This is a genomic window from Enterococcus raffinosus (genome assembly GCF_018917525.1).
GTDB classification, from domain to species: domain Bacteria; phylum Bacillota; class Bacilli; order Lactobacillales; family Enterococcaceae; genus Enterococcus_A; species Enterococcus_A raffinosus_A.
Window position 1 is genome coordinate 1 of sequence record NZ_JAHLOS010000012.1, and the last position, 57,174, is coordinate 57,174.

Consider the following 57,174-nt stretch of genomic DNA (forward strand, 5'->3'; position numbering starts at 1 on the left):
CAGGAGTCAATTCTAGAACATCACACAAGCACCAAGCAACTAAAGTGTTATTAAATTATCAAAGAACAAGAGAATAAAACTGGAGTGATTTATCACTCTAAAAAATATATTACGAGGAGGAATAGTATGCAAAAAATTCATTTTAAGACAACGATCTGGCTGGGGGCAGAGGTCCTTGAAGGGCTTAAGGAGCTAAAAAGTAAACGAATCTTTTTAGTAGCAGATCCCTTTTTGATCGAAAATGGCGAGATTAATGACATCGTTCGCCACATTGATCAAAACGACTATTTAATATTTAGTGATATCGTCCCAGATCCGCCAGTTGAAAAGATTGTCAGTGGAGTGAAGCAAATCGTTGATTTTCAAGCAGACATTATACTGGCCATTGGCGGAGGATCAGCAATTGATGCAGCAAAAGCAATGAAATATTTCACCAATCGAATGTTAACCAATAAGATCGATCAATTAATTGCGATCCCTACGACAAGCGGAACGGGGTCAGAGGTAACAAATTTTTCAATCATCACGATTCCTGAAAGAGGAACGAAATTTCCTCTAGTTACTGATGAAATTCAGCCGGATATCGCCATTTTAGATACGAACTTAGTCATTGGAATACCACCTGCTATCACTGCGGATACAGGAATGGATGTCTTAACTCATATCCTCGAATCATATGTCTCGATCAAGGCCACTGTTTTATCCGATGCTTATTGTGAAAAAGCCATCAAACTTGTTTTTGCTTATTTGGAAAGGGCCTACCAAAATGGCGAGGATCGACAGGCAAGAGAAATGATGCATCTTGCATCTTGTTTGGCTGGTATCGCCTTTAATCAAACATCATTAGGAATCAATCACGGGATTGCTCACGCCGCGGGTGCTCGCTTGCACATTCCTCATGGTCGAATCAACGGGATTTTATTACCTAGTGTAATTCAGTTCAATGCGGATTTAAATGAGGCAGGCCATCTCCAAAATAAGGCAGCAGTGAAATATTTAAAACTAGCTAAATGCTTAGGTGCATCAACAAATAATCCGCGTATGGGTGTGAACACGCTGATTCGTCAAATTATTCAGTTGCGGAACAGCTTGAAAATGCCAGCAACACTCTCAGAATTTGGCCTTAACAAGAGAGAAGTTGAACAAGCAATACCAGCAATTTCCGAAGCTGCAATAAATGATGCCTGTACAAAAACAAATCCTGTTGTGCCGTCTATCCAAGACATCGAAACGATCATTCAAGAGATTTTATAAAAGCATTGACAGCCCTTTCAAACTACCCTATAATCGAACTAGCACAACGAGGTGCTCCCAAAATTTAAGAGCAATGAAGCTCCTTGATAGAAAACAGACATTTTGTTATTGTTTTTTATTTGGGAGCTTTTTATGTCTACTTTATTTGCTTTTTATCTCTTATGAGGAGCACTTGTTGAAGTACAATAAGAATTTACGCGTACTTTTTAATGAGGTTTGTTAGATCGATCACTAGAGATTATTTTTACTACAAAATAAAGTAGGCGGATTCTTGAAAAAGTGTAAGGATGTGAAGGGATGAATGGAAGAGTTGTAATAGTCGATGATGAGCCAATTACAAGATTTGATATTCGCGATATTTTACAAGGAGCGGGCTACGAAGTCGTTGGCGAAGCAGCAGATGGTTTTGAGGTCATAGAGATTTGTAAAAAAACGCGCCCAGATGTTGTTCTAATGGATATTCAAATGCCCGTTTTGGATGGACTAAAAGCAGGAAAGAAAATTATTCAGGACAATACAGCCAGTAGCATTGTGTTCCTATCAGCATACAGTGATGTTGAAAATACGACAAAAGCAAAGAACCTTGGTGCAATCGGCTATCTGGTAAAACCCTTAGATGAAAAATCATTGATCCCAACGTTGGAAATGAGTATTGCTCGTGGTAAGGAAACTCAAGATTTAATCAAGCAGGTTGAAAAATTAAAGACAAAACTAGATGAAAGAAAAATCATTGAAAAAGCAAAAGGCATTTTGAGTAAAGAAAATGGCTTATCCGAAGCCGAAGCCTACCAAACGATTCGTAAGTTAAGCATGGACAAGCGTTGTCCAATGAGTGAAATTGCTGAATTGATCGTGATAAACGATGAGTAATGCTGGAATGATCCAACTTTGTCAGGAGTATACCTCACTTTCCCCTGACGACATAGAAGCATTGCTTCATTCAGCTCAGCAAGTTGAAAAGAATCCTCATTACGAAGACATTGATGTGTTCATCGATGTTTATAACGAAATGAAAAAGGAAGCGTTGGTGATTTATCACAAGCGGCCAAAGACCAAAGAATCCTTATACAAACGCGATATTGTCGGCGAAGATGCACTGTTAAAAAATGAACCGGGGGCATTAAGAACCTTAGAAACGGGTCTAAATTCGGTGAAGCTCATGGCCGTTAGCCAGGAAAATATTTTGATTCAGCAATCGGTTTTTCCAATCAAAAATAACGGAAAGACGATCGGCGTGATCATTCTGGAAAAAGGTGTGACCGAAGACGATAAAAAAGAAAGCAATGAGCGACTTTCCGATAAGCTTCCGTCATCAGAGACTCTAAGTCACTTAGACCAATCCTTCGTCAATCAACTGCCCGAGGCAATCCTCGTTTATGATAAGTATGGATTTTTGATCTCTAGCAATAAAGAAGCGAAAAACCTATATCGTAGGCTGGGCTACAAAGACCGAATCAAGAATATGCATTACGACAATTTGACTCTTGATTATACGACCTTTGACTACATCATGTATCAAATCGGTCGACAAGATTCCAATCAACCGATTGAAAACGAAACAGCTTATCTGAGCTATTATTTTATCATTAAGAAGATCTGGGTGGAAAAAGGTGGAAAATTACTAGTCATTATCCAAGATAATACCGATGTCAAAAGCAAAGAGGCAGAGATCATTTCCAAATCGGTTGTTATCAGAGAAATCCATCATCGTGTAAAGAATAATTTACAGTCGATCGTCTCTTTATTAAGGATTCAAGAAAGAAGAACTAGCAGTTCAGAAGCCAAAAAAATTCTTCGGGAGAGCGTTTCAAGGATTATGGCCATTGCGGCTTCTCACGAATTACTTTCTAAGCAGGTTGAAGATCAAGTTTCGCTGTATCAAACCCTGGAGGCAGTTGTTTTCAATTTCCGCCATATCATCCAAAGTTCGTCAGAGCGAGAAATTGATTTGACTTTAGACATCGACCAAGAGATTCAGGTTCTAAGTGATGAAATGGTGACCATCTCTTTGATCGTGAATGAATTGCTGCAAAATGTATTCGATCATGCTTTTGAACCAAATCAATCGGGGCAAGTAACAATTACTGGAATAAAGGAGAAGAGTTTAATCTCCATCACAGTCGAGGATAACGGGAAGGGCTTCGATCCAAAGGCGGATCACGGCGACAGTCTCGGCCTAATGATCATCACAAGCTATGTAAAGGATAAATTAAAAGGCAAGATAAAAATTGAATCGGGGAGAAACGGTACAAAAGTCTGTTTCACCTTTGAAAATGACAACATTGACGTTGTTTAAAAATTAAGCAAAGACGCTTAAGAAAGTGGAAAGAAATTTTCTCTTTTTTAAGCGTCTTTTTTATGTTTTGACAGGAGGCTAGGTTTTGGGAAAAGAAAAAATGTTAACCGTTGGCATCGACTTAGGAACATCAACTACTCAGCTAGTCTTGTCGGAGCTGACAATCGAAAATTACGCATCTGCCTTCTCAGTTCCCAGAATTACGATTTCTGAGAAGAAAGTCATTTATCGTAGTGAGATTATTTTTACACCTCTGATGAATCAAAAGGAAATCGATGATGAACCCATCAAACGATTCGTGACCGAACAATACAAACAGGCCGAAATCGAAAAAGGCGATATTCAAATGGGTGCTGTCATTATTACAGGTGAGACGGCGAGGAAGACAAATGCTAGTAAAGTGTTGAAGGCACTCAGCGGTTACGCCGGGGACTTCGTAGTAGCCACTGCTGGACCGGATTTGGAAAGCATTATTGCAGGAAAAGGAGCAGGAACGGAGAAGTTATCGAAGCAGTACAAAGGAACCATTGTCAACTTAGATATTGGTGGAGGAACCACAAATTTAGCAGCCTTTAGAGACGGAGATACGTTAGATACAGCTTGCTTTGATATTGGCGGTCGCTTAATCAAAATAGACCCAAAAACACAGACCATCCAATATATCTCACCAAAGCTCAAACAAATTATCAAAGAACAAAAGCTTTTGATAGAAGAGGGGAAAGCAGCGGAAAAGCAAGAGCTCCAAAAGATTGTTGCAGAGTTAGTAACCGTTCTTGAAAACAGCGTGGGAATAGGAGAAAAAAGTGTCTATTATGATTTGCTGATGACCAACCATGGATTAAAGCTGGATTACGATCTTACCTCTCTAACATTTTCAGGCGGAGTCGCAGATTGTCTTGAAAGTCAGGAAAAGGATTGCTTCAAATACGGAGATATCGGTTTGTTACTAGGCCAGCAATTAAAAGAATCCAGATTATTTTCAGAGCTGGATGTCTTGCCTTCTGAAGAAACGATTCGAGCAACGGTCGTCGGAGCTGGTTCTCATACTGCTGAGGTGAGCGGAAGTACCATTTCTTATACAGAAAAGTTATTGCCATTAAAAAATTTACCGATTCTGAAGCTTTCAAAAAATGATGAGACACAAGACACAGAACAAATGGCGTTTCAAATTACGGAAAAGCTGAACTGGCATCGGTTGGAAGACGATTTGTCGCAAATCGTTCTAGCTATTGAAGGGAAAAAGAACCCCAGTTTTATCGAAATTCAAAGATACGCAGCCGGAATTGTTAAAGGATTGAAGCCATTGATTGATGAAAAATTCCCCTTGATTGTACTTGTTAAAGAAGATATGGCTAAAGCTTTAGGGCATAGTCTCTTTGCCCAGCTGCCAAGGAATTATCCATTTGTCTGTCTGGATTCAATCCTAGTTGAAAACGGCGATTATATTGATATTGGAAAACCAGTGGCTGGTGGAGCGGTTCTGCCAGTGATTGTTAAAACACTAGTATTTAATTAAAAGGAGTGAAATAGAAATGATTTTGAAAACCATGCTTTTTGGTAAGACTTATCAGTTTCGAAGCGTCAAGGAAGTTCTCGCCAAAGCCAATGAAGAAAAATCCGGCGATAAGCTGGCAGGAGTAGCGGCTGAGAGCTCCGAGGAACGAATTGCCGCTAAAGTAGTTCTTGCGCAATTAACTTTAGAGGATTTATTTAATCATCCAGTAGTTGATTACGATGAAGATGAGGTAACGAGAATTATCGTTGATCAAGTCAATCTTAAGATTTTTGATTCAATTAAACACTGGACCGTGGAGGAGCTTAGGGAATGGATTCTGTCTGACAAAACAGGCGATTTTGAGATTAAACGAATATCCAGAGGCTTGACAGCTGAAATGATAGCAGCGGTTTGTAAGTTAATGTCGAATATGGATTTGATTGTCGGTGCCAAGAAAATCAAAGTCCAAAAGACTGCGAATACCACCATCGGAAAAACAGGAACATTTTCCGCTCGTCTGCAACCGAATCATCCTACTGATAATGTGGATGGAATCATGGCATCGGTCATGGAAGGTTTGTCATACGGTGTTGGTGATGCCGTTATCGGTCTAAATCCCGTAGATGATTCAACTGAAAGTGTCGTGCGAATTCTTAATAAGTTTGAAGAATTCAGAAGTGAATGGGACATTCCGACACAGACCTGTGTGCTCGCCCATGTAACGACACAAATGGAGGCAATTCGCCAAGGGGCCCCAACAGGACTAGTCTTCCAATCAATTGCTGGTTCAGAAAAGGGCAACACGGCCTTTGGAATTAGCGGCGGTTTAATTCAAGAAGCACGAGATTTAGTTTTACAACAGGGACAAGCGGTAGGGCCAAACGTAATGTATTTTGAAACAGGACAAGGTTCTGAACTTTCCTCAGAAGCCAATTTCGGAGCAGATCAGGTTACGATGGAAGCTCGCTGTTACGGTTTTGCTAAAAAATATGACCCATTTATTGTCAACACCGTTGTAGGCTTTATTGGGCCAGAATATCTTTATGACTCCAAACAGGTTATTCGAGCAGGTCTTGAAGATCACTTTATGGGTAAGCTAACGGGCATCTCAATGGGCTGTGATGTCTGTTACACCAATCACATGAAGGCAGATCAAAACGACATGGAAAATCTTACCGTCCTACTGGCTGCAGCAGGCTGTACGTATATCATGGGCATTCCCCACGGTGATGATGTCATGCTGAATTACCAAACCACCGGCTTCCATGAAACAGCGACGATACGCGAAATGTTCAATTTAAGACCAATCAAGGAGTTTGAAGAATGGTTGGAAAAAATGGGCATTATGGAAAATGGCAAGCTGACTCAACGAGCTGGCGATGCCTCATTATTTCTTAAATAAGAGAGGGTGAAGAAAATGAACGAACAAGATATCAAGAAAATGGTGGAATCAATTTTAACCGATTTAGTGGATCAGCAAGGAAATACGGCAGTAGCAACTAAAAATGTTATGGAAGCAGCCAATGATAAAGTATCCGAAAACGTCGATGAGAACTGTAGTATCGCGGACATTACGGAAGTCGATTTAAGAAAACAACTGTTAGTGACTGAACCAAATGATGCGGATGGCTATTTGAAAATGAAATCCTTTACGCCGGCACGCATCGGCGTCGGTCGTGCGGGACAACGCTATATGACTCAATCCGTCTTGCGCTTTCGAGCAGATCATGCTGCCGCACAAGATGCAGTGTTTTCAGATGTTTCAGAGGAATTAATTAAAGAGTTGAACTTAATTCCGACTCAAACCATTTGCCAAAGTAAAGATGAGTATTTAACCAGACCAGATTATGGTCGAGTTTTCGATGAAACCAACTGCGTACTGATCAAAGACAAATGCCAAAAAGGTGCTAAATTACAAATTGTCGTTGGTGATGGACTTAGCTCAGCGGCAATAGAAGCCAACGTCAAAGAAATTCTCCCGTCTATTAAACAAGGCTTGAAAATGTATGATCTGGATTTTGACCAAGTGCTATTTGTTAAATACTGCCGAGTTCCCGCAATGGATAAAATTGCGGAATTAACCGAAGCAGAGGTTGTTTGCTTGCTTGTTGGAGAGCGACCTGGTTTGGTAACCGCGGAATCCATGAGTGCTTATATCGCTTATCGTCCGACAGTTGGAATGCCAGAAGCGCGCCGAACGGTGATTTCCAATATTCATAAAGGCGGTACTCCTGCTGTTGAAGCGGGTGCTTATATTGCCGAGCTGATCCATAAAATGTTGCAGAAAAAGAAATCAGGAATTGATTTGAAGGAAGCGGAATAGCCGAAGGAGGGAAAGAAATGAGAAATGATCGTTTAGGAGCAAACGTCCTAAGTGTAAAAATGATCGCCAATGCTGACGAGGACTTGGCAAAACAGTTTGACCTGCCAAAAGGAATGAAATCATTGGGCATCATTACTTCTGATTGCGATGATGTGACTTATGTCGCACTGGATGAAGCCACGAAGGCTGCCGAAGTCGAAGTTGTTTATGCTAAAAGTATGTACGGAGGAGCTGGAAATGCTTCAACAAGATTAGCGGGTGAAGTGATCGGGATCTTAGCTGGTCCCAGTCCAGCAGAAGTGAGCAGTGGCTTAGCCATCGCTATTCAAGTCATCGAAAATGAGGCAAGCTTTATCAGTGCCAATGATGATGATAGCATTCCTTACTTTGCTCATGTAATTTCACGTTCTGGCCGTTTTCTATCCAAAGAAGCCAACGTCACTGAAGGAGAAGCGATCGCTTACTTGATCGCGCCACCACTAGAAGCGATGCTAGGTTTAGACGCAGCTCTTAAAGCAGCAGATGTAAAAATGGGCGTCTTTTATGGACCACCATCAGAAACTAATTTCGGCGGCGCCTTGTTATCTGGTACGCAATCAGCTTGTAAAGCAGCCTGCAACGCCTTCGCCCAAACCGTTCAAAATGTAGCAGCCGATCCCAAGGATTATTAAGGATGTGATACAAGATGACAGCACTAGGAATGATTGAAGTCCGTGGATATTTAGGAGCGGTTAGTGTTGCCGATACAGCACTCAAGGCGGCCAATGTAACGTTGAATAACGCGGAAGTCATTCGAGGCGGTATAACGACCATTCAATTAACTGGCGATGTAGCGGCGGTAAATGCAGCGGTAGAGGCGGCGACACAAATGGCAAAAACTTTAAATTGCCTTTTGTCTAGTCATGTAATTGCTCGTTTAGATGAGCAAACCAAGGCTTTGATGAGGCACCCAGAACAAACAACTTCTCATGAGATTAGTGAAGAAATACCAGAAGAAACAACTCATCAAGAATTAAATGAGGAAGAAACTACTGAAGCAACCACTATAGAAGAAAAGATTCCCGAACGGCCTATTATCCGCGAAAATGCTGAAGATGAAGGGTTGAAGAAAAAATTATCAGATAAAAAAGTTACCGAGTTGCGAACGATCGCCTATAAAATGAATCTTCGATCACTGACCAAAAAGGAAATAAAATTTGCAACAAAAGAAAGCTTAATCAAGGCTATTTTAATTGAATCCGAGGGGAGTGAAAGTGATTGGGATTAATCGACAAAGATTTACAATCGATTCAAGAAGTTAGAAATTTGATCCACGAAGCCAAAAAAGCACAAAAAATACTAGCGGGCTTGTCACAGCAACAAATTGATCGTATCTGTCAGGCTATTTCTGAAGAAACCTATAACCAACGGGAAAAACTAGCGAAAATGGCTAATCAGGAAACTGGTTTTGGCATTTGGCAAGATAAAGTGATCAAAAATAGCTTTGCCTCAAAATCAGTTTATGAATATATCAAGGATCTGAGAACGGTTGGCGTGATTAAAGAAGAGGTGGAAAACAGAATCACAGAAATAGCTGTACCAGTAGGCGTGATCGCCGGTTTGATACCTTCTACCAACCCTACATCAACCGTGATCTATAAAGCCCTGATTGCTCTTAAGGCAGCCAATAGTATTATTTTTTCACCACATCCTAATGCGTTAGGCTGCATCATAGAGACAGTTAAAATCATCCAAACAGTTTTAGAAAACGAAGGTGTTCCGAAAGCCTGTGTATCCGTCATGACCATGCCTACCATGGAAGGAACCCATGAACTTATGGTCAATAAAGACACAAATTTGATTCTAGCAACCGGTGGGAACGCCATGGTGAAAGCGGCCTATTCTTCTGGCACACCAGCAATTGGGGTTGGGCCTGGAAATGGACCAGCCTATATCGAACGCAGCGCTGATATCAAGCTAGCAGTCAAGCGAATTATGGATTCAAAAACATTCGACAACGGAACCATTTGTGCGTCTGAACAGTCGATTATTGTGGAGAGGGCCAATGAAAAAGAGGTTCGAGCTGAATTAGTCCAACAGGGAGCACATTTTCTATCTGAGGAAGAAGCGGCAAAGCTAGCCAAATTTATTCTACGACCAAATGGAACAATGAATCCGCAAATAGTTGGAAAATCCGTTCAACATATCGCTGAGCTTTCAGGTTTGACTATTCCGAAGAGCTGCCGCTTAATCGTAGCCAACGAAAAACACGTCGGACCAAAATATCCATACTCTAGAGAAAAATTAGCCCCGATCATCGCTTTTTACACCGTTGAAAATTGGCAAGCCGCCTGCGATCTTTCAAAAGAAATTTTGAAAGAAGAAGGCGCCGGACATACGATGGTTATTCACACCGAAAACAGGAAGGTTATTCAGGCTTTTGGCTTAGAAAAACCCGTCTCGCGTTTATTAGTGAATACGCCAGCAGCGCTAGGCGGTATCGGCGGAACAACCAATCTAGTACCCGCTCTCACACTAGGCTGCGGTAGCATCGGAGGAAGCTCAACATCTGATAACATTGGCCCGCAGCATCTTTTCAATTTAAGACGGGTTGCTTATGGAACCACAGAGTTAGAAGAGATTCGTAGTAATGAAACGGCGACAAATGAGGAAGCAACCCCAATAACAGCTAACGAAGAATTAATTAATACGTTAGTGTCACAAATTTTAGCAAGGTTACAATAATTTGAAAAAATTTTAACAATAAACTTTTAGGAGGAAATAATAATGTCTAGTACAAACGCTTTAGGAATGATCGAAACAAAAGGATTAGTAGGTGCAGTAGAAGCAGCAGATGCTATGGTGAAGGCAGCAAACGTAACATTGATGGGCAAAGAGCAGGTTGGTGGCGGATTGGTGACAGTCATGGTTCGCGGCGATGTAGGTGCGGTAAAAGCAGCCACCGATGCAGGAGCCGCTGCGGCAGAGCGAGTAGGAGAACTACTGTCTGTTCATGTCATTCCACGTCCTCATACCGAAGTTGATGCAATTCTACCAAAAATGATTCAAGAGTAAGTCTCCTAACAAACACATGAATAATTTTACTCAAAAGCGTAGTGCCTTTCACAGCGCTTTTGAGTTCCAATAAAAATATTCTTGAATGAAGGAGGCTAAAATGTGAAGCAATATGATGCACTTGTCGATGAAATTGTTAAAAAAATAAAGGAAACACAACAGTCGCAAATTCCGGTAGAAGCATCGGGAAGACATGTCCATCTCTCAAGAGCTCATATCGATCAGCTTTTTGGAGAAGGATATCAGCTTACTGAGGTAAAAAAACTGTCTCAGCCTGGGCAGTTTGCTTGCAAAGAGCGAGTGACCATCGCTGGACCAAAGGGAATGTTCCAAAATGTTGTGATTCTAGGACCTGAACGAAGCGAATCCCAGGTGGAGGTTTCATTAACCGATGCACGAAGTTTAGGAATTGATGCACCGATTCGAGAAAGCAGCAAGATTGAAGAAACACCCGGCATCACCGTGTTAAACGGGGATCAGGTCGTTCAATTAACCAAAGGTTTGATTGTTGCTAAAAGACATATCCATCTGACACCAGAGGATGCTAAAAAACAACAGGTCTTAAATAAGGAAATCGTCAAGGTCAGAATAAATAGTGAGCGCTCCTTAATTTTTGATGACGTAGTAATTCGGATCAGTCCAAATTTTGCTACAGCTATGCATATCGATTATGACGAGGCAAACGCTTGTGGATATAAAAAAGGTGTTACGGGAGTGATAGTAAAATAGGAGATTGCCAGTAATGAAGATAAATGAAATCGAAATTATCATTGAAAAAGTAACGCAGGAAGTTCTAAAATCCGTTCGCCTTCCTACAAAGAACGGAACTATTTCAATTGCTTTGCTTCGGCAAATTGGCGAGTACCCAAAAGCAGTCATCGAAGGTTTTTCCACGAAAGTGAACTGGGTACAGACTGATGCTCCTACAGCAAGTGCCCTTCTAGTCAATTCATTATCCTTATCGCAGCTTGCAGCTATTGCCAATCTTCAGGTGATTGATCCTACAACTGCAGTGATTCTTCAGTTTTTAATAAAGGGAAAACCAGTTTGGGTACTGGCTAGTGAAGTCGATCGCAATAAATTGAAAAAACAAGCGAAATTCGCGTTATTAAAGAAATATGATGCAATAAAAGAAGAAACCGTTCAATTTGGTCTAGACTTTGAATTTTCTATCGATAAAATCGATCAATTGATACACAAGCAAAAAAGCAAAGACAGTCTCTTCAAGCGAGCGAAATACTTAACACAAAAAGATTTAATTGAATTGACTAAAGAAACGAACTCTCTAGTCATTCCTGATGGCAGCCGGTTGACACCTCTGGCTGAAGATTATGTTCAAGAGATGAATATTCAGATTGGGGGAGAAGCGGATGCTGCTGGGAAAAGTGACAGGAAGTTTATGGGCAACACGGAAAGATGAAAAATTAAATGGCTCTAAATTTATGCTGGTAAAAACTTGGAATATGAACTTAGAACAAGCAGAGGGACTACTAGTTGCCGCAGACAATGCAGGAGCAGGAATTGGCGACCTCGTATTGATTACGCAGGGAATGGCAGCAAGAATTTCCGCGGAAAATGAAGGAATCCCGATAGATGCCATGATTGTTGGAGTGGTTGATTCGGTGGAGACAAATAATTCAAGGAGAGATGAGAATGAGTATAAATGAAATAATTATGTATATCATGGTTATCTTCATGATCATTGGTGCGGTCGATCATGTAATCGGTGGGAAGTTAGGATTAGGGGAACAGTTTGAAGAAGGAATCATGGCGATGGGTTCGCTGGCATTATCAATGGTTGGGATCATCACCTTAGCCCCCATTTTGGCAAATTTATTGAGCCCAATTGTCGTTCCTTTATACAGTATGCTTGGTGCTGATCCATCGATGTTCGCGACAACTATTTTAGCAAATGATATGGGTGGTTTCGCTTTAGCACAACAGATGGCTGTTGATCCACAAGCGGGGCTTTTTGCAGGAACAATCCTAGGAGCCATGATGGGGCCAACGATCGTATTCACCATTCCAGTTGCTTTAGGAATCATTGAAAAAGAAGATCAACAATTTTTAGCTACTGGTGTATTAAGCGGTATGGTAACAATTCCAATTGGGTGTTTGGCTGGTGGTCTAGCTGCGGGGATGCCGATCGGAATGATTTTAGTCAACTTGATCCCAATTGTAATTTTCGCAGTATTAATCATGATTGGTCTATGGTTTGCACCAAAAGGGATGATCAAGGGATTCACAATTTTTGGAAAAGGCGTAGTAGCGGCAGCGATCTTCGGATTGGTTATTGGCGCCATCCAACAATTGGTCGGTATTACCGTTATCAAAGGAATTACTCCAGTTACAGAAGGGATTGAAGTAGTCGGTGGGATCGCTTTGACTCTATCTGGAGCGTTTTGTTTAGTAGCAGTTATTACTAAAGTCTTTAGTAAACCCTTATTAAAATTGGGAGAAGCCATGGGTATGAACGAGGTGGCAGCAGCAGGTTTAGTCGCTACTTTAGCCAATAGTATCCCGATGTTCCAAATGATGAAAGATATGGATCAAAGAGGAAAAATTATCAATGTGGCATTTGCCGTTTCCGCTGCCTTTGTGCTAGGAGATCATCTTGGGTTTACAGCAGGTGTTGCAAAAGAAATGATTTTTCCAATGATGGTAGGCAAATTGGTGGCTGGTGTCACCGCTATTTTTGTAGGGATGTTCATGGCAAATCGTGTGTTAGGCAAGAAGGAGGGGTAAACAATGACAGAAATGAATCAAGAAATGCTCGAAAAATTGATCCGAAAATTAGTAATGGAAAATTTGATGCCAACAAAAAATGTCGATCCAAGCGGCATTTTATCCATTGCATTACCAGAAATTGAAGTAGCAGAAGAGGATCGTTTAGACACAGGTAATCCCGCAGACATCGTTTATACAAAAGACCTAGTGTCTCTTCAAGAAAGCCCTCGTCTGGGTTGCGGATTAATGGTAATGAAAGATACTACATTTGATTGGACTTTAGAATACGATGAAGTGGATTATATTATCTCTGGTCAATTAGACGTAGTTATTGATGGCAGGACAATATCTGCTAAAGCTGGAGAAATCATTTTTATCCCTAAAAGCAGCAGCATAAAGTTTTCAGTAACTGGAAATGCACGATTCATCTATGTTACCTATCCCGCTGATTGGCAAAGTCAGTAGTATAAGTTATTTTCGAGACTGGTAGAAGTAATTCTACCGGTCTTTTTTTGTACTTCAAAAAAGGCGCCAAGTAACAGAGAAATCTCCCCCAGTTATCTATTGAAAAGTATATTAGAAGCTGAAAAAGCTGTTTAATGGTATAGTATTTTCAGTAGTTTTTCAAAATGATAGCATTCAGCTTTGAAAAATAAACACATTTAAATGAATAAGAGGGTTTTGTATGTATGAAAACTTTATAGGTAATCTTCGTCTACGAAGATTCACCGTCTTGGCAATGATTATTTTTGTTCTATTTATGATTAGAGATTTTATGACACCGATCTTGTTAACGTTCATTTTCACGTTGATTTCGGTCAAAATCGTCAAATTTGTTCAACGCTATATTAAGGCACCGACATTCTTGCTGGCGACCATTCTTTATCTGTTTGAATTGTGGTTGCTATATCTTTTGATCTCTAGGTATTCAACCATTTTGATTGATCAAGTCGTCTCGACCTATAATTCAATCGTTCATTTCTATCAGCATAAAGAATTCAATTCTGACGTCGTAACGAACTTCATTTCTAGTTATTTTAAGAATCATAACTGGCAGGATAAGGTTGAAAGCGGTGCTGGAATCATTTTGGAACAATTGCAAAATGTTGGTCGCTTAGCCATCGCTTTTATTGTCTCGTTTATATTGAGCTTTTTCTTCATGGTAGAAAAAGAGAAAACGATCCTGTTTTCAAAGAATTTTTTGAGTAGTAATTATGCGTGGTTTTTCCAGGATTTGTTTTACTTTGCCAGAGTCTTCGTTGAAACATTTGGTGTTGTCGTAGAGGTTCAATTACTGATTGCGATCGTCAATACAGTAATTACCACAGTTGGTCTAGGTCTGATTGGTTTTACACAATTGCCGACACTAGCGATCATGATCTTTTTCTTGAGCTTAATCCCTGTTGCTGGAGTGATTTTTTCTTGTATTCCGTTAACGCTGATTGCTTATTCAACAGGAGGGATTCAGACCGTCATTTACGTATTGATTTTGATTGTGGTGGTTCATTGTATTGAAGCCTACATTTTAAATCCGAAGTTTATGTCGAGTCGGACAAAGCTGCCGATTTTTTATACTTTCGTTATTTTATTAGTCAGTGAAAAATTTTTGGGCGTATGGGGATTGATTGTCGGTATTCCGATTTTCAACTTCTTCTTAGATATATTAGGGGTCAAAATTCGTACGAAATTGACAAAAGACTAGGACAAAAAAATGGAGCAGCCAGATTAGGCTATTCCATTTTTTCGTAATTGCTCAATAACTGATTCTTCTGGTGTTACGAACAACGTTTTTTGATTTTCATAAATCACGAATCCCGGTTTAGCACCATTCGGTTTATGAACATGTTTAACTGCGACATAATCAACCGGGACCTGTGCCGATTGCCGGAATTTTGAGAAGTAGGCTGCCAACTCAGCAGCTTCCAGTAACGTTTCTTCACTAGGCGTGTCATCTTTTACAATGACGTGAGAGCCAGGAATATTTTTGGCATGCAGCCAAATATCGCTTTTCCTCGCTTGCTTCAAGGTCAATTGATCATTTTGCAGATTATTCTTTCCAACGAAAATCTCTGTTCCATCACTCGCAACAAAGCGTTCTGGTTTAGAAGGAGCCTGCTTGCGATTTTTCTTGCTGCGTTTTTTCTTTAAGTAGCCGCTGGCAATCAACTCTTCTTTGATGACTTCAATATCCATCGGCCCAGCGATTTCTAATTGAGCTAGGACGGATTCGAGGTAGGCAATTTCGTCTTTAGCCTCAGCAATTTGATCGTAAATCAATTTGACCGCATTTTTCAGCTTTTGGTATTTCTGGAAGTACTTCTGTGCGTTTTGATTAGGGGTTAATGCGGGATTCAATTTGATCGTTATTGGCGCATTGTCCTCATAATAATTCTGTAATTCAATGCTTTCCGCTCCCCGTGGTACCTGTGCCATGAAGGTGGTCAGTAATTCACCATCGCGACGGAATTCTTCGGCATTTTCAGAATCGCTTAACGTTTTTTCACGTTTAGCCAGTTTTGTCTGATTGCGTTTGATCTCATTTTCAACTTTGCGAATCAAGTCATTTCCTAATTGCTTCACGCGATCTTTTTCGGCTTTTTCTCCGTAAAAGGCATCTAGCAAAGCGCTCAAACTATCGTATACGGTACTTTCTTCGAAGGTTTCAAAGTCCAACGGTGCAAAGAATTCTTTTTTATTTTTGAGTCCCAACGTCGGTGTAAGTTCGGATTGAACTTTTTCCCAAAAATCAGCCCAAATAACCATTTTTTCATTTGGACGTTCGCCAATACGATAAGCCAATTCCTCGGCGGTGTCTCGTCCTAAACCTTGGAAATTTTGCTGCAAATATCGTCCATCCAACGATTCGGCAGTTGAAAGAATCTTGAACACTTGCTCCTTGGTTGCGTGAAATGGATTCAGCTGCTCTTGCTTCGGCGGTTCAATATATTCGCTGCCGGGAAGGATGGAGCGGTAGGTATTTTGTGAATGCCCAATGTGCTTGATGGCATCCAGAATTTTTCCTGTTTGCTTATTCAACAGAACAATCGTTGAGTGGCGTCCCATAAGCTCAACAATCAGGACGATACTTTGCAAATCACCTAATTCATCACGTTTACTGAAGGTGAAGTGAACCACACGATCATTTTCGACTTGATAAATATCTTCTAAAATCGCGCCTTCTAAGTGCTTTCGCAGCATCATTACAAAATTCGGCGGATTGTCTGGATTTGTATAAGCAATTTCAGTTAATTGGATTCGCGCGTAGCTTGGATGCGCGGAAAGCAGCAAACGCCGATTCTTTCCTTGAGCACGGATCACCAAAACAACTTCATTTTCATAGGGTTGGTGGATCTTGGAGATTCTGCCAGTCACGAGTTGATCCTTTAATTCTCGTACCATCGCATGGGTAAAAACACCATCAAAGGACATTTTTTATCCCTCATTTCTATTCATAATAGTTCTATTATAAACAAAAAAACGCCAGTGACCAAGCAAGTCACTGGCAAAAGCTTAGACTGTAATCGTTTCTTTGTAGTTATGAAGCTGATCCAGCAGATATAAAAGTAATTGTTCGGCTTCATTTGGCAAGCGGTCATAGCCGCCCTGATAGGTTTTACGAGACTGCACAAACGCTAACCGTGTCTCAAGTCGGGTCATCAAGTGAATCAAATAGTGATGACTATTAAAGTCCGGCTCATGCTTTTTAACCGGCAAGTAACTGATTTCTTTTAACGGACCAAAGGGTTTAAACTCCGCGGAACCATCAATGATTTTTTCAATACTTCCCAGAGTCTCTTCTGGTGTTACTTTCCGTCCTTTAAAGTCACCGGTGTTCAAAATATAGCAATCAGTCTTTTTCTTCTGGAACAGGTCTTTGAAATCCTGATAATCCTCCTGTAACGGATAGCAACGGAACGGGTTCGCAAATGGCTCAATCACCAATTGGTCCGCTACTTCACCCACAACATTTTCAGCAGTTGAACGTTTCGTGGCCAATGTGGCGCCGAAAACAGCCGCGAGGGAAGGATCTTCGATTTTGATTACTGGCGGAAGGCTATCATCCTTCATGATCCAAAACAGACCATCGACTTTTTCATCAATATGATCGACTCGGTTAGGCGTTGCGTAGCGACTCTTGATGCTGCGACCATTTCCATTGCGGATATCTTCAGTCACCAGCACTTTCTTGTTTTCTTCATCTAAAGTCACACCAACATTTTGTGCCGTAACAATATATTTGATCTGTTCACTAGACATTGGATAATCCTGTGTTTTGTCAAAATAAGCCGGTTCTAGCGCAGTGGTCGAGCCTTTGTCCTTCGAGATGACAAACGCGTCGTCATGCAAAACATGGACTTCGCCTTTATTTTTTGGTTTGGCTAAAGTGATCGTTGACTTACCTGATCCAGACAATCCAAAAGCCGCCATCGTGTATTTTTTATCTTCTAATAGATACTGCTTCATACCGCCATGACAAGCGATAAAACCATTGCGATGAGCAGTGGCCCAAGCAAGTGTCAACGTCGCTTTCTTCAACTCGCCAAAATAACGCAGACCAAGAATTGCTGCACAATTATGCAGTGGGTCAATCACCACCACGCCATCAGGAAAATCAGGATGCTCCCAATCTGGATCAGCAAAGATAAAGATATCACCTGTATGAATCTCGTCCGATTGCTGATAGAAAAGATGTTTGGCATCGCCGATTTGAAAGTTCAATAAATAAGAGTAGAGGTTCGGACTATAATCGGCAGGAATCATCAAATGGGATTTGACCGTAAATTCTTCATCTAGGCCAACAATGACTTCGCCTGAATAGAATTTTTTCGACCGCGCCTGAAAAACAGCTTCCCGTAAAAGCTCGCTGTAAAAATCTGCATCAATACCTTGCTGCCCGATGATTCGCCGTGCTGCGGCAGTTCGACCGACGATTTGACCATCATTGGTGACCAAAACCTTGGCATCCGTAGGCAGCTGTAAACGACTGGTATAAGCGACATCAAGATCAGTGGTGATCGTTCCCGGGCTAGACTTTGCTAATGCATAGGCATCCGTTAGGTGACGAATCCGCGTCACATTATTCCCATAAAAAGCTGTCTCGATCACACTGCGAATATTCGAAAAAAGTCGATTCTTCTTATTGATATCCTTGTGCGAAAAATGTTCAATACTGCTCATCTTAAAACCTCCTCGAAATAAGTTGTTATTATTATAATAGCATTAAAATAAAACGCTCACAATCCAATATAGAACAGATTTTTTAACGCATATACGCCAAAAAATCTAAATTGATCGCTGGTGGTAGCGCTCTTAAGATAAAAATAATATAATGATAAGTGAGGAGGCGTTATTATGGAAAGATATTTAGCAATAGTTAAAGAGAAAATCCTTATTTTTTGGCGTAAATTTATTATTGTTGTCTCAGAAAATGAACGCCGATCCTTATTAATTGCAGCCAGCTTAGTCGTCTTCGCGATCGTCTTTTCAACTTTTGCAGCTTTTGCACAAAAGGTGATTCGACAAGACCAACTAAACGAACTCGTTTTTGATTCTTTAAAATCAGACCATCTTATTCCACTTGAATATCAAAAGGTGGATCAAAAAATAAAAGAGACCAAAGCCATATCCATTATGTTTAGTCAGCCAGACGGAACATCCTTTAACAATGTCATGACGATTCTTGATGATCCCGATCAAAATCCTATGCTGAACCGGCAATTTTACTATTACCCAATCGTCTACGACAGTGAAACGATTGCTGAAAAATATCAGCTAGATCCAAGGCAGGTAACCTTTATTTTCTTCCACAATGGCAAAGAAAAAAATCGCTTTGTGGTGGAGAGTCTAAAGGATTTAAATCATGAGTTCATTCCTGAGTTAAATCGATTGCCGATGTGGAAGCTAAAAAACTAAAATGAGATTTCGAATAAAATAAATGAGCATTTTTTAATAAAAAGAGTTGACACCTGATTTTTTTTCCGCTAAACTAACCTCAACATTAAAAAGGAGTGACATTCATGAACAACGCAAACTTATCTAATCAATTAAATAGCTGGCAAAACTGGCGTAGATAAGTTGTATTTATGAATTCACTCATAGATACAACGTTTAGACAACTTCTAAATCTTGTATCTATGCTGGATATTTTTTCATGCTTATTCCCGCATAGAGACCATCTATGCGGTTTTTGTTTTTTTCGAGGACAACTACCGTTAAATATTTAGGTAGTTGTCCTTTATTGTTTTCTAAATCAACTAGCAAATCGAAAAAGCATATATTAAAAAACAAAAATCGGAGGAATTTATCATGAAAAATAAAGGGATTATTGGATCAATCATCGCATTAGCAGTTGTATTAATCGGGGTTTTTGCTTATCAAATGGGATCACGTCAAACGGGAGCTGCGACAGATACGAAAGAAGAACTAAAAACAGTCGGGATTTTACAATTCATCAGTCATCCATCGTTAGATCAAATCAAAGACGGAGTGATCAAAGGCTTAAAAGATGAAGGCTATGAAGACGGTAAAAATATCAAAATCGAATTTTTAAACGGTCAAGGGGACCAAAGCAAGTTAAACAGTATGAGTCAGCAATTATTAGAAAAAAAATCCGATGTTTTGGTCGGAGTTGCAACACCCGCTGCTAAAGCATTAGCGAATGCAACCAGCGATACACCGATCATTATGTCAGCCATCAGCGATCCGATCGGTGCAGGCCTCGTAACAGACCTTGAGAAGCCAGGTGGAAATATCACTGGAGTCAATAATTTAACACCGGTTGATCAGCAATTAGATATGGCGATGGAAATGTTTCCAGAGGCGAAAACAGTCGGTATGATCTATTCATCTTCAGAAGAAAATTCTAAATCACAAATCGATCGAGCGGAAAAACGTGCAGTCAAAGATGGACTAACAGTAAAAAAATACGCGATCAGCTCAAGTAATGATATTGCTCAAATTACACAACAAGCTTGTCAAGAAACCGACTATTTATACATTCCACAAGACAACACGATTGCCAGTGCTTTCCAAACGATGATCAATGAATCAGACAAAGCGAAAAAGCCCGTTTTCGTTTCTGTTGATAACATGGTAAAAGAGGGCGGTATTGCAACAGTCGGTCAAAACCAATTTGAATTAGGTGTTGAATCTGGAAAAATGGCGGCAGATGTTTTAAGCGGCAAATCAAAACCTGCAACGACACCAGTCAACGTGATTGATTACGGCGATATGATCATCAACGAAGAAAAAGCGAAAGAACTAGGGATCACGATTCCAGAAAAAATCAAAGAAAAAGCAGAAGTAATTAAAGGGGAGTAGACAGATGGTTATTTCAGCAATCGGACAAGGTTTTTTATGGGGGATTTTAGGATTAGGCATTTTCATGACCTATCGCATCTTGAATTTCCCAGATATGACAACAGAAGGGTCATTTCCACTAGGAGGTGCCGTCTGTGTGACAGCCATCACCAATGGCGTATCACCAATTCTTGCGACCTTACTAGGAATTGTCGCGGGGATGTGTGCCGGTTTTATTACCGGCATGCTTTATACAAAAGGAAAGATCCCGGTCATTCTTGCTGGAATACTCGTTATGTCGGGATTGAACTCGGTGATGCTGTTTATTATGCAAACACCCAACCTTTCTTTACTAAAGCAGCCAAAAATTCAAGATTTCTTTACGAATTTAAATCTACCAGATCATTTTGATATCGTCCTATTAGGGCTAATCGCGATCATTATTATCGTAAGTTTGCTATTATTTTTCTTCTTTACTGATTTTGGTCAAGCCTACATCGCGACTGGGGATAATGAAAACATGGCACGTTCGATCGGTATCAATACTGATCGCATGAAGGTCATCGGTCTAACCTTATCAAATGGCGTGATCGCTTTATCCGGTGCGTTGATTGCCCAAAATGACGGTTATGCCGATATCGGCAAGGGCGTCGGCGTCATTGTTATCGGTTTGGCTTCCATTATCATCGGAGAAGTCTTGTACGGAGAAGTGACCTTCATTGAACGCTTAGTTGCGATTGTTTTAGGCAGTATCATTTATCAATTATTGATTTTAGTCATCATTAAAGCTGGGTTAGATACCACCTATTTGAAGATTTTCTCTTCAATCATTTTGGCATTGTGCTTGATGATTCCACGCTTAAAAGAAGCCTTGAACCTGAAGACTGGATTAGAAAAGGAGGAGTAGTCAGATGAACGCTGTAGAAGTAAAGAATGCTAGCAAAACCATCAGTAATGGCATGAACGACAAACGCAAGATTTTAAATAATGTCAGCTTAACGATCGCTCCCGGGGAATTCGTTACAGTCTTGGGGGGAAATGGTGCAGGAAAGAGTACCCTATTTAACAGCATTTCCGGCAGCCTGCAATTGGACAGCGGCACTGTTTCGGTGATGGGGAAGGATTTGACGAAATTGTCTGAAGAGCAACGAGCAAGCTCAATCGCTCGAGTCTTCCAAGATCCAAAAATGGGCACCGCTCCTCGTTTGACCGTGGCAGAAAACTTAGGTTTAGCAGAAAAACGTGGACAAAAACGCCGTTTGCGTCAACGTCAGCTTAATCAAAAGAAGGAAATGTATCGCGAACTTTGCCAATTGATCGGAAATGGGCTAGAGAATCATCTCGATACACCAACAGGCTTCCTTTCTGGCGGACAGCGTCAAGCGTTAAGTCTGCTGATGGCGACGATCACAAAACCAGATTTACTATTACTAGATGAACATACAGCTGCACTTGATCCGAAAACGGCGAAGCAATTAATGCTTTTGACCGATCAACGAATCAAGGAAGAAAATCTCACCTGTTTAATGGTCACCCATAAAATGGAGGATGCGTTGCATTACGGTGATCGCGTGATCGTGATGGAAAAAGGGGAGATCATTAAGGACATCAGCGGGGAAGAGAAGAAACGCATGACATTGGCGGATCTATTCCTGCTGTTTGAAGAGAGTGACACAGTAGCTGAAGTAATGTAAAAAAAAATTTTTTTACAGAAAATTAGAATAATGGGTTGACTTATGAGAAAAACAAATCTATACTAAGTTCAATCTTAAATCAGTTTGGAGCGATTTTTATGAATAAGAATAAGAGTACGCACACACAACTGAATAATTATTACTTTAGCTATTTTAGATAGGTTTGTGTTCATGATTCATGGATGCAAACGACAACAAGTTTGTATCTATGATGGCTAAGGATTTTAAGTTTGACTTAACGCCACATAGATGAAAATCTATAGTGGCTTTTCTTTTGGTATTTTTTGGGAGACTAGGCTCATTGTAGATTTTCTACAGTGGGCCTTTTTTGTCAGTCCAACTTTTCGCAGAATTTTGAGTTTGAAGAAAATTAATAGTATCAAAAATCAATTTTCGAACAAGAAATTTAGTTGGATGATAGGCGTACGGGAATAAGCTCATTTTTCTCGGTTTTAGAAAAATGAACTTCCATAAGTCGAGCTAGCTGCGAGTCTGTTCAAGCAACACAAAAAAGAAAAATGAAGGAGTGAGGAAAGATGGAAAATGAAATTTCAGGAAAGACACGATTAGCCGGGTTATATGCGCTACCTGCAAGACACAGCTTTTCACCAATCATGCAAACAACAGCATTTCAAGCAACAGGGGTGGATGCAGTTTATCTAAGCTTTGACGTTCAGCCAGAAAGACTTGGGGAAAGCATTCAAGCCATTCGTGATCTTGAAATGTTGGGAGTCAATTTATCGATGCCTCACAAAATGGAAGCCATCCAATATGTAGATGAGCTTAGTCAAGCGGCTCGCTTAATTGGAGCAATCAATACCATCGTGAATCAAGATGGAAAGTTGATCGGCCATATTACAGACGGAATCGGCTGTATGGAAAGCTTGAAACAAAACGGTATCGAGATCATCGGCAAAAGAATGACGATTCTTGGAGCTGGCGGCGCTGCAACAGCGATTATCACGCAAGCGGCGATCGACGGAGTAACAGCTATTGATGTTTTCAACATCAAGGATGATTTCTATCAAAAAATTGAACCTAAACTAGCGATGATTGCAGAGGAAACCAACTGTCAAATCCAACTGCACGATTTAGCAGATCAACAGCAATTGGCTGATGCCTTAGCATCAAGCAGTTTACTGGTTAATGCAACAAATATCGGAATGGCACCAAAGACTGATCAAATGCCATTACCGGATGAAACATTGTTAAGAAAAGACTTACCAGTTTTCGATGTCATCTATCATCCTGGTGAAACGAAACTTTTAAAAGCAGCGAAAGCGACTGGAGCAACTGCTGTTAACGGCTTAGGAATGCTGTTATTCCAAGGAGCTGCCGCCTTTAAATTATGGACAGGCAAGGAAATGCCGGTCGATCAAATCCAACCGTTATTGGAAAACGAAATTAAAAAATAAAAAGTGAAGGAAGTTATTATTATGATCTTAATTATTAAAAAAGGAATTCAAGAATCAGAATTATCCCCAATTTTATCTCGTATCAAAGAAGAAGGGTTGGGCGTACAGATCAATCATGGGAAAGATCGTTTAGTTCTTGGTCTTTTAGGAGATCCGAAGATTATCCAAAATGTGCCATTCCAAGCATACAGTGTAGTTGAACGTGCAGTGGCGATTTCAAATACCTACAAGATCACCTCAAGAGAATTCCATCCACAAGATACAGTCGTTGACGTTGATGGTGTAAAAATCGGTGATGGAAGCTTCGTAACGATGGCTGGTCCTTGTTCCGTTGAAGGTGAAGAACAAATCATGGAAACAGCACGCATGGCAAAAGCTGGCGGAGCGAAAATTTTACGAGGCGGAGCTTACAAACCACGGACTTCTCCATACGCTTTCCAAGGATTAGGCGAAGAGGGCTTGAAAATCATGCGCAAAGCCGCTGACGCTCATGGCTTGAAAGTGATCACAGAAGTAATGGATGAAGCGCATATCGATGTTGTTTGTCAATACGCCGACATTATCCAAATCGGCGCTCGCAACATGCAAAACTTCCGTCTATTAGAAGCTGTTGGTAAAACTGGCAAACCAATTGGCTTGAAACGTGGGATCTCAGGTACGATCCAAGAATGGTTAAATGCCGCTGAATACATTGCTGTTCAAGGCAATTCAAACATCATCTTTATTGAACGAGGCATTCGAACTTACGAAACAGCTACACGAAACACGTTTGATCTAAGTGCTGTTCCATTGATCAAAAAATTGAGTCACTTCCCAATTATCGTTGACCCAAGTCATGGTACAGGTGTTTGGGACTTAGTTGCACCAATGGCTCGCGCCGGAGTAGCAGCTGGAGCTGATGGAATGATCGTGGAGATTCATCCAGACCCATTACACGCTTGGTCAGATGGAGAACAATCATTGAATGAGAAAAATTACCTGCAAATGATGAGTGAAGTTGAAGTTATGGTTGATGCAATGAAAAAAATCAAAGACTTAAACAAAGAAACGTCACTTATCTAATCAGGGGGAAACGTTCATGGAAATTGTTCTACCAGAAAAAACTTACGAAATTATCGTACGACGCCATGCCTTAGATTCCGTCGGCGAATGGATCGCTTCACTTTGGAAAAATAAAAAAATCGCCATCATCAGCGATGAGAATGTTTATCCGATCTACGGTGAAAAAATCTGTCAGCAGTTAACAAACTATGAGGTTTGTCATTATGCCGTACCAGCTGGTGAAAGCAGCAAATCTCTAACCATGGCTAATAATCTCTATGAATTTCTAGCCGATCAACAATTCACCCGCAGCGATGCTATCATCGCTCTGGGTGGCGGTGTCGTTGGCGACTTGGCAAGCTTTGTTGCCTCAACTTATATGCGAGGCATCGCGTTTGTGCAGATTCCCACGTCTTTACTGGCGCAAGTCGATTCCAGTATTGGCGGGAAGACAGCGGTCAATTCGAGTAAAGCCAAGAATATGATCGGAACCTTCGCACAGCCAGATGGGGTCATGATTGATCCGGAGACCTTGAACTCTTTACCGGAATTACGCGTACGTGAAGGTATCGCGGAAATCATCAAATGCGGCGCGATCAGTGATGCTTCACTATGGCAGGATCTTGAGAAACTAACAGGACTCCAAGATCTGCTGGAGCATAGTGAAGCAATCATTTCAAAGGCGTTAAACGTGAAGAAAACCGTCGTGGAAGAGGACGAATTTGACAATGGTTCCCGGCTACTGCTGAACTTTGGACATACTATCGGTCATGCGATTGAAAACACTGCCGGCTATGGAAAAATTAGCCACGGTGAAGCTGTCGCGATCGGTATGGTACAAATTTCTCAAACAGCAGAGGAAAAAGGACTTTCGCCAAAGGGTATCACAGATGAAATCAAGGCGATGAATCAAAAATACGGGTTGCCGAATGCTTATCAGCCGTGGGAAGCGGAGAAATTCTATTCTGCGATCACCCATGATAAGAAAGCGCGGGGCAACAGTTTAAATATCATCCTGCTAGATGAAATCGGTCAGGCCCGCATTCAAAAAATCAAATTAACTGAAATCAAAGACTTTTTAATAGAAGGGAAGTAGTCATTTATGCGTTACTTAACAGCTGGAGAATCTCATGGACCAGAATTAACTACAATTATTGAAGGTGTTCCAGCAGGACTAACACTTTCCGTTGAAGCAATCAATCAAGAATTGGCTCGCAGACAAGGCGGGTATGGACGTGGTGGCCGAATGAAGATCGAAAAGGATCAAGTTCGTATCACCTCTGGTGTGCGCCATGGCAAGACCTTAGGATCACCAATTACAATGATCGTAGAAAACCGCGACTGGAAAAACTGGCAGAAAGTCATGTCCGTTGAACCAGTCGAAGAAAAAGCGGAAAAATTACGTCGAGTAGCAAAACCACGACCAGGACACGCCGATCTCGTTGGGGGAATGAAATATCATCACAGCGATTTGCGAAATGTTTTGGAACGATCATCTGCTCGTGAAACAACCATGCGGGTAGCTGTCGGTGCACTGGCGAAACAAATCTTAGCTGCTGTAGATATCGAGATCGCCAGCCATGTGGCTATACTAGGCGGCATAGAAGCTACCGTACCAGAAAAAATGAGTGTATCGGAAATTCAATCCAAAACAGCTGCTTCTGAAGTAAACATGGTAGACGAAACGGTTGAAGAAGCGGTCAAAGAATTAATCGATCAAACCAAAAAAGCCGGAGATACCATCGGCGGAGTCGTCGAAGTAAGGACCGACAATGTTCCCGCAGGTCTTGGCAGCTATGTCCAATGGGATCGCAAGCTTGATGGAAAGATCGCGCAAATCATGTTAAGTATTAATGCCTTTAAAGGCGTTGAGTTCGGCATTGGATTTGAAGCAGCTCACCAACCAGGCTCAAAAGTTATGGATGAGATCGTTTGGGATAACGGCTACAGCCGAACAAGCAATCATCTTGGCGGTTTTGAAGGTGGAATGACCAATGGTAAACAAATCATTGTTCGCGGCGTCATGAAGCCGATTCCGACACTATACAAACCATTGATGAGTGTCGATATTGACACCAAAGAGCCGTATAAAGCAAGCGTTGAGCGTTCCGACAGCACAGCTGTTCCCGCGGCATCTGTCGTAGCAGAGCATGTGGTGGCAACTGTTCTTGCAGAAGAAATTTTAGAAAAATTCTCGTCAGATACCATTGATGAGCTGCAACAAGCAGTGGCAGAATACCGCGAAGCAATCAAAAACTTTTAAGAGAGAGGGTACGTCTATGAGAAAGAAAGTGTTCGTCTTAGGACTTGGTTTAATCGGCGCTTCACTTTGTAGAGCAATTAAAAATCCAACGATCGAGTTGTTCGGCTGGGATTATTCGCCTGAAACTCGTGAAATCGCTCGTGAAGTTGAACTGGTTGATCACATTGCTTCTATTGAAAGAGCACCTGAGATGGATGTCATCATTTTAGCCGTACCCGTTCTATCTACACTGCACTATTTACATGAGTTGGCACGTTTGCCGCTTAAAGAGTCAGTGATCGTTACTGATACCGGCAGCACCAAAAATGAAGTCATTAAATTGGCGCAGACGCTGCCCTTTACTTTCATCGGCGGGCATCCAATGGCAGGCTCACATAAATCAGGGGTCAAGGCAGGGAATCCGAATCTTTTTGAAGAAGCTTACTACATTTTGACACCACCTGAAGGAGCAGATGTCGACCCCTTAATGGAATTACTAGAACCAACGCGAGCAAAATTTGTTGTGATCGAACCTGATTCTCACGATGAGATCGTAGGTGTTTTGAGTCATTTACCACACATCGTGGCATCAGGTTTGGTAAAAATGAGTGATCAACTAACAGAAGAGCATCCACGAGCAACACAGCTCGCAGCTGGAGGTTTTCGAGACATTACGCGAATTGCTTCATCCGATCCGCAAATGTGGACAGATATTTTATTAACCAATCGTGAAATTTTACTAGATTTAATTACCGACTGGCAGGATGAAATGACCAAAATTCGTGAGAGCTTAGTTCAGGAAGATCAGCCAGCCATCTACGACTTCTTTAGTCAGGCAAAGCATTCTCGCGATCATTTACCAACCAAAGACCATGGGGTCATCCCGGCATTTTACGATCTTTACATCGACATTCCAGATATCGCCGGAGCAATTGCTAAAGTAATGACTATCATAAGTGAAGCCAATATCTCTATTATCAATTTGAAAATCCAAGAAACGCGAGAAGATATTTTCGGTGTTTTAGAGCTTTCTTTTAAAAATCAAGCAGACTTGGAAAAAGGGCAGTTGTTAATTGAAGAAGCAGATTTTCGGTGTCGCAGAAGGAGCTAACAAATGAAATTATTAGAAACAAAAACAGGACTGAATGGAGCATTGACTATTCCAGCAGATAAATCGATTTCTCATCGCAGTATTATGTTTGGGGCAATCAGTCATGGAAAAACAATCGTTCATAATTTTTTAAGAGCAGAGGACTGTATGAGTACTATTGCAGTTTTTAAAGCATTAGGTGTAACGATTCATGATGACGGAAAAGATATTTCCATCGAAGGAAAAGGGTTCGAACAGTTGCAAGAGCCTAAAGAAATCTTAGATGCAGGAAATTCCGGCACAACGATGCGTTTGGTTTTAGGAATTTTAGCAGGACAACCATTCGCTTCAAAAATTGCAGGGGATGCGTCATTGAATCGGCGGCCAATGGAACGGGTTATGGGGCCATTACGAGAGATGGGTGGTAACCTGCAAGGGAAAGATGGCAGCGAATTTCCACCAATTGAAGTACAAGGCAGTGAATTATCAGCCATCACCTATGAAATGCCAATTGCAAGTGCACAGGTAAAATCATCGATTCTCTTTGCCGCACTACAAGCAAAAGGTACTACCACTATTATTGAAAAAGAAAAATCACGCAATCATACAGAAGAAATGATCAAGCAATTCGGCGGCACTATTTCAGTAGCTGATAAAACCATTACTGTAGCCGGTGGTCAACATTTAATCGGTCAAGAAGTAACCGTTCCAGGAGACATTTCCTCAGCTGCCTTCTATCTTGTGGCAGCAAGCTTATTATCAGATAGCAATCTGCAATTAAATCATGTGGGAATCAACCCGACCCGAACTGGTATTTTGGATGTCTTAGAAGAGATGGGCGCGAATATCCAACAAGTCGCTCTAGATAAGCAGAATCAGGCCGCAGATTTATTAATCAAGACAGCACCATTAAGGGCGACAGAAATCAGTGGAGAAATCATTCCACGTTTGATCGATGAATTGCCAATCATTGCCCTAGCAGCAACTCAAGCAGAAGGGACAACTGTTATCCGTGATGCTCAAGAACTAAAGGTCAAGGAAACGAACCGAATTGATGCTACCGCTCAGGAGCTGAATAAATTGGGTGCCAAGATTGAAACAACTGACGATGGATTGATTATTCACGGACCAACACCTTTACATGGCGGAAATGTCGATAGCCATGGCGATCATCGAATCGGAATGATGCTGCAAATTGCCGCGTTATTGACAGATGATACCGTTGAATTAAATAATCCAGAAGCGATTAACATTTCTTATCCAAACTTTTTCACAGATTTACAGTCATTGATCGAAGATTAGCAGAGGAAATGTTGGTGGTAAGGTTTATAACTGAATCGAAGCATCATCAAAAAAGTTCAGTCCAACTTTTCACAGTAAAATGAAAAAGGAGAATGTTTTATGAAATCAATTGTCTTGATCGGTTTTATGGGAGCCGGAAAAACGACTGTCAGTAAAGAACTTAGTACAGCATTAAACGCTCGTTCGGTAGACATGGATGATATCTTAGTTGAACGGATCGGACAACCAATCAGCGAATACTTTGAAGAACATGGGGAAGCGTCATTTCGTGAACACGAAACCAATCTTTTAAAAGAAGCGCTAAATGAAGAGACGGTCATCGCAACTGGCGGCGGCGTCATTTTACAAAAAGAAAATCAAAATGTCTTGGCCGATAAATTAGTCGTCTATTTAAAGGCTGACGCGAATGTTCTTATAAAAAGAATTCGCGAAGACAAGGTAAACATCCGTCCCTTGGCCATAAAAAATGATGATGGCGATTTAAAACGACTGTTCTTTTCAAGAGAAAAGCTCTACGAAAAATTGGCAAAAATTACCGTAGACACTTCAGAGAAAACACCTGCAGAAATCGTTAACGAAATCCTTCAACAAGTCGAGGTTATCTCCTAATGAAAGTTGGCTATTTAGGACCTAGAGGGTCATTTACTTATAGTGCGGCGGCAAATTTTTTCGAGGAAACGGTTTTATCTCCTTATGATTCTTTGACTGCCTTACTTGAAGAGCAAAGAAAAGGAACTTTAGACTATTGTGTGGTTCCAATCGAGAATACGATCGAAGGATCAGTCTTGCCAACGCTGGATTTGATCTTTCAAACATTACCAACGATTCAGGCAGAAATTGTTTTGCCGATCCAGCAGCAGTTGATGGTTCATCCAGTCCATGCAAATTCTTGGCAGGATACAGAATTAATTTGCAGTCACCAGCAGGCTTTGGCACAGTCCCAAGTATTTCTGATGAATCATTTCCCGACGGTTACTATTGAACAGATGGGATCAACTGCACAGGGTGCTCAAAAAGTCGCGGATAATCCAGAAAAACGCTACGCAGCAATTGGTTCAAGAGCAGCCGCAGAACAATTTGGATTAACGATCGTACAGGAAAACATTCAATCCATCAGCGAAAATGAAACGCGTTTTTGGGTAATGGGCAGTCAACCATTAAATAGCAGTTTAGAAAAAGGAATCAACAAAGCGACGGTCTTATTTGATCTAGCTGCAGATCATCCTGGGGCACTTTACCAATGTTTAGCGATATTCGCAACTGAGAAGCTTAATTTGACAAAGATCGAATCTCGAACTCAAAAAACAAAATTAGGCGAATACTTTTTTATTATTGATCTCGAAACACCTGAAGCAGAAAAGCTGCAGAGGGTTTTACGCCAATTTGAAGAGAAACATTTTACAGTAACTTTAATTGGTAATTATCCAACATATTTTCCGAATCTTAGAAAATCTTAGTAGTTAAGGTTTTCTAATTTTTTTGGTGAAAAATAAGACAAACTCTAGATGATTTGCTATTTTTATACTAATAGCAATGAAGATGAAGAGGTGCACTATGAGCCGAATGGATAAATATAAAAAAATTCATGAGGAGAGTCAAAAGGAAGAGAAAAAACCTTTTGGCTTTCGTCGTGAGATGAAGAAAGAGAACCAAACAGAAAAAACACAGTCTGACGACATCAATTTTAAAAATGTACAAGAGCCTCATCATGAACCAGAAGAAGAATTCTATTATGAGGATCATTATCAAGAGTCTAAAAAGAAACGGCCGAATATTAAGCTTCCAACGATCAAGAATCCGTTTAAACGAAAACCTAAAAACCCCTATGAACAGAAACCTAAGAAAAAGCGCAGCTGGAAAAGAATTTTAGTGATGATTTTAGTCGCACTTTTAGGCTATTCTGTTGTCGCTTTTGGCGTTGGTAATATTGCTGCCAAGACTGATTCTTCCATGCCAAAAATGGAGACTCAAGAATTTAATGGCGCAGCATCAGAAAACGGCACAAAAAATATCCTGCTTTTAGGTAGTGATACTCGGGACAATATCAGCGGACGTTCTGATTCTATGATGGTACTGCAGGTTGATGGTCGCGGCAAACCTAAACTCGTTTCCTTCATGCGGGACATGTATGTTAATATCCCAGGTGTTGGTGAAAATAAATTGAACGCAGCTTACGCTTATGGCGGCGCAGATTTAGTGCGACAGACCTTGAAAGAAAATTTTGGAATTGATTGCCGCTATTATGCGATGGTCGATTTCCAAACATTTGAAAAAGGGGTAGATGCCCTTTTCCCAAGTGGCGTGCAAATTGATGCTGAAAAGGATATGAGTGCGTATATTGACGAACCCATCACGAAAGGTCCACAACGAATGAATGGACACACTTTGTTGAACTATGCTCGTTTCCGGATGGATGAAGAAGGAGACTTCGGGCGTGTTCGAAGGCAACAGCAAGTGATGCAGTCTGTCTTCGGTCAATTGAAGAATCCACTAGTCCTATTACGCGGTCCTTACGCGGCTGGAAAGATTTGGGGATACTTATCGACAGACATGCCAAATACGTTTGTATTAGGAAATCTATTCAACTTTGCTAAAGCCGTTGGTGGAATCGAACGCTTGACTTTACCTGTTGATGGTTCATGGTCTTATATTGATACAGCGAATGCCGGCAGCGCGTTAGCTGTCGATACTGCTCAAAACGCTCAAGCGGTTCAAGACTTTTTAGGGAAGTAACTAGATTTTTGATTCCCATGAATCTATGAGTGTGCTATATTATAATTATTGTAAATTTTGATTGAAACGAGGAAAACAATTATGAAATTAGCGATCGTGACAGATAGTACCGCCTATCTGAATGAACGCATACGCAATCATAAAGATTTATTTATTATTCCGATTCCGGTCATCATAGATGATCAGCCTTTTGAAGAAGGGGTAGATATTGGATATGAAGAATTTTATCAGAAATTAAAAACCAGCAAGGATTTCCCGAAAACCTCGCAACCAGTACTTGGCGAGGTCTTCGAATTATATCGCTCAATCAAGGAGCAGGGCTACGATACTGTTATCAGTATTCATTTGTCTGAAGGAATCTCTGGTTTTGTCCGCACATTGACAGCAATCAAAGAAGATATCGATGGACTGCAGGTTATTCCATATGATTCAAAAATCACCAGTGTTCCTATGGGCTATATGGTAGAAAAAGCACTGGAGTTAGGCGATGAAGGAAAATCACTGGATGAAGTCTTGGCAGCGATTGATGAGATTCGTGACACTACTAATGCATACATCATCGTAGACGATCTAGACAACTTGGTTCGCGGGGGACGCTTGACGAACGGCGCAGCGATTATTGGTGGGTTATTAAAAATCAAACCAATCCTTACCTTTGAAGATGGCAAGATTGTTTTAGCAGAAAAAATTCGTTCATTAAAAAAAGCCTTACAACGTACGGAAGAAATCATCGAAGAACGTCGTCAGGAAAATGGTCATGATTTACGAATCTTCGTAATCCATGGAAACAATCCGGAGTTGGCTCAACAAGAATATGAAAAGCTAAGCAAAAAATATCCAGATGCGACAATTGAAATCGGAACATTTGGACCAGTAATCGGTACTCATTTAGGTGATAAAGCTATCGCTCTTGGTGTTGCGAAATAATTGTCCGCTCATTGAATATAACGAGTTTAGAAAAAAATTTAACAAAAAGAAAACCGAACCGTCCTATATCTTTCCATTGCGAAGGTGTATGGCATTCGGTTTTTTTGTAGTACTTTTCGCGGTTTATTCAGCGTAAATGGAAAACAACAATTTCCACAAAGTCTCAATAACGTTGTTTAGTTTGATGGTATACGCAACGACAATAAAACTCATTTTTTCGGGTTTTAAAAAATGAATCCTTTAATAGGAGTTAGTTGCAAAAACTCGTTTTATTTCGTATTCTTTTTTCATTAGTAGTTTAGTAATTTACTAAATTACTAGCGAGGTTATTAGACATTTATTTAATTACTTAAATCGACTAGGAGGAAGTTCAATGAAGATCCCTACAAACTTAAAACATAAACCAGTTTTTCTGGTTGAAGATTATGATAAAATCGACGGACATCATGCCTGGGATAGTGACGCCAAAGGATTAACGCTGGGTTTAGCGCAATGGAATGATCGCGGTCGCGTAGATATTTCTGGAAAAGTTTGGCGCCATACCGGTGAAAAGTGGTCTCGTCAATCGGAAGAATTGCCCATTACACGAATTTTAGACTTGGCGATCCTAGTAGCGCAATCAAGTATCTATTTGCAGGATGCTTATCGCTATGAGAAATTTTATGATCCTGAAAATCCAAAAGTAGAAATTATCGGCCTACAAGGTGGACGGATGGAAGTTCAAGTTGACACAGAAAATCCAAAAATTGACGAGGATATCATTTTATTTAACGATACAATGAATAAAGATGGTGATTTGATTGCACAGCGTTATCGCACCTTGAAACGTCTTTTGGATGAACTAGGCTACTAAAACAAAGGAAGAGGTGAGAAAGGATGGATCATTCTTTTGTCGTTACAAATGGACGCAAGTTTACCAAAGTAGAAGAACAGATGATTTGGCGCAAACCAACTAGTCACAAAACGAGTCAGGAAGAAGTAAGGATTGCATCAGAAATTAAAAATAATTGGCTCGATCCTGAAATGAAGATCATGAATGTGCTGCTAGAAGGAGACGCCGGATCTGGCAAAACACAGTTGGCACGAGCTCTATCAGATGATTTGCGGCTTCCGTATACCAAAGTCACTTGTTTTGCTGATATGGACAAAACGGATGTCTTCGGTGCCCTATTGCCAGTTGTTTCAACAGATAGCGATGAGGATCAGGAATTACTTGAAGCTATATATCAAACGGATTCTTTACAAGAAGTTTTATCAGTAATTGCAACTCACTTTCAAATTGATGCGAACCAAGCAAAGGAACGCTTAAGTAAACTAATCGAACGAATTGATCAAGCGGATAATACTACAAGTGTTGAGTATAAATTTTATCCCTCAGAAATCGTTCGGGCAATGCAAAAGGGCTATTTGCTAGAAATCCAAGAGCCGACAGTTATTCGTGACGCTTCCGTTTTGGTTGCATTGAACTCAGCTTTGGAGCCAAACGGATTGTTGAACATACCAACTGGGATCATTCGCCGACACCCCGATTGTGTCGTTATCATCACTACCAATCGCAATTATCAGGGAAACCGCCCGCTAAACGAATCCTTGCGGGATCGGGTGCAGCATGCAGAAAAAATGGACCTGCCTACTATTGAAGTAATGATTGACCGGGCAATGGCTAAAACGAATTTTACCGACTATGATTACTTGGAAATTATGGCTAAAATCATTCGATTATTAGATGAAACAGCTAAAGCCAATGCAATCAAAGGGGTTGCCGGTATGCGTTCCTATTTCTTTTGGGTCAATAGCTTGAAGCAGGGACAAGATCCTTTGGAGAGTATTTTTCCTAAAGTCCTGTATAAGTTGACTACAGATGAGATTGAATTAAAGATATTGCAAGAGGCTTTAGAACAAAGTAGATTACTAACAGAACTACAACAAGTAAAAAATCAGCAAAAATTAAAGCAAGGCAGAAAAATCAGCCAAGCGGAAGCCGACCAACGAAATATCGTAGAAGAGGCGGAAGAAGCAACCTTAAAAAATGAAGCGATACAGACTGAAAACTCTGTAAAAAACGAAGAGGAAGCAAAGCAAGAAGAAGTTGCTTCGGAAAAGGAAAAACAACCGGATTCTATAGAAATTCCTGATGAAGCCACCAGAAATGATGTCGAAGCCGAGAGTACTTCTGCTTCAATCAATGAAGAGGAAAAAATTGGATCTGCCATGTCATTAGACGAAATGGTCGAAATCGATAAAGCGAAACGAAAAGAACTGAATCGCGAGATCCGTGAGAGCTTAAAGGAAACAATTCATGCAAAAGAAGGAACGATTCTTCATCGACCAACAATTAATGAGGCTGCCATCAAAAACGGTCAAGAATTAACGCAGCAGGTGTTGCCAGAAGTTGAAAGCTTAAGTCGCGTGATCAATGACCTCCTGAACAAAGAAGTAAGTACTGATTTTGCTAGCGGCAAATACTATGGTGCTCGTTTTAATCCAAGTCATGTGGCCTATGGTGATCTGCGGAATTTTGATAAGAAGAATCCACCAAGCGAGAACCCCTCATTAGCTTTAGCAGTACGAGTGGATGAATCAGGTTCAATGCTGCGAGATGACCGAATTCAAAATGCTAAATTAGCCGCTGTTGCACTCAGTTTATTTGCCGAGAAGACCAATATTCCTTTGATGCTTTATGGCGATTCTGCTGATCTTAGCCAGCGAGAAAAAACGTCGATCTACTCCTATAAGGAATTCGACGACAGTTATGATTTTATGGCCGCAAAATTATCTACAATGAAGCCGCGCCAAAACAATCGTGACGGCGTCCCACTGCGATTATTAGCAGAAAAATTGAGTCATCAAGCAGCGGATACAAAAGTTTTATTATCCATCAGTGACGGACAACCGAAAGCATTACCAGATTATACTGGAGAAAAAGCCCGGCAAGATATCCAAAACGTGTTAGCTGACTATGAGCGAAAGGGCATTCTCTTTATTGCCTGTGCTATTGGTGAGGATAAGGAACAGCTGCGGGATTTATATGGTGAAAATAATTTTGTTGATATTTCAGATATTTCTACCTTACCACAACAATTACTTCAATTAATTGCTCGTTTTATTTAAAGTTAAAAAAGTCGAACACAAAGACACTTATTAATGGAAGTGTTTCTGTGTTCGACTTTAACTTTTTTTACTATTGCTCAAAAAGAAGTTCGTTCAAATCAATTTAGTAAGTCGCGCGTGGTCCACCAATGTATTTTGGACGACTGCGTAAAGCTGTTACATGAGCGCTGCCTAATTCCTTGATAGAAGGACGGACAGGAACCTGAACGTGTTTGACATGCATCCCAATCGAAGTATCGCCAATATCAATTCCTGCTTGAGCAACAATATGTTCAACTTCCACTGGATCACTAAATTGTTCAAAGGCTGCTACAGAGCAAGAGCCTCCTGCATGTAGCGCTGGTTTAACGGATACGATCTCCCAATCCTTTTTTTCGGCAATCTCTCGCTCGACAACAACAGCACGATTAATGTGTTCACAGCCTTGAACGCCCAAATAGATCTTTTTAGGATCAAGAATTGATTTCAATGTTTCGATCACCCATTGACCAACTTCTTGACTTGAATTTTTTCCAATCGTCCCACCAACAATCTCACTAGTCGTACAACCTAAAACAAAAACATCACCAGCTTTAAGGTTGGCTTCTGCTAAAACATCGTTGACAATCGTTGATAAATCTTGTTGTAATTTTTCTTTTTCCATTTGAATGACTTCCTTCTATTAACTATTTATATTGAGGGTGACGCAATACTCTTTGCAACGCGTGATAAAGAGGAATGGTCACCGCGATACCAAAAATATTTTGCACAAGATTACCTGGCAGCGAGGCCAAACCAGCTGGCCAACCAAATAACAACGCCGTAGCTATTGCATAGCCGATAATCATGAACAAACTTGCAAACGTGAATCCAAAAAATAATCCTTTTCGATTAGGAAATCTATTATACAGATAACCTAGAATGAATCCTTGGAAACCATGGATAATAATTGAAAAAATTGCCCATTCTGGATAACCAGAAATCAAATCAATCAAACCTCCGCTTAAAGCGCCGACTAAAAGACCACCGGTTGGACCAAAAAGCATGGCCGAGGCATAGATTCCCACTTCACACAGTGTCACGAATCCTTTGGTTGCAGGAATTGGAATGATGAAAAGAATCGATAGGGTGACGGTAAGAGCCACCATCATTGCCAATTTGGTCATTTCTTTTGTTTTCATACCGTAACCTCCGATTTTACGCTATCACCGAACCAAACATTTCCTTCTCCATTTTTTAAAAGAAGCCCATTTTTGATTCCTTGATAAACATATTCCTTGCTATCCTTAATCGCGCTAACTAAATCCTTGCCTAAAACTAGATTCGATGTAATAGCCGAAGCAAAAGTACAGCCCGCGCCATTAATCGTTACATTTGATAATTTAGGTTTAGAAAAGTGCTGAAAATCCTCGCCATCATAAAAGAGATCAGAAGCCATATCACCAGAAAGGCGTTGCCCACCCTTAATTACAACAGCATGTGCACCAAGAGCAATAATTTTTTTTGCAGCTTGTTCCATTTCCGCCGGATTAGAGATTTTCTGCTGGCTTAAAAGCTCTGCTTCTTTTAAATTCGGCGTAATAACCGTAACAAAAGGAAATAGCTCAATCAATTTTTCTCGATAGCTATCATTATATATACGATCAGTTTCTTTAAATGCCATCACAGGGTCTAAAACGATCGGACCATCAAATGATCGCAAAAAGCTTTTGACAATTCCCAGCGATTCTAATTGATGAATTAGCCCAAGCTTTATCCCATCCAATGAAAGGTTATCTTTTATTGTATTCAATTGATCGTTTAAAAGTTCAGTAGGCAAATTAGTGATTTCAAACTGTTCATTTTTAACGATTGCAATACAGGTAATCGCAGTCAAACCAAATAAATGATAGTCCTCAAATGTCTTTAAATCTGATTGCAGACCGCCACCGGCTAAAGTATCCGATCCTGCAATAGTCAATATTGTCCTTGTCATAAAAAAGCTCCCCAGTTAAGACGTATAGATACAAATTATCTTTATTATTCAGTCAATGACCTCATTATAAAGTTGTATAGTGAAAAAGAAACAGCCAATTGGTTGTTTTTTATCTCATCCAATTTCAAGTGCTATTATTTGTACCAGATAAAAAAATACGTTAGCATAACTAGTGAGGAAGGGGATCATGTATATGAAAATATTTGTTGCCGGAGCTACCGGAAGAGTAGGCGAAGAACTGATTAAAAATTTAGTTGAAAAAGGGCATACCGTTTATGCAGGCGCGCGTCGTGATGACGCGATCAAAGCCGATGAAGCTGTTACACCGGTTCATTTAGATCTGCATGGTACGATTGATGAAATCGCAGATACACTAGCTGAGGCTGAAGCAGTTTATTTCGTAGCTGGTTCACGAGGAAAAGACTTATTACAAACAGATTTGTACGGCGCTGTAAAACTGATGCAGGCCGTTGAGAAAAAGGGAATTAAACGGTACATTCATTTAAGTTCGCTATTTGCTTTGCAACCAGACAAATGGAGTGGCACGTTAACTGATTACAACATTTCAAAATTCTTCTCAGACAATTGGCTGATCGATAAAACCAATTTAGAGTATACGATTTTACAACCAGGAAGTTTGAAAGAAACCCCCGGAAGTGGAAAAATAACTACAAACATCACAGAGAAATCAGAGAATTCCATCGAAAACGTTGCTGCTGTTTTAGCAGAGCTGCTCGAACAAGAAAATACCATTAAGAAAGTAATTTTAATGGGAGATGGCGATACACCAATTAACGAAGCGCTAAAAAAAATATAAAGAAATTGGTCCACTCGACGAGAATCCTAGTCTGAGTGGATTTCTCTTTTCTTAATTCAGTCGAGGCGAAAAATATTAAATAATTTCTTAGTCTTTCTACTGACTTAATGATAAAATAGAGACTGCCGAACATAGAATTCCGTGATTAAGGAGTAACCTTATGAATCTTCAAAATATCCATGATCTTAGAATCGAAGAGGGGGTTCAAATGATCAGAAAAAGAAAAATTGCGAAATATTATATGAAGCAGCAGGGCTTTACAAAAAAAGAGGCATACGACACAGCACTTAAGACGCAGCCGGAGTTTGCTGAAGCGCGTAATCTTTACCTGGCCTTATTTTATGAAGCCAAACCCGTTTTCGCCGATCGAGATGAAAGAGAAAAAGCCCTCCGAGTCTATCAGGTTTTTAGTGTGATTGCTTTGATTTGTTTTGTTATCTGGTTATTCAGCAACGGTTATTTAGATGGCTCCAGTGTAACAGATAATTTTCTGTTGATTGCGTTGGTAATCAATGTAGCAATTACAAGTTACTTTGATGAAAAAGTAACAGAACGAATCCATGAACGAAAAATCAAGGAATTGTTACGCTACCGATCTGAAGCGTCAAAAAAATTACAGCAAGTTGAAGAAATCAAACGAAATATTTTTCGAGCGGAACATCGTGGACTTACCTTGGTAGAAGAACGTAAAGTAGAGGACGAAAAAAATGCCGAGCCGCAATCGAAAATTATTACATTTGAAAAAATAAAGGCCCTTCGAGGGAAAATGAAGAAATAGCCGACTACGTGAAGGAACTACGTAATTGGCTATTTTTGTGTTTAAATTTTAACTCAATTTGCTTTTTATGAAAAGGTTTGCAATAATTCCCATTAAAGAGATCAAGGAGGCAAATGAATGATTAAGGCGATAATATTTGATATGGATGGTGTGATTGTCGATACTGAGTTTCAAGATTTTCGCATTCAACAGGAGTTCATCAAAAAAGAAAATCCCTCCATCAATCAAGCAGAAACCAATTTCGACGAATTGATTGGGCAATCTTACAAGATGCTTTATGAGACATTAAGAAAACTTATCGGCAGCAACGATTCTCTAAACGAGATTAAACGGCGTTTTGAAGAATACAACGACATTGCGTATGAATCAATTAACTACCAACAACTGTTCCGGAAAGAGCTTCTTCCAATTTTAAAATGGGCTAAATCAAAAGGGGTTTTGCTGGCAGTCGCATCCTCTTCAACCTATGAACACATCATCGAAGTGTTGAATTCTTGTAACATCAAGGATTATTTTGACGTGATTTATAGCGGTGAGTTTGTTGAAGAAAGCAAGCCAAATCCAGCGATTTATTTAAATACATTAGAATAACTAAATGTCTCAGCAGATCAAGCAATCACCATTGAAGATTCTTATTATGGCATCAGCGCAGCAAAAGCTGCTGGTATCACCACGATCGCCTATAAGGAAACGAGAGCTGCCATTGATCAAAGTGCGGCAGATTATTTAGCTGAAGACATGACGGAAGCCTATGAGATTATTCAGAAACTGAATAAATAGAGAAGAGGGGGGGCAAGTATGTTTTCATGCAATCAATTTTGATTAATGCACAGACTATAAGTGACGGTTCAAACTGATATCATTATGATACCTTATACTTAAAACAGCTATAGAGGTGATTTTCATGATTGATTTTATTTCTAAAGAGGAATTTTTGAAGGCTGGTCTGGGGTTTACAGACCTTTTTGAGGAATCGTTATTCGAATATTATCTAGAGTTAGATGGATTCATGTACTATGACCCTAAATCAAAATATATGTACGATAAACAAGGTGTGAAAGCCTTTTATGTTGAACAGGTTTTCACTGGTGTAGACAGATAGAGTTTTTTAAGACGCTGTAAAAAATGCAGCGTTTTTTTATTTTTTTGCAAATTGTTTTTGTGAATTTTTAGTCCATAAAATCAACTTGATGAGATTATTTTTCATTGATTTTATGGATAGTGAGTTTTTGATTTTATTTGATAAAATAATTAGTTGGAAAATAAAAAAATACTTAAGCGTACTGAATGGAAAATCGGTATAAATTTTAATAGATAAGTTGTAAAAATGTAAATGATAATAATATTCCGTGAAAAGCTATGAAGTCATAATTTGGCTTGAATTTAGTAAATCAATTCAAAAGAAACTTACTATTTAACTTTGTTTAATGTATATTACCGTTAACTTATAAAATTATAACACCTCTCGCGAGGTGTTATTTTTTATTGAAAGGTTCATAATCAAAAAAATCCTTTAAAGAAATTTTTAAGCCATCACATATTTTAGATAATGTTGATAAATTAGGGATTCTTTCTTCATTAATTATTCCGTTCAAGGTCGATTGCCTAATATTTGATAAAGAGGCGAGCTTATTGATTGTTATGTTATTATCATGAGCTAATTGTAATATTCTGTCAACAATCATCTTGTGTTCATCTAATTTATTCATGCTCCACACTCCTTTTTACTCCTTATATAATAACATGTTTAGCTAACCTAATTAGGTTGATTATAGGGTTCCTATACACTTATAATTACATTGTAACCGATAAAGGTTAAGAAAAAGGAAGGAATTTTGTCAGATGTCAATGAAAGAAATAGATTTAAGAATAATGTGTACTGCATTCTCTCAAAATGAAAGGCATTTATTAACAAGTGGTCTGAGATTGAAGAGAAATGAATTGGAAAGACAAATAGAGTTGCTTCGTAAAGTTAGAGAACGTGATGGTGATCAGTTTAAGCATAATGAATTTTTAAATGAGTTAGAAGCTAGTTTAGTTGAAGTTGAAAATTTGTATGCTGGATTTTATTAGTTTGGAGGACGTTATATGACTACTCAAATTTATGTAGTGAAACGCTCTTTTGAATTTACGAATGACGAACAGAAAGTTTTGATTCTGGCAATAAGCTGTCAGCTAACCGATTTAACACAAAGAATTAGACGAGCTAGAGAACTGGGACGGTTAGATATAGTAAATCAGTTAAGTTTGAGATACAAGTCCAACGAATATCTGCTAGATATGCTTTACAGAAAAACAGATTTTAAGCCTTCGGGTTTTTAATAAAATAAAGTGAAAGGAGAATGCCAATGTTTATCAGTGCGGGAAAATTAGTATTTGAGAAAGTTGAAGAAAAAGTAAGTGCGAAAGGCAATTCTTACAAATTAGTTCACATCATTGATACAGAAAACTATCAACGTTTAGAGTTTTTTGCAGATGATGAGTTCCAACAAAAAGTATCAGAAAATCACCCCTGTAAAGTCACTCTAAAAGCCGTAAAAATGGGCTACAGCACTTCAATGAATTGTCTTGCTGTTAATCCTGCGTAATTTATATGGAGGAACAGCAAACGAACCTAGAAAGCGAAATTCTAAACGAGCTGAAAGAATTGAACAAAAACACATATAATTTATTTTCCTTAATTAAAACTCGTGAAGATGATCGCTTGAAGGATAAAACAAAGCAAGTCACTGAGGATTCCGAGCAAGCTATTAAAACGGCTGAGTCACTAGAGGCGGAAAAAACGAAACAGGAAGCAGATGCGCTTCAAGAGAAACAGAGACACACAGAATTGGTTAAGGAGTTGAAAGCTAACAATGACCAGATTAAAGCGTTGGCTGAGACAACCAGTAGTAGTGATCTTCTTGCTGAGCTTAAAGATACGAATGAAAAACTCGCAACGATCGCTGACCATCAAAGTACCAGTGTGGCTTATGAAGCGAATCAAGTAGGATTGGGAACAATGACAGTCGCTGGCATTATCGTGGCGTTTGGCGCCTTCGCTGTGATGAAATTTAGCGGGTTTGTCGTTTCAAAAATTACTCAAATGATATGGTAGAGGAGGAAAATAAAATGACATTACCGACGTTTCCCACAATTGATTTGACAGATCAAGTTGAATGGATGGTTAAAGGTTTTACAGGAATTGTAACTGCAAATGCAGGAATTGTTATTGGTGGTGCGGTGATTATGGCGTTTGCTGTTATGGCAATTGCTAAAGTCAAAGGTTTTGCAAAGAAAGCAGTTAGATAATACCCACAACGGGCTAGGCTATTGTAGCCTAGTCCTTTTTTTATGAAAGGATGGAAAATGTATGAAGATGAAAAAAGTTCTTAAAGTAATTGGTGCGGTTTTTTTATTACTTGTTTTAGCAGTCCTGGGATATGTGTTTACGCCGTTTCTAGCACTGCTAGTGGTATCAATGGAGTCAGTGACAGTGGTACTAATGCAAGTAGTGATTCTACTGTTGATTCTAGTGGCGATCAAGACGCTTTGGAAGACATTGAGTGGTTCGACTACCCCGATATTATCAATCCGCCGGACGATCTCGAACTTCTTGAAGAAGAAGAAATCGAAGACGGTGGAGACAGTAACGGAACCCGATTAACAAATAATGAATTAGATATTATCACTGCTCGAGTTGCTGAAAGCTTGATCGTTCCTTTGCAGGCATTCACTCAACAGGCTAATGCTGGAATTTCACCATTAATATCTACAAGTCAATATGCATATCTTAATGGGCGAGTAAATACGGCGTTTAGTCGAATTGCAAGTAACGATTCGAAAATAGCTTCGGCAGTAGGAAGTATCAATTCAACACGAAGTACTGTAAATAGTGTCAACTCTACTGTTAAATCTCATGGGACAAATATTAGTTCATTAAAGGGAAATGTTCAAAAATTAATGAGTTGGCAGACAAGCGCAAACTCTAAGTTGAATCAATTAACTGGAATCAAAAGTGATATTAGCGCCTTAAAATCATGGCGTACAAGCCACACAAGCGCCTTTAATAGTTTAAAAAGTACTGTTACTAGCCAAGGAACTAGACTAAACACTGTTGAGACATGGAAAGCCGGGGCAGCTAGTACAATCTCTAGTCATACTTCAAGACTCAACACTTTGGAGTCATGGCGTTCTAGTCACGATACTTGGGCGGGAAATCTAAGTAAGCGAGTGGACGGTTTAGAAGGTTGGAAAACGACAACTAACGGAATTCTTTCAAGCGTTGGCACAAGAGTCAATAATTTAGAAAGCTGGAAATCAACGATCAGCGGAACAGTTTCAAATTTGACTACTAGAATGGGCAATATTGAGAGTTGGAAAACTTCTTTTGTAGATTCGCAAAATTCTTTAAATACAAATCAATCGGATAGAATTTCTAATTTAGAAAATAAGTTAGAAGCTAAACGAATTAATTCAATTGATTTAAATGAATTAACCGAAACAGGACTCTACAGAGTTGTATCAATTACAGCGAACTCACCTTTGAATGATCGAAAAAGTTATTGGTCAATCGAGGTTTCTAATGTTTCTGGGTCAATCATTCAGAAAGCATACATTGACAAAGAGCCTCATAAACAATACCAACGTTCATGGAATGGTGCTTGGTCAAACTGGATTAAGATTGCTGACGAAAACGATCTAATAAAATTAGAAGAAAAAGACATGCAATTGTCGGAAAGCATTAAAAAGGAAGTATCGGATCGCCAAACTGCTATTTCACAGATTAAGAATAATTTAACTGATATAGAAGGATCGGTGAATATACTAAAGGCTTTTGAAGCTACTCAATTGCTTTGGAATAAGAATCAATCAGACCGTATCAGTAAAATAGAAAACACTTTAGAATCGAAACGTTTAAAGGAAGCGGATTTGAATGATTTAACTGCTACGGGATTATATCGTGTGGAGAGTGTTACAGCTAATTCGCCTTTAAATGAACGTAAAACGTACTGGTCTATAGAAGTGTCCAATATGTCTGGTTCCGTAATTCAAAAAGCGTATATTGACAAAGAACCTCATAAACAATACCAACGTTCATGGAATGGTGCTTGGTCAAACTGGATTAAGATCGTTGACGAAAATGATCTTATCAAATTAGAAGAAAAAGACACGCAATTGTCAGAAAGCATTAAACAGGAAGTATCGGATCGCCAAAATGTTATCTCACAGATCAAGAGTAATTTAACTGATATAGAAGGGTCGGTGAACATACTAAAGGCTTTTGAAGCTACTCAATTGCTTTGGAATAAGAATCAATCAGACCGTATCAGTAAAATAGAAAATACCTTAGAATCGAAACGTTTAAAGGAAGCGGATTTGAATGATTTAACTGCTACGGGATTATATCGTGTAGAAACTGTTACAGCTAATTCACCCTTAAATGAGCGTAAAACGTATTGGTCTGTAGAAGTATCCAATATGTCTGGTTCTGTAATTCAAAAAGCGTATATCGATAAAGAGCCTCATAAACAATACCAACGTTCACGTAATGGTGTTTGGACTAAATGGGTTAAGATAGCTGACGAAAACGATATACAAAAGTCTAACGATAAACTTATGTTGTTACTGACTGCTGAAACTGCCGAACGGCAAAATGATATTAATTCATTGAATGAAAAAATTGATAATTTTAGCGATAACGCACTTGGCATTATTGCCGCAATTGTTGCTTCTATGAAATCAAATGAAGACTTATGGAACGCTGAGAATTACAGCGGTGGTTCAGTCGGTGAAAAAGACGGAAAAGCAGTTAGAATGTTCAAAGTCCAATTCCAAGAATCACGCTCACATTTCGCCTTACTCATGAAGCACTATTTTGATATGAATGACCCGAACAGCGCAATATACAAGCTTAGATATTCCATTGTCGCTGGCTTTGAAGAGACTAAGATCTTATTAGAAGAATGGTTTACTTATCTGCTTCAAAGTGGAAATACGACAAATAGTTTTCTTAGTACAATTGCCGACTGGTTAGAAATGATCTACAAGAAGCCACCACCAGTGGTCAATGTCACGATTCCGAAAGTTGAGTTAGACGAAAACGGCAACGGTTGGCTTAAAACACTGATTAAGACTGTCGGAGACGTTATGAAAACGGCGATCGAGACTTTAGGTAGTTTGCTAGAAACGGCTATTGGTGAAGTCGGTCAGCTCTTGCGTGATCTGTTAACATTCCTTGATGGTTTGATAGATGATCTCTTGCATTTGATCGTTCCCGAAAACCTCGACTTTATGGATCGGAAATTTGATGATACTTCTAGAACAATCAAGTTAAAATTCGGTTCAATATTTGATGGTATAGACTCATTTAAAAATATGTTCAATGGTCGATCGACGTTTAAAGATATAGAAATTTCGTTAGGAGTATTTGGAAATGGGTCTTTTGAGATACCTGTATCTATACTGAATACTTTAGCCCCATTTGTTTATCCGTTAATTACAGGCGGTGTTGCATTAGAATTTTTGATTGATATGTATAAGTGGTTCCACACGAAAGGGGAAATAGTCGAATGATCGTAGAGGCTTTGTTTAAACTGTTCTTTGGTTTTATCGACTTTATAATAAGTTTGATACCTAATATCGATGTGGACTTTGGAAGTTGGTTCAGTGCTTTAGGTACGGTATTCGCTTATGTTCATATGTTTTGCGATATACGTTTGCTACTTTTAATCATTTCAACAGTCTTGATTAGAGATAATTTCATATTTTTAAAAAATATCTTTATGGCAATCGTGAACAAGCTTCCTTTTATTGGCTGATTAAGAGGGGTTCCATTCGCCTGCGAATGGAGCCCCTTAATGGCAATACGAATTGTTACGTGACTAAAAAAACTTTAAAAGGAGAAAGAGCCTATGAAGATTTTGAAATTTTTAAAGTACAAAGTTATTGATCTGCATAGTTTAATTAAAAAAAGACGAGACGGAATCCATGAGTTTAAAGAATATGGACTTCGTTTATACAGTGGTCCGCAAGGCTCAGGGAAATCAATGTCCATGGTTGAGCAGTTAGAAAGTTATCGTTTGAGATTTCCCGATCTTCTAATAGCCACGAACTTTTATTACAAGCATGAAACAATGCCAGTCAAATCATTGGCTGAAATACCTGTGTTAAGCCGTATAGCTCGCGAGAATGGCTTTTGTGGGGTAGTGATCGGCTGGGATGAAATTCAAAATGATTTTGATAATTCTGTACGATCGTTTCCGGTAACGATACTACGAACAATTACACAGCAAAGAAAACAAGGGATTAAGATTCTCGCCACAAGCCAAGTTTTTACTCGTGTAGCAAAACCTATAAGAGAACAGACCTTTGAAGTAGTTGAGTGTAAGACTTTGCTTGGTCGTTGGACGTTTCAGCGCTGGTACGATCCGCTCCACTATGAGCATTGGATTCAAAATCCTGATAAAAAGGCGAATCTCTCAACAATCGGACGTCATAGTTTTGTGCAGTCAGACGAATTGCGAGAGTTGTTTGATAGCTATGCTGTGATCGACGCTCTTGATCAACGTATAGATGATGATGAAAAAGTTATCAATGCTTTTTTTGGTAGGTTAGAGAGTCAACAAGAAAAAAACACGAACAAAAATTACTGAAGGAGAATTTCGAGAGTCGCCTGCAGTAGAAATACACGAACTATAATGAAGCCAGGAGATCTATTTTGTTCGGATTGAGAGGTGAAAAATGCAGTTCTATGAATTATGTTGTTATTGGGCGATTGTAATGATCGTGGTGATTCTAGGTGTAGTAATCTATGAAAATGAAAAACAATAAATTCATGATTTGGAAAAATGAGGAGGGGCTTATCCTTATTTTTATGAATCATTTACCGAAGGCGCCGAGGTGGGGCGCTCAAACTTTAGTTTGAAAAAAATTATCGTGAGAGGGTTGTTTGTATGTTTACAGAACATGAATTTTTTTTCGTTGATAAGATATTTATTTTCGGTTTAAAAGATAGAGTCGCTCAGTCCATTCAATTGAGAATACCTCATTCAGGTGAGAATTTTAAATTTCCTGTTAAAAAGAGTATTGATTTATCAGAATTTTCTAGATGGGATAGAGTTAGAATTGAGCTCGGATTGACTAATAAAGGGAATTCTAAATCACCTCACTTTTTTATAAAGAAAATTGAACGTTATATTTTGGAAGGAAGTGGTTCAAAATGACAACAGATTTTCAGAATTTAACCCCCCGTACTAACAGGGGGGTTATCACTCCAAACACTAACTCACTGACCTCTTGTGTAGACTGGTTTTCCGCTACATTTTTTAATTGCAAAAATTGGCAGGAATTGTGTGGAATAATTTGTGTTTCAGAGGGACTTTTTGATGTTAAAGAAAAGGGAATAAACGGTTATTCAAAAAGTGCAGTTTGGGGAAATATTCAAATATTTTTTGATGGTCATTCAGAGAATATGGGAATATTTTTAAATATGTCTGGGCAGGGTTGCAGACAATTCGAGGAAACTTTTGAAGAAACAGGATGGGGTTGGAGTGATTTTTTTGAATATGTTTTGGGCTATGAAATGAATATCACTCGTCTTGATGTAGCAATTGATGACTTTTATGGATACTTCAAACTTAAACAAATTGAAAGTTGCATTAGACGTGGGTGTGTTTTAAGTAGGTTCAAAACTGCTAGAAATTTTGAAGAGTTTGTTCTAAAAAATGGTGAAACTAATGGGCAGACTATATACTTTGGTAAAACGGATGTCATAATTCGTTTCTATGATAAGTATGCGGAAAGGGTGAATAAAGGGTATGCTCTTAATCGAGAGATAGACTTTTGGCAAAGAACAGAAGTTCAGTTGAGGGGAGATAGGGCTAAAGCGGCAGTAGAGACTATCGTGAATAATGAGTTGCAGATAGGGATATTCATTAAAGGGGTTTTAAATCGATACTTGTGTTTTAAAGAAAAGGGCACACAAAAACACCGAACGCAATGGAAAAATTGTCGATGGTGGGATAAATTTCTTAATGGCGTTGACAAAATCCGACTCTCGTTAACAGCTCCCGAAAAGACAATTTTACGTACAAAAGATTGGATTGACACACAAATATGTGCATCAGTAGCAACTCTTTTTGAAGCGCTCGGTGATGATCCACTTTTAATTGACTATATATTAAAACGTGGAAAAAAACAAATGTCTGATAAACAAATAGAAATGGCCAATGATTTTAAAATGAATATCAATCAGAGAATTATGATAAAAGATCAAATAAAAGAATTCATTGATTACCATAGTATAGAATTTGAAAAGATATGGGTACCTAAGAATTAGTTTTCGATTCTTTAATAAGTTTTATTAATTTATTTCTATCCCAAAGCTCAACATTCAACTTGGCAGCTAATTCCTTTGCTGAATCAGTAAAATAGCTATTCGTAACAACAATAGCTTTATCTAAAGTATAGTATCCGATTCCAGAATAGACTTCCTGAATTGCTTTGTTACCAACTTTTCTTTTCCAACGTTTACATTGAATGCCAATCGTCTCGGAATCTTTTTTAGTAATGATATCTATACCTTGATCAGATTGGGCTTGAGTGACTTTTGTTTTTTCATAACCATGTTTATCTAGCAAGAAAGCAACGTATTCCTCAAAATCTATTCCTGACATTGAATCAATATTTTTGAGTTCAGCGTTTGCAAAACGATTGATTTTTAAAATATATGGAACAGTTTCAGCTAAAAAAACTACAGTAACTAAACAAATTCCTAAATACAAAAATAAAACTTGATCGCTAGAATATTTAAAATAGTAGATTAATGAACAAGTTCCCATAAAAAGGAGTATGAAATTATCTTTTTTCACGAAAGATTTCCTCACAAATAGTAGATTTTATTTGTATTATAGCATAGTCGAAATATTACAAATAGATTAAATAACCAAAAAGTAGACATCAAATTTAAAGGTCTACTTACTAAAAAATCTCTATTTAACTTTGTTTAATGTATATTATGTAAACTAAAATAAAAAAGGCGGATGTCAACAGTAAATGCAACATCTTAATAAAAACTTATACACTATTGTTGGGTATATATGCGTTGTCCCGTTCAAGTTTTAACACCTCATTTTTAAAGATTTCTGCGCAAGTTTTGAAGCCATGTATCTTTTTAGGCCTAGTGTTAAGTTGATTCGCAATATGGATCATATCAAACTGTGATTGCGATTCAAAAGTCTGCTTTTTGGGCAAATAAGCTCGTATTAAGCCATTTGTATTCTCGTTTGTTCCTCGTTCTTGTGGCGCATAAGCATGAGTAAAATACACTTTTTTATGATAGTTTCGTTCAATACAGCTTATGAATGTACTATTTGCGAACTCACGACCTCTGTCACACGTAATCGAATGTACAGCGTCTCCGTGAAGCGACATGAAGGTATCTATTACAGGAATCATTGAACTACCGCTCTGACTCGCTGCTAGGGCCATAAATGTGTATCTAGATTTGCGTTCAGTAAGTGTTACAATGCACTTTTTTCCTTCTCTTGATGGAAGTACACAATCAATTTCCCAGTCTCCTAAACGTTCACGCTTATTAATAACACTAGGGCGCTGTTCAATAGATCTTTTTAACACCATTTCGCTTTCATTTCTGCCTAAAGCTCTATACTTTCTTGCTGATTTCTTACGATATCGTTTAACTAATCGGCGATCAAGCTCTTTAATAAAGCCACGCAAAATCCAGTTGTAAACAGTGTTTACGCATACGGATACCCTTGAATCGGCATTTACAATTTGCTCTGGAGACCATTTTTTCTTATAACCTTCGATGATTGCTGCCTTCATTTCATCAGTCAGTTTGGTATTCCTGCCGATTTTTAACTTTCGATGTCTAGCATTGTTCTGGGCGATTAAGGCGTTGTAACGATACATATGTTGTCGCCTTTTAGGAGAATAACGTTCATAGTCTTGATACTCCTGACTACGAATAATTTCCCTAGAAATTGTACTACGGCTACGGTTTAATTCACGAGCAATCTCTGCTTGTTTGTGGCCTTGCTTCCACATTAGCTCAATTTTTCCACGCTCAAATTCAGATAAATGTTTAAAGGAACCCATATTCAGACAACTCCTTATGTAGAAATCTAAATATCAGACAAAGTTAGACTGTTAGCCTCTTTTTAAATAACTTGGTTCTTCTCCATAACATAATTAATTAAAGCCACGCCTTGACGTTCAACGACCTGTTTTCTCACAAGTTTGTAGCCTCTGTTCTCAAAAAAAGGTTTGGCAGTTATCGAGGAGTGAGTAGTGATTACACCGTTTGCGGTTGCTTCTAATGCGTCACAAAGTGCAGTAGCTATACCTTCGCCCTGATGGTTCTTATGCACAAACAAACAATCAAGGTATCCTGTAGAATCAATATTTCCAAACCCAACTACAACATTTTCTATTTCGGCTACGGCTGTTCGGGTCTCTAATAGTGACTTATTCCAACCTTTAAAGTCAGCCGATTTAGGTGCCCATACATTAAGCTGAATCTCAGAGTAGTCACGAATATTGACATTGTGGACAGTATCATAAAACAAACTAACGATTGCTTCACAATCTGATTCACGGTATTTTCTTAACTTCATGCTTGTCCCTCCTTGAGTATTCACTATTTTACTCGGTTCCCAACCATCATAATTATACAGGATTATACATTTTCTAACATCCATGAAATGCTGATACTAAAGGGGTTTAAAATCAAAAGACGTAATTAAAGGGGGTGGTTTAATCTCTGTTGCATTTTATTTTGCATTCTACAACTAAAATAAAAAATTTAAAGGAGCTATTGCTTATGCTCCTATATCTATTGCTCAATAACAAAGTATTTATTTCTCAATTTTATCTAAGTATTTGTTTGCAGTAACTTAGAAATATTCCCATAACCTAGTTCATTTGCGTAATCTTTGGCTGTTTTACCAAAATTATCGACAATGTTGGGATCTGCGCCATGTTTTAGCAGTTCAGCAACAATATCTTGATAAATCTGTGAACCATCTCTTAATGCAACGGCTTCAATCAATGCTGTATATCCATAATTATTTTGATGATTAATATTCACATGACCATCAGTTAAAAGGATTTTTACATTTTCTAGATGGCCTTTTTCTGCAGCTGGAATTAATGCATTTCCGCCAAAACGATTCGTAATCGTTTGATCTGGCGTGCTGTAAGACAACATATAAGCTAAAATCTCTGTTCTGCCTTCTGCACCTGCATACAGATATGGACTGTCCTGAATAGTATCTTGTTGATTGACATTTGCTCCGGCGCTAATCAATTTTTTGGCTATTTCTACTTGATTATTATGAACCGCAATCATTAACGGCGTTTCTGCTTTTTCATTCACTTCGTCGATTGGGTACGATGGTGATTTAAGAATCTCTGTTGTTTTATCAAGATCATTCGCTGATACTGCTTGTATCAAGCTCCTTGGAGCATATGTCACAGCATTCTCCTCCTTTGTATTTTGTGTACTGGATAATTTGCTTTCCGACGTTTTATAAGTAGTCTTGAGTGTTGAAGAATCAGTTGAAGAGCTGCTCGATTTTTTATTTGATGAATCAGACTGACAACCAGCGATAATAAATAGAAAAAGCATCATGATAATAATTTTTTTCATACTCTCTCTCCTCATATAATTGGGTTCTATTATTCATAATCTATGTTTCGTTTAACTTCTCTCATATTTCTGCATATTATAGCATTCGCGAGATAATTCAGTACCTTTGGATGCTTCAAGAAAAGAATCATTTTAATCCATGAATCCTGTTTATTAAGATTTGCTTATGTTCTTCGAGATAACAGAAAGAAATGCTGATACATCAAGGGATTTTACGGTGATTGGTTTGACCTTCGATTAAAAAACCGATAAACTATTTAAGTATATGGAAAATAATGATGAGGAGCATGCAAATGTCTCGTTTTAAAAAATATAGTGAGTTTATAAATACTAGAATTGGCTTTTTCAGCCTATTAATCGGATTGCTCTGGCTGAAAAATATGTTTGCTTATGTGGTCGATTTTCATTTGGGCATTCAAAACCCGATGCAATTATTTATTTTATTAATTAATCCGCTAAGCGTTTCGATGTTGTTAATCAGTATTGGGCTCTTTATTAAACGTTCAAAGGTCGCTTACACGACGTTATTTATTATTTATGGGATTTTGTCGATCTGGCTCTTTTCGAATGCCGTCTACTATCGTGAGTTTACTGACTTTATTACGATCAATACAATGCTTGGCGCTGGTCAAGTTTCAACTGGTTTAGGTGAAAGCGCCGTTCGCCTGTTTCGATGGTATGATATTTTTTACATCTTAGATTTATTTGCTCTACCTGTTCTGCTTTTCAGAAAGAAAATTATCGTTGAGGAAAAACATCCGCGATTCCGTAAAGCGGCTGCTCTTTCTGCCCTCTCCTTGCTAATCTGCAGCGGAAATATTTTTCTGGCTGAAATTGATCGTTCCGGACTTTTGAGTCGACAATTTTCTCGGGAATATTTAGTGAAGTATCTTGGTGTCAATGCTTTTACCGTATATGATAGTTATCAAACCTTCCAAAATAACCAGATCCGAGCAGAAGCTAGTCCGAATGATCTGAAGGAAGTAAAAAGTTATATCAAAGAGCATTATGCTGAGCCTAATGATTCTATGTTCGGGATTGCTAAAGGTAAAAATGTGGTCTACATTCACTTAGAAAGCTTTCAGCAATTTCTGATCGATTATCAATTGCCTGATGAGAATGGTGTCAATCATACGGTGACCCCATTTCTAAATAGCCTGTATCACGGTGAGAGTACGTATAGTTTCGATAACTTCTTCCATCAGGTAAAGGCAGGTAAAACCTCAGATGCGGAAACGTTAATGGAAAATTCTTTATTCGGTTTGAATCAAGGGGCACTGTTCACTCAATTAGGAGATAAAAATACCTTTGAAGCAGCACCGAATATCTTAAACCAAAAAGCTGGCTATACTTCGGCTGTATTCCATGGACACTCCGCTTCTTTCTGGAATCGCGATAAAACTTATAAGCATTTAGGCTTTGATTATTTCTTTGATTCTTCCTATTATGATGTGAACGATGATAATTCCTTCCAATATGGGATGCATGATAAGCCCTTTTTAAACCAGTCGGTTCAATATTTGGAGCATTTACAGCAGCCGTTTTATGCGAAGTTCATAACTGTGTCTAATCATTATCCTTATTCTAGTTTTAAGAATGATGAAGATGGCTTCCCAGTGGCGAATACTAAAGACGAAACAATTAATGGATATTTTGCCACAGCGAATTACTTGGATACTGCTCTAAAAGAATTCTTTGATTATATGAAAGCTAGCGGTCTTTATGACAAGTCGATCTTTGTCTTATATGGCGATCACTACGGTATCTCAAATACACGTAATAAAGAACTGGCTTCCTTGCTTGGAAAGGATTCAGATAGCTGGACAGATTTTGACAACGCTCAATTACAGCGTGTTCCGTTTATGATTCATGTTCCTGGTGCAACAAACGGCGGCATTAATCACACCTATGGCGGACAAGTCGATGCCCTCCCTACTCTGCTTCATTTATTAGGGATTGATTCAAATAAATATCTGCAGTTGGGACAGGATTTATTTTCACCTGACCACAAACAGGTTGTCGCGTTTCGAGATGGGGATTTTGTTACACCACAATACACTTTCTACGGTGGAAAAATGTATGACAATCAAACAGCTCAAGTAATTGATGAACCAACACCAGAACAGGAAAAAACCTTTATTGAATTAAATCAGGCTGTTGACGAGCAATTGATCACCTCTGATAAAATCACAAACGGCGACTTGCTGAGGTATTATCAAGATAGTGGCTTGGATTCGATTGATCCAAGTTCATATGATTACCGCAACCAGAAAGAACGTTTGGAAGAAATCGAACGACAAAAAGGAGCACAGTCTTCTAGCTTGTATAGTGAGAACAATCAAAGATCAACAGTTGGTCTATATAAAACGAAATCCTATCAGCAATATGAGTAAAATAAAAAATCCTCCAGTTTTTTTGACTGGAGGATTTTTTTAGCCTTGTTTTCTTTGCAAGGCCTCTTTTCTTAATTTTCGTTGGGCTTTCTTCGAACCGCGATTAATATCACGACGTTCTTTGCGTGTATGGAAGTCTTCAAACAGATTTTCAAGCTCATAATCTGCTGGATAAAGTTCACTAGCCCGGAATTCAAGCTTGATTCGGCGCTTAGGCACTTCGATAAACTGATCATTCAAAAAGACTGTTACATTATCCGTAAATGGAACTTCCTGATAAACAAGGGCTGATTCCTGCTGCTCTAACAAGAAGATTTTATCTCCCTTATAATAGTTCATTTCAATAGACTCGGAGGTCTGCTTTTGGGCTTTCTTCTTAAAGCTTTTCTTTTCAAGACTATAATTACGATCTGTGAAATAATTTTGAGCTTTAGCGATAATCTGATTAGAGATCGCCATTTTCTTAGCAATCCACAAGGCATTACTTTCGCCGGTTTGTCCAATCAGTAAACGATATTTCGGTGTCAAATGCTCAGCATCAAAATCCATAGCTGCAGTAATGAAATCCGGATGCTGTTCAGCAAAACGCTTAATCTCACCGTAATGTGTGGTAGTAATTAAGATACTACCTTTTTGATAGAACTCTTCCATGATCGCAATCGCTAGAGCCGCACCCTCATTCGGTTCTGTCCCACTTCCTAATTCGTCTAATAAAACCAGGCTGTTCTTATGCGTTTGTCGTAGAATTTCGGAAATATTTTTCATATGTCCGGAAAAAGTACTCAAAGCATTCTCAATACTCTGAGCGTCACCGATGTCAACAAAGATCTGATCGAAAATGGCGATCTCTGTGCCATCTTTGGCCGGGATTTGTAAGCCAATCATCGTCATCAGCGTCATTAAAGCAACTGTTTTTAAAACGACGGTCTTCCCACCGGCATTTGGTCCGGTGATGGTTAAGCCGCGATACTCTTCACCGATGGTTAGATCAAGCGGCACAGCTTTTTCAATTAGCGGATGGGTGGCAGATACCAAGTGAATATACCCATCAGTATTTATCTCTGGTGTTATACCCTTTAACTCACGACTGAACTTTCCCCGAGCAAAAATGTGATCAAACTCAGCGATAATTTCAATATTTTGTTGAATTAATGGTAATGCTTCAGCTAGCAAGCCTGTCAAAGTCGCAAGGATTTGATATACTTCTGCTTCCTCCACCAGCTTATGATAGGTCAATTGCTCGTTCCAACGACTGACGCTGCTAGGTTCGATATAAGCAGTCGTTCCCTTACTGGAAAGCTCAACAATCGTCCCTTTGATCTGTTTCTTATAAGCTGATTTGATCGGTACTGTGAAAATATCGTTCCGTTTAGTAATAATCGCCTCTTGCATTTTCTCTTTATTTTGACGAATAAATTTCTTCAATAATTCTTGAATTTTATCTTGTGTTTCTGCAATATCTCGCCGTGCACGACGTAGTTCACGACTGGCATCATCAGCAATTCGACCATTACGGATCACCTGATAAATCTCTGCCTCAATTTCATTAAAATCATTTAACCCTAGAGCATAACGATTCAATGTTGGAGCAATACTTTGGTTCTTCTCGAAGAATCGCTGAATCAAACGTAGACTACGTAAGAAGTCTGCGTATTCTAATAATTCTTGAGGAGTTAGGACAAACCCTTTTTCAAGTTGATTAGTGATATGCTCGATGCTTTGCAGCCCCATAAATGGTACATGCAGATTGCTATCAAGTAAGTTTTTGGCTTCGGTTGTTTCTGTCAGCCTTTTTTTAACAACTGAAAGCTTAGAATGTGGCTGTGTCGCTTCTATAAGTTTCTTACCAAAACTGCTAATTGCATAGCTGCTTAGTTGTTGTTTGATTTCATTAAATTGGGTTTTTGTATATGTTTCGTTATTCATGGTCTCTTCCTTTCGATTGAAAAGACACCTATCGAGGCTTAGGGAAACTTAGCAATACTGTCTTATGAATTTCGTATACATATGATTTTATCAGCTATGCGGGTACGTATAAACAGACTCGCAGCTAGCTCACTTAAAAGAATTATTTTTCCAAAAAGCGGAAAAATAATCTTATCTTCGTACGCATACGATTCCACTAGGTGCGCTGAAGCGCACAGTGGAAGTCGCAAAAAAAGCTGTGAAGATTCCTCTTCACAGCTTGAATTCGAGTTCATCAGCTTTGATAGGTATCATCTAATTTGGCATGCGAAATAAACCTGTTAAAACAGTCTTTTTTTCGCTATCAAGTTACTCCAAATTAAATAACTACACTCACCAAGACACCTCATAATTTTTGTTAAGTTTCCTTATTCCTAGTCTAACCTGACTGAATATTTTTGTCAAATCCAGTTAAACAATTACGCGATTGTGACTGGAACTGGTTTTACACCATCATTGATAAAGTACACTTGGTACCAAGTCAAGAAGGTATAAATTGTCCAAATCTTGCGACGTCCGTCTGCTGTTCCAGCGAAATTATCGTCAAGTAATTTTATGATCTTTTCTTGATCAAAGAACTCTTTGACAAAGTCTTGCGTAAAGACATCCCGT

61 protein-coding genes (1 of these 61 only partly in view) are annotated in these 57,174 nt (G+C 39.1%); 49 read left to right on the forward strand and 12 right to left on the reverse strand.

Annotated features, from left to right (window positions below; genetic code table 11):
- Positions 1–126 precede the first annotated feature (126 nt).
- From KQI58_RS09540 to KQI58_RS09615, 16 genes are all read left to right on the forward strand, one after another.
- On the forward strand, positions 127–1,254 hold the full coding sequence (locus KQI58_RS09540) for a 1-propanol dehydrogenase PduQ (protein WP_216408621.1): 1,128 nt from the start codon (positions 127–129) through the stop codon (positions 1,252–1,254).
- A 297-nt stretch (positions 1,255–1,551) separates the two neighbouring features.
- Positions 1,552–2,124, forward strand: a complete 573-nt coding sequence (locus KQI58_RS09545; protein WP_016180218.1) for an ANTAR domain-containing response regulator — start codon at positions 1,552–1,554, stop codon at positions 2,122–2,124.
- Entirely contained in the window at positions 2,117–3,550 is a 1,434-nt protein-coding gene (locus tag KQI58_RS09550; protein ID WP_253295874.1) for a sensor histidine kinase, read from the forward strand. Before KQI58_RS09545 ends, KQI58_RS09550 begins: the two co-directional genes overlap by 8 nt.
- A 100-nt stretch (positions 3,551–3,650) precedes the next feature.
- A complete protein-coding gene (eutA, locus tag KQI58_RS09555) occupies positions 3,651–5,066 on the forward strand; it encodes an ethanolamine ammonia-lyase reactivating factor EutA (RefSeq protein ID WP_216408797.1) in 1,416 nt (471 codons plus the stop codon).
- Positions 5,067–5,082: 16 nt separating this feature from the next.
- The gene (locus tag KQI58_RS09560) at positions 5,083–6,447 is read left to right on the forward strand and encodes an ethanolamine ammonia-lyase subunit EutB (RefSeq protein ID WP_216408622.1); all 1,365 of its coding nucleotides are present in this window, start codon (positions 5,083–5,085) and stop codon (positions 6,445–6,447) included.
- Between the two features lie 15 nt (positions 6,448–6,462).
- Positions 6,463–7,368 carry an ethanolamine ammonia-lyase subunit EutC gene (eutC, locus tag KQI58_RS09565; protein ID WP_216408624.1) on the forward strand — a complete coding sequence of 302 codons (906 nt, stop codon included), beginning with the start codon at positions 6,463–6,465 and terminating at the stop codon, positions 7,366–7,368.
- A gap of 17 nt (positions 7,369–7,385) precedes the next feature.
- Positions 7,386–8,039, forward strand: coding sequence for an ethanolamine utilization microcompartment protein EutL (gene eutL, locus KQI58_RS09570; RefSeq protein WP_216408626.1), 654 nt, complete (start codon positions 7,386–7,388; stop codon positions 8,037–8,039).
- A gap of 14 nt (positions 8,040–8,053) precedes the next feature.
- Entirely contained in the window at positions 8,054–8,635 is a 582-nt protein-coding gene (locus KQI58_RS09575; protein ID WP_216408628.1) for a BMC domain-containing protein, read from the forward strand.
- Positions 8,626–10,092, forward strand: a complete 1,467-nt coding sequence (locus tag KQI58_RS09580) for an acetaldehyde dehydrogenase (acetylating) (protein WP_216408630.1) — start codon at positions 8,626–8,628, stop codon at positions 10,090–10,092. The genes KQI58_RS09575 and KQI58_RS09580 overlap by 10 nt, the downstream gene beginning before the upstream one ends.
- A 42-nt stretch (positions 10,093–10,134) precedes the next feature.
- On the forward strand, positions 10,135–10,422 hold the full coding sequence (locus KQI58_RS09585; RefSeq protein ID WP_216408632.1) for a BMC domain-containing protein: 288 nt from the start codon (positions 10,135–10,137) through the stop codon (positions 10,420–10,422).
- Between the two features lie 102 nt (positions 10,423–10,524).
- On the forward strand, positions 10,525–11,151 hold the full coding sequence (gene eutD, locus KQI58_RS09590; protein ID WP_216408634.1) for an ethanolamine utilization phosphate acetyltransferase EutD: 627 nt from the start codon (positions 10,525–10,527) through the stop codon (positions 11,149–11,151).
- Between the two features lie 13 nt (positions 11,152–11,164).
- Positions 11,165–11,842, forward strand: a complete 678-nt coding sequence (locus tag KQI58_RS09595; RefSeq protein ID WP_216408636.1) for an ethanolamine utilization protein — start codon at positions 11,165–11,167, stop codon at positions 11,840–11,842.
- Positions 11,793–12,089, forward strand: a complete 297-nt coding sequence (locus tag KQI58_RS09600; RefSeq protein WP_127979090.1) for a EutN/CcmL family microcompartment protein — start codon at positions 11,793–11,795, stop codon at positions 12,087–12,089. The genes KQI58_RS09595 and KQI58_RS09600 overlap by 50 nt, the downstream gene beginning before the upstream one ends.
- A complete protein-coding gene (gene eutH, locus KQI58_RS09605) occupies positions 12,076–13,167 on the forward strand; it encodes an ethanolamine utilization protein EutH (RefSeq protein ID WP_118367998.1) in 1,092 nt (363 codons plus the stop codon). Before KQI58_RS09600 ends, eutH begins: the two co-directional genes overlap by 14 nt.
- Before the next feature lie 3 nt (positions 13,168–13,170).
- Positions 13,171–13,614 (forward strand): cupin domain-containing protein, encoded by a 444-nt coding sequence (locus KQI58_RS09610; protein ID WP_216408638.1) that lies wholly within the window; start codon positions 13,171–13,173, stop codon positions 13,612–13,614.
- 220 nt (positions 13,615–13,834) lie between these two features.
- Entirely contained in the window at positions 13,835–14,851 is a 1,017-nt protein-coding gene (locus tag KQI58_RS09615; RefSeq protein ID WP_216408640.1) for an AI-2E family transporter, read from the forward strand.
- Positions 14,852–14,874: 23 nt separating this feature from the next.
- Here the strand turns inward: KQI58_RS09615 and efbA are convergent, their stop codons facing one another.
- Positions 14,875–16,578 carry a fibronectin-binding protein EfbA gene (gene efbA, locus KQI58_RS09620; protein ID WP_216408642.1) on the reverse strand — a complete coding sequence of 568 codons (1,704 nt, stop codon included), beginning with the start codon at positions 16,576–16,578 and terminating at the stop codon, positions 14,875–14,877.
- Positions 16,579–16,659: 81 nt separating this feature from the next.
- The gene (locus KQI58_RS09625) at positions 16,660–18,327 is read right to left on the reverse strand and encodes a phosphoenolpyruvate carboxykinase (ATP) (protein WP_216408645.1); all 1,668 of its coding nucleotides are present in this window, start codon (positions 18,325–18,327) and stop codon (positions 16,660–16,662) included.
- A gap of 174 nt (positions 18,328–18,501) precedes the next feature.
- On the opposite strand from KQI58_RS09625, the gene KQI58_RS09630 reads away from it, so the two are divergent.
- From KQI58_RS09630 to KQI58_RS09705, 16 genes are all read left to right on the forward strand, one after another.
- Positions 18,502–19,062, forward strand: a complete 561-nt coding sequence (locus tag KQI58_RS09630; protein WP_216408648.1) for a hypothetical protein — start codon at positions 18,502–18,504, stop codon at positions 19,060–19,062.
- Between the two features lie 393 nt (positions 19,063–19,455).
- Complete coding sequence (trpX, locus tag KQI58_RS09635; protein ID WP_216408650.1) at positions 19,456–20,469, forward strand: tryptophan ABC transporter substrate-binding protein; 1,014 nt, start codon at positions 19,456–19,458, stop codon at positions 20,467–20,469.
- 4 nt (positions 20,470–20,473) lie between these two features.
- The gene (locus KQI58_RS09640) at positions 20,474–21,355 is read left to right on the forward strand and encodes an ABC transporter permease (RefSeq protein WP_216408652.1); all 882 of its coding nucleotides are present in this window, start codon (positions 20,474–20,476) and stop codon (positions 21,353–21,355) included.
- A 4-nt stretch (positions 21,356–21,359) separates the two neighbouring features.
- On the forward strand, positions 21,360–22,142 hold the full coding sequence (locus KQI58_RS09645) for an ABC transporter ATP-binding protein (RefSeq protein WP_216408654.1): 783 nt from the start codon (positions 21,360–21,362) through the stop codon (positions 22,140–22,142).
- Positions 22,143–22,678: 536 nt separating this feature from the next.
- On the forward strand, positions 22,679–23,557 hold the full coding sequence (gene aroE / locus KQI58_RS09650) for a shikimate dehydrogenase (protein WP_216408655.1): 879 nt from the start codon (positions 22,679–22,681) through the stop codon (positions 23,555–23,557).
- 21 nt (positions 23,558–23,578) lie between these two features.
- Positions 23,579–24,619 carry a 3-deoxy-7-phosphoheptulonate synthase gene (gene aroF, locus KQI58_RS09655; RefSeq protein WP_216408657.1) on the forward strand — a complete coding sequence of 347 codons (1,041 nt, stop codon included), beginning with the start codon at positions 23,579–23,581 and terminating at the stop codon, positions 24,617–24,619.
- Positions 24,620–24,635: 16 nt separating this feature from the next.
- A complete protein-coding gene (gene aroB / locus KQI58_RS09660; protein WP_216408659.1) occupies positions 24,636–25,694 on the forward strand; it encodes a 3-dehydroquinate synthase in 1,059 nt (352 codons plus the stop codon).
- A gap of 6 nt (positions 25,695–25,700) precedes the next feature.
- On the forward strand, positions 25,701–26,861 hold the full coding sequence (gene aroC / locus KQI58_RS09665) for a chorismate synthase (RefSeq protein ID WP_216408661.1): 1,161 nt from the start codon (positions 25,701–25,703) through the stop codon (positions 26,859–26,861).
- Positions 26,862–26,877: 16 nt separating this feature from the next.
- Positions 26,878–27,951: a prephenate dehydrogenase gene (locus KQI58_RS09670; protein ID WP_216408663.1), complete on the forward strand. Its 1,074-nt coding sequence runs from the start codon at positions 26,878–26,880 to the stop codon at positions 27,949–27,951.
- Between the two features lie 3 nt (positions 27,952–27,954).
- A complete protein-coding gene (gene aroA / locus KQI58_RS09675) occupies positions 27,955–29,232 on the forward strand; it encodes a 3-phosphoshikimate 1-carboxyvinyltransferase (RefSeq protein WP_216408665.1) in 1,278 nt (425 codons plus the stop codon).
- Between the two features lie 99 nt (positions 29,233–29,331).
- Positions 29,332–29,841 carry a shikimate kinase gene (locus tag KQI58_RS09680; RefSeq protein WP_216408667.1) on the forward strand — a complete coding sequence of 170 codons (510 nt, stop codon included), beginning with the start codon at positions 29,332–29,334 and terminating at the stop codon, positions 29,839–29,841.
- Positions 29,841–30,689, forward strand: a complete 849-nt coding sequence (gene pheA, locus KQI58_RS09685) for a prephenate dehydratase (protein ID WP_216408669.1) — start codon at positions 29,841–29,843, stop codon at positions 30,687–30,689. The genes KQI58_RS09680 and pheA overlap by 1 nt, the downstream gene beginning before the upstream one ends.
- A 97-nt stretch (positions 30,690–30,786) precedes the next feature.
- On the forward strand, positions 30,787–31,965 hold the full coding sequence (locus tag KQI58_RS09690) for an LCP family protein (RefSeq protein WP_216408671.1): 1,179 nt from the start codon (positions 30,787–30,789) through the stop codon (positions 31,963–31,965).
- Positions 31,966–32,046: 81 nt separating this feature from the next.
- Positions 32,047–32,892: a DegV family protein gene (locus KQI58_RS09695; RefSeq protein ID WP_016180251.1), complete on the forward strand. Its 846-nt coding sequence runs from the start codon at positions 32,047–32,049 to the stop codon at positions 32,890–32,892.
- A 373-nt stretch (positions 32,893–33,265) separates the two neighbouring features.
- Positions 33,266–33,745: a DUF6530 family protein gene (locus KQI58_RS09700; protein ID WP_049221548.1), complete on the forward strand. Its 480-nt coding sequence runs from the start codon at positions 33,266–33,268 to the stop codon at positions 33,743–33,745.
- 23 nt (positions 33,746–33,768) lie between these two features.
- On the forward strand, positions 33,769–36,003 hold the full coding sequence (locus KQI58_RS09705; RefSeq protein WP_216408673.1) for an AAA family ATPase: 2,235 nt from the start codon (positions 33,769–33,771) through the stop codon (positions 36,001–36,003).
- A 103-nt stretch (positions 36,004–36,106) separates the two neighbouring features.
- Here KQI58_RS09705 and KQI58_RS09710 read toward each other — a convergent pair whose 3' ends face one another.
- Genes KQI58_RS09710 through KQI58_RS09720 form a run of 3 tightly spaced genes read right to left on the reverse strand, consistent with a single transcriptional unit; the run spans position 36,107 to position 37,957 of the window.
- Entirely contained in the window at positions 36,107–36,646 is a 540-nt protein-coding gene (locus KQI58_RS09710; protein ID WP_253295875.1) for a TIGR01440 family protein, read from the reverse strand.
- A 22-nt stretch (positions 36,647–36,668) separates the two neighbouring features.
- Positions 36,669–37,163: an ECF transporter S component gene (locus KQI58_RS09715; RefSeq protein ID WP_216408675.1), complete on the reverse strand. Its 495-nt coding sequence runs from the start codon at positions 37,161–37,163 to the stop codon at positions 36,669–36,671.
- Complete coding sequence (locus tag KQI58_RS09720) at positions 37,160–37,957, reverse strand: bifunctional hydroxymethylpyrimidine kinase/phosphomethylpyrimidine kinase (RefSeq protein WP_216408677.1); 798 nt, start codon at positions 37,955–37,957, stop codon at positions 37,160–37,162. Before KQI58_RS09720 ends, KQI58_RS09715 begins: the two co-directional genes overlap by 4 nt.
- Before the next feature lie 193 nt (positions 37,958–38,150).
- Between KQI58_RS09720 and KQI58_RS09725 the strand changes: the two genes are divergently transcribed.
- The 5 genes from KQI58_RS09725 to KQI58_RS09740 all read left to right on the forward strand — a co-directional run bounded on the left by KQI58_RS09725 (position 38,151) and on the right by KQI58_RS09740 (position 40,654).
- On the forward strand, positions 38,151–38,774 hold the full coding sequence (locus KQI58_RS09725; protein WP_216408801.1) for an NAD(P)H-binding protein: 624 nt from the start codon (positions 38,151–38,153) through the stop codon (positions 38,772–38,774).
- A 160-nt stretch (positions 38,775–38,934) separates the two neighbouring features.
- Positions 38,935–39,552, forward strand: a complete 618-nt coding sequence (locus KQI58_RS09730; protein ID WP_216408679.1) for a hypothetical protein — start codon at positions 38,935–38,937, stop codon at positions 39,550–39,552.
- A 117-nt stretch (positions 39,553–39,669) separates the two neighbouring features.
- On the forward strand, positions 39,670–40,143 hold the full coding sequence (locus KQI58_RS09735; protein ID WP_253295876.1) for an HAD family hydrolase: 474 nt from the start codon (positions 39,670–39,672) through the stop codon (positions 40,141–40,143).
- A 4-nt stretch (positions 40,144–40,147) separates the two neighbouring features.
- The gene (locus tag KQI58_RS23000) at positions 40,148–40,282 is read left to right on the forward strand and encodes a hypothetical protein (RefSeq protein ID WP_301282194.1); all 135 of its coding nucleotides are present in this window, start codon (positions 40,148–40,150) and stop codon (positions 40,280–40,282) included.
- 174 nt (positions 40,283–40,456) lie between these two features.
- Positions 40,457–40,654: a hypothetical protein gene (locus KQI58_RS09740; RefSeq protein WP_216408681.1), complete on the forward strand. Its 198-nt coding sequence runs from the start codon at positions 40,457–40,459 to the stop codon at positions 40,652–40,654.
- Positions 40,655–41,027: 373 nt separating this feature from the next.
- On the opposite strand, the gene KQI58_RS09745 is transcribed toward KQI58_RS09740, so the two are convergent.
- Positions 41,028–41,261 carry a helix-turn-helix domain-containing protein gene (locus tag KQI58_RS09745; protein ID WP_216408683.1) on the reverse strand — a complete coding sequence of 78 codons (234 nt, stop codon included), beginning with the start codon at positions 41,259–41,261 and terminating at the stop codon, positions 41,028–41,030.
- A 133-nt stretch (positions 41,262–41,394) separates the two neighbouring features.
- Here KQI58_RS09745 and KQI58_RS09750 point away from each other — a divergent pair, with 133 nt between their 5' ends.
- From KQI58_RS09750 to KQI58_RS09800, 11 genes are all read left to right on the forward strand, one after another.
- A complete protein-coding gene (locus tag KQI58_RS09750; protein WP_216408685.1) occupies positions 41,395–41,625 on the forward strand; it encodes a hypothetical protein in 231 nt (76 codons plus the stop codon).
- Positions 41,626–41,640: 15 nt separating this feature from the next.
- On the forward strand, positions 41,641–41,874 hold the full coding sequence (locus KQI58_RS09755; protein ID WP_216408687.1) for a hypothetical protein: 234 nt from the start codon (positions 41,641–41,643) through the stop codon (positions 41,872–41,874).
- 26 nt (positions 41,875–41,900) lie between these two features.
- A complete protein-coding gene (locus KQI58_RS09760; RefSeq protein ID WP_216408690.1) occupies positions 41,901–42,140 on the forward strand; it encodes a hypothetical protein in 240 nt (79 codons plus the stop codon).
- 59 nt (positions 42,141–42,199) lie between these two features.
- Positions 42,200–42,649: a hypothetical protein gene (locus KQI58_RS09765; protein WP_216408692.1), complete on the forward strand. Its 450-nt coding sequence runs from the start codon at positions 42,200–42,202 to the stop codon at positions 42,647–42,649.
- A 14-nt stretch (positions 42,650–42,663) separates the two neighbouring features.
- Positions 42,664–42,843: a hypothetical protein gene (locus tag KQI58_RS09770; protein WP_216408694.1), complete on the forward strand. Its 180-nt coding sequence runs from the start codon at positions 42,664–42,666 to the stop codon at positions 42,841–42,843.
- 61 nt (positions 42,844–42,904) lie between these two features.
- On the forward strand, positions 42,905–43,198 hold the full coding sequence (locus KQI58_RS09775; RefSeq protein ID WP_216408696.1) for a hypothetical protein: 294 nt from the start codon (positions 42,905–42,907) through the stop codon (positions 43,196–43,198).
- Positions 43,084–46,107: a pyocin knob domain-containing protein gene (locus KQI58_RS09780; RefSeq protein ID WP_216408698.1), complete on the forward strand. Its 3,024-nt coding sequence runs from the start codon at positions 43,084–43,086 to the stop codon at positions 46,105–46,107. The genes KQI58_RS09775 and KQI58_RS09780 overlap by 115 nt, the downstream gene beginning before the upstream one ends.
- Entirely contained in the window at positions 46,104–46,352 is a 249-nt protein-coding gene (locus tag KQI58_RS09785) for a hypothetical protein (protein ID WP_216408700.1), read from the forward strand. The genes KQI58_RS09780 and KQI58_RS09785 overlap by 4 nt, the downstream gene beginning before the upstream one ends.
- 93 nt (positions 46,353–46,445) lie before the next feature.
- On the forward strand, positions 46,446–47,186 hold the full coding sequence (locus KQI58_RS09790; RefSeq protein WP_216408702.1) for an ATPase: 741 nt from the start codon (positions 46,446–46,448) through the stop codon (positions 47,184–47,186).
- A gap of 300 nt (positions 47,187–47,486) precedes the next feature.
- The gene (locus KQI58_RS09795) at positions 47,487–47,756 is read left to right on the forward strand and encodes a hypothetical protein (protein ID WP_216408704.1); all 270 of its coding nucleotides are present in this window, start codon (positions 47,487–47,489) and stop codon (positions 47,754–47,756) included.
- Positions 47,753–48,871 carry a replication initiation factor domain-containing protein gene (locus KQI58_RS09800; RefSeq protein ID WP_216408706.1) on the forward strand — a complete coding sequence of 373 codons (1,119 nt, stop codon included), beginning with the start codon at positions 47,753–47,755 and terminating at the stop codon, positions 48,869–48,871. The genes KQI58_RS09795 and KQI58_RS09800 overlap by 4 nt, the downstream gene beginning before the upstream one ends.
- Here KQI58_RS09800 and KQI58_RS09805 read toward each other — a convergent pair.
- The 4 genes from KQI58_RS09805 to KQI58_RS09820 all read right to left on the reverse strand — a co-directional run bounded on the left by KQI58_RS09805 (position 48,861) and on the right by KQI58_RS09820 (position 52,204).
- Positions 48,861–49,403, reverse strand: a complete 543-nt coding sequence (locus KQI58_RS09805) for a restriction endonuclease (RefSeq protein WP_367397929.1) — start codon at positions 49,401–49,403, stop codon at positions 48,861–48,863. The two genes, KQI58_RS09800 and KQI58_RS09805, sit on opposite strands and share 11 nt — an antisense overlap.
- A 205-nt stretch (positions 49,404–49,608) precedes the next feature.
- Entirely contained in the window at positions 49,609–50,652 is a 1,044-nt protein-coding gene (locus KQI58_RS09810; RefSeq protein WP_049961614.1) for an IS30 family transposase, read from the reverse strand.
- Between the two features lie 62 nt (positions 50,653–50,714).
- On the reverse strand, positions 50,715–51,170 hold the full coding sequence (locus KQI58_RS09815; RefSeq protein WP_031644628.1) for a GNAT family N-acetyltransferase: 456 nt from the start codon (positions 51,168–51,170) through the stop codon (positions 50,715–50,717).
- A 257-nt stretch (positions 51,171–51,427) separates the two neighbouring features.
- The gene (locus KQI58_RS09820; protein ID WP_216408707.1) at positions 51,428–52,204 is read right to left on the reverse strand and encodes an ankyrin repeat domain-containing protein; all 777 of its coding nucleotides are present in this window, start codon (positions 52,202–52,204) and stop codon (positions 51,428–51,430) included.
- A 293-nt stretch (positions 52,205–52,497) separates the two neighbouring features.
- On the opposite strand from KQI58_RS09820, the gene KQI58_RS09825 reads away from it, so the two are divergent.
- A complete protein-coding gene (locus KQI58_RS09825) occupies positions 52,498–54,597 on the forward strand; it encodes an LTA synthase family protein (RefSeq protein ID WP_216408709.1) in 2,100 nt (699 codons plus the stop codon).
- Between the two features lie 39 nt (positions 54,598–54,636).
- On the opposite strand, the gene KQI58_RS09830 is transcribed toward KQI58_RS09825, so the two are convergent.
- Both KQI58_RS09830 and asnB read right to left on the reverse strand, forming a co-directional pair.
- Positions 54,637–56,523: an endonuclease MutS2 gene (locus KQI58_RS09830; RefSeq protein WP_216408711.1), complete on the reverse strand. Its 1,887-nt coding sequence runs from the start codon at positions 56,521–56,523 to the stop codon at positions 54,637–54,639.
- Between the two features lie 458 nt (positions 56,524–56,981).
- On the reverse strand, positions 56,982–57,174 hold the 3' end of the coding sequence (asnB, locus tag KQI58_RS09835; protein ID WP_216408714.1) for an asparagine synthase (glutamine-hydrolyzing). Its footprint extends 1,688 nt past the window's final position; 193 of the gene's 1,881 nt are visible here — the last part of the coding sequence; the start codon falls outside the window, past its right edge; it ends in the stop codon at positions 56,982–56,984.

What these genes read in the sequence shown, in the direction of transcription:
- KQI58_RS09815 (WP_031644628.1), bottom strand. Translation starts at nt 51,170, where the DNA reads ATGAAGTTAAGAAAATACCGTGAATCAGATTGTGAAGCAATCGTTAGT.
- KQI58_RS09585 (WP_216408632.1), top strand. Translation starts at nt 10,135, where the DNA reads ATGTCTAGTACAAACGCTTTAGGAATGATCGAAACAAAAGGATTAGTA.
- KQI58_RS09690 (WP_216408671.1), top strand. Translation starts at nt 30,787, where the DNA reads ATGAGCCGAATGGATAAATATAAAAAAATTCATGAGGAGAGTCAAAAG.
- KQI58_RS09740 (WP_216408681.1), top strand. Translation starts at nt 40,457, where the DNA reads ATGATTGATTTTATTTCTAAAGAGGAATTTTTGAAGGCTGGTCTGGGG.
- KQI58_RS09770 (WP_216408694.1), top strand. Translation starts at nt 42,664, where the DNA reads ATGACATTACCGACGTTTCCCACAATTGATTTGACAGATCAAGTTGAA.
- KQI58_RS09600 (WP_127979090.1), top strand. Translation starts at nt 11,793, where the DNA reads ATGCTGCTGGGAAAAGTGACAGGAAGTTTATGGGCAACACGGAAAGAT.
- KQI58_RS09760 (WP_216408690.1), top strand. Translation starts at nt 41,901, where the DNA reads ATGTTTATCAGTGCGGGAAAATTAGTATTTGAGAAAGTTGAAGAAAAA.
- KQI58_RS09810 (WP_049961614.1), bottom strand. Translation starts at nt 50,652, where the DNA reads ATGGGTTCCTTTAAACATTTATCTGAATTTGAGCGTGGAAAAATTGAG.
- aroA (WP_216408665.1), top strand. Translation starts at nt 27,955, where the DNA reads ATGAAATTATTAGAAACAAAAACAGGACTGAATGGAGCATTGACTATT.
- KQI58_RS09540 (WP_216408621.1), top strand. Translation starts at nt 127, where the DNA reads ATGCAAAAAATTCATTTTAAGACAACGATCTGGCTGGGGGCAGAGGTC.
- KQI58_RS23000 (WP_301282194.1), top strand. Translation starts at nt 40,148, where the DNA reads ATGTCTCAGCAGATCAAGCAATCACCATTGAAGATTCTTATTATGGCA.
- KQI58_RS09795 (WP_216408704.1), top strand. Translation starts at nt 47,487, where the DNA reads ATGTTTACAGAACATGAATTTTTTTTCGTTGATAAGATATTTATTTTC.
- KQI58_RS09550 (WP_253295874.1), top strand. Translation starts at nt 2,117, where the DNA reads ATGAGTAATGCTGGAATGATCCAACTTTGTCAGGAGTATACCTCACTT.
- KQI58_RS09645 (WP_216408654.1), top strand. Translation starts at nt 21,360, where the DNA reads ATGAACGCTGTAGAAGTAAAGAATGCTAGCAAAACCATCAGTAATGGC.
- aroF (WP_216408657.1), top strand. Translation starts at nt 23,579, where the DNA reads ATGATCTTAATTATTAAAAAAGGAATTCAAGAATCAGAATTATCCCCA.
- KQI58_RS09595 (WP_216408636.1), top strand. Translation starts at nt 11,165, where the DNA reads ATGAAGATAAATGAAATCGAAATTATCATTGAAAAAGTAACGCAGGAA.
- KQI58_RS09625 (WP_216408645.1), bottom strand. Translation starts at nt 18,327, where the DNA reads ATGAGCAGTATTGAACATTTTTCGCACAAGGATATCAATAAGAAGAAT.
- KQI58_RS09695 (WP_016180251.1), top strand. Translation starts at nt 32,047, where the DNA reads ATGAAATTAGCGATCGTGACAGATAGTACCGCCTATCTGAATGAACGC.
- KQI58_RS09790 (WP_216408702.1), top strand. Translation starts at nt 46,446, where the DNA reads ATGAAGATTTTGAAATTTTTAAAGTACAAAGTTATTGATCTGCATAGT.
- KQI58_RS09825 (WP_216408709.1), top strand. Translation starts at nt 52,498, where the DNA reads ATGTCTCGTTTTAAAAAATATAGTGAGTTTATAAATACTAGAATTGGC.
- KQI58_RS09630 (WP_216408648.1), top strand. Translation starts at nt 18,502, where the DNA reads ATGGAAAGATATTTAGCAATAGTTAAAGAGAAAATCCTTATTTTTTGG.
- eutH (WP_118367998.1), top strand. Translation starts at nt 12,076, where the DNA reads ATGAGTATAAATGAAATAATTATGTATATCATGGTTATCTTCATGATC.
- KQI58_RS09820 (WP_216408707.1), bottom strand. Translation starts at nt 52,204, where the DNA reads ATGAAAAAAATTATTATCATGATGCTTTTTCTATTTATTATCGCTGGT.
- eutA (WP_216408797.1), top strand. Translation starts at nt 3,651, where the DNA reads ATGTTAACCGTTGGCATCGACTTAGGAACATCAACTACTCAGCTAGTC.
- KQI58_RS09720 (WP_216408677.1), bottom strand. Translation starts at nt 37,957, where the DNA reads ATGACAAGGACAATATTGACTATTGCAGGATCGGATACTTTAGCCGGT.
- KQI58_RS09670 (WP_216408663.1), top strand. Translation starts at nt 26,878, where the DNA reads ATGAGAAAGAAAGTGTTCGTCTTAGGACTTGGTTTAATCGGCGCTTCA.
- KQI58_RS09700 (WP_049221548.1), top strand. Translation starts at nt 33,266, where the DNA reads ATGAAGATCCCTACAAACTTAAAACATAAACCAGTTTTTCTGGTTGAA.
- KQI58_RS09715 (WP_216408675.1), bottom strand. Translation starts at nt 37,163, where the DNA reads ATGAAAACAAAAGAAATGACCAAATTGGCAATGATGGTGGCTCTTACC.
- KQI58_RS09615 (WP_216408640.1), top strand. Translation starts at nt 13,835, where the DNA reads ATGTATGAAAACTTTATAGGTAATCTTCGTCTACGAAGATTCACCGTC.
- KQI58_RS09705 (WP_216408673.1), top strand. Translation starts at nt 33,769, where the DNA reads ATGGATCATTCTTTTGTCGTTACAAATGGACGCAAGTTTACCAAAGTA.
- eutC (WP_216408624.1), top strand. Translation starts at nt 6,463, where the DNA reads ATGAACGAACAAGATATCAAGAAAATGGTGGAATCAATTTTAACCGAT.
- KQI58_RS09750 (WP_216408685.1), top strand. Translation starts at nt 41,395, where the DNA reads ATGTCAATGAAAGAAATAGATTTAAGAATAATGTGTACTGCATTCTCT.
- aroC (WP_216408661.1), top strand. Translation starts at nt 25,701, where the DNA reads ATGCGTTACTTAACAGCTGGAGAATCTCATGGACCAGAATTAACTACA.
- KQI58_RS09730 (WP_216408679.1), top strand. Translation starts at nt 38,935, where the DNA reads ATGAATCTTCAAAATATCCATGATCTTAGAATCGAAGAGGGGGTTCAA.
- KQI58_RS09680 (WP_216408667.1), top strand. Translation starts at nt 29,332, where the DNA reads ATGAAATCAATTGTCTTGATCGGTTTTATGGGAGCCGGAAAAACGACT.
- aroE (WP_216408655.1), top strand. Translation starts at nt 22,679, where the DNA reads ATGGAAAATGAAATTTCAGGAAAGACACGATTAGCCGGGTTATATGCG.
- aroB (WP_216408659.1), top strand. Translation starts at nt 24,636, where the DNA reads ATGGAAATTGTTCTACCAGAAAAAACTTACGAAATTATCGTACGACGC.
- KQI58_RS09725 (WP_216408801.1), top strand. Translation starts at nt 38,151, where the DNA reads ATGAAAATATTTGTTGCCGGAGCTACCGGAAGAGTAGGCGAAGAACTG.
- trpX (WP_216408650.1), top strand. Translation starts at nt 19,456, where the DNA reads ATGAAAAATAAAGGGATTATTGGATCAATCATCGCATTAGCAGTTGTA.
- efbA (WP_216408642.1), bottom strand. Translation starts at nt 16,578, where the DNA reads ATGTCCTTTGATGGTGTTTTTACCCATGCGATGGTACGAGAATTAAAG.
- KQI58_RS09755 (WP_216408687.1), top strand. Translation starts at nt 41,641, where the DNA reads ATGACTACTCAAATTTATGTAGTGAAACGCTCTTTTGAATTTACGAAT.
- KQI58_RS09775 (WP_216408696.1), top strand. Translation starts at nt 42,905, where the DNA reads ATGAAGATGAAAAAAGTTCTTAAAGTAATTGGTGCGGTTTTTTTATTA.
- KQI58_RS09710 (WP_253295875.1), bottom strand. Translation starts at nt 36,646, where the DNA reads ATGGAAAAAGAAAAATTACAACAAGATTTATCAACGATTGTCAACGAT.
- KQI58_RS09610 (WP_216408638.1), top strand. Translation starts at nt 13,171, where the DNA reads ATGACAGAAATGAATCAAGAAATGCTCGAAAAATTGATCCGAAAATTA.
- KQI58_RS09785 (WP_216408700.1), top strand. Translation starts at nt 46,104, where the DNA reads ATGATCGTAGAGGCTTTGTTTAAACTGTTCTTTGGTTTTATCGACTTT.
- KQI58_RS09545 (WP_016180218.1), top strand. Translation starts at nt 1,552, where the DNA reads ATGAATGGAAGAGTTGTAATAGTCGATGATGAGCCAATTACAAGATTT.
- KQI58_RS09640 (WP_216408652.1), top strand. Translation starts at nt 20,474, where the DNA reads ATGGTTATTTCAGCAATCGGACAAGGTTTTTTATGGGGGATTTTAGGA.
- KQI58_RS09830 (WP_216408711.1), bottom strand. Translation starts at nt 56,523, where the DNA reads ATGAATAACGAAACATATACAAAAACCCAATTTAATGAAATCAAACAA.
- KQI58_RS09575 (WP_216408628.1), top strand. Translation starts at nt 8,054, where the DNA reads ATGACAGCACTAGGAATGATTGAAGTCCGTGGATATTTAGGAGCGGTT.
- KQI58_RS09735 (WP_253295876.1), top strand. Translation starts at nt 39,670, where the DNA reads ATGATTAAGGCGATAATATTTGATATGGATGGTGTGATTGTCGATACT.
- pheA (WP_216408669.1), top strand. Translation starts at nt 29,841, where the DNA reads ATGAAAGTTGGCTATTTAGGACCTAGAGGGTCATTTACTTATAGTGCG.
- KQI58_RS09745 (WP_216408683.1), bottom strand. Translation starts at nt 41,261, where the DNA reads ATGAATAAATTAGATGAACACAAGATGATTGTTGACAGAATATTACAA.
- KQI58_RS09560 (WP_216408622.1), top strand. Translation starts at nt 5,083, where the DNA reads ATGATTTTGAAAACCATGCTTTTTGGTAAGACTTATCAGTTTCGAAGC.
- KQI58_RS09800 (WP_216408706.1), top strand. Translation starts at nt 47,753, where the DNA reads ATGACAACAGATTTTCAGAATTTAACCCCCCGTACTAACAGGGGGGTT.
- eutL (WP_216408626.1), top strand. Translation starts at nt 7,386, where the DNA reads ATGAGAAATGATCGTTTAGGAGCAAACGTCCTAAGTGTAAAAATGATC.